The 51,107-nt window shown below is 71.7% G+C and carries 39 protein-coding genes, 1 tRNA gene and 1 pseudogene; 15 read left to right on the top strand and 26 right to left on the bottom strand.

Annotation, left to right across the window (positions count from 1 at the left end; all coding sequences use genetic code 11):
• The 4 genes from KM933_RS31280 to miaA all read right to left on the bottom strand — a co-directional run.
• The coding region (locus KM933_RS31280) for a RelA/SpoT family protein (RefSeq protein ID WP_221358457.1) at window positions 1–1,620 on the bottom strand (1,620 nt) is incomplete at its 3' end.
• Window positions 1,621–1,789: 169 nt separating this feature from the next.
• Window positions 1,790–2,659: a diaminopimelate epimerase gene (dapF, locus tag KM933_RS31275; RefSeq protein ID WP_221358455.1), complete on the bottom strand. Its 870-nt coding sequence runs from the start codon at window positions 2,657–2,659 to the stop codon at window positions 1,790–1,792.
• A 195-nt stretch (window positions 2,660–2,854) separates the two neighbouring features.
• Window positions 2,855–3,373 carry a hypothetical protein gene (locus KM933_RS31270; RefSeq protein ID WP_221358467.1) on the bottom strand — a complete coding sequence of 173 codons (519 nt, stop codon included), beginning with the start codon at window positions 3,371–3,373 and terminating at the stop codon, window positions 2,855–2,857.
• 108 nt (window positions 3,374–3,481) lie between these two features.
• Window positions 3,482–4,420, bottom strand: a complete 939-nt coding sequence (gene miaA / locus KM933_RS31265; protein ID WP_221358453.1) for a tRNA (adenosine(37)-N6)-dimethylallyltransferase MiaA — start codon at window positions 4,418–4,420, stop codon at window positions 3,482–3,484.
• A 199-nt stretch (window positions 4,421–4,619) separates the two neighbouring features.
• On the opposite strand from miaA, the gene KM933_RS31260 reads away from it, so the two are divergent.
• Entirely contained in the window at window positions 4,620–4,985 is a 366-nt protein-coding gene (locus tag KM933_RS31260; RefSeq protein WP_221358451.1) for a hypothetical protein, read from the top strand.
• Between the two features lie 180 nt (window positions 4,986–5,165).
• Here KM933_RS31260 and KM933_RS31255 read toward each other — a convergent pair whose 3' ends face one another.
• On the bottom strand, window positions 5,166–5,894 hold the full coding sequence (locus KM933_RS31255; RefSeq protein ID WP_221358449.1) for a class III extradiol dioxygenase subunit B-like domain-containing protein: 729 nt from the start codon (window positions 5,892–5,894) through the stop codon (window positions 5,166–5,168).
• Between the two features lie 147 nt (window positions 5,895–6,041).
• Window positions 6,042–7,562, bottom strand: a complete 1,521-nt coding sequence (miaB, locus tag KM933_RS31250) for a tRNA (N6-isopentenyl adenosine(37)-C2)-methylthiotransferase MiaB (RefSeq protein ID WP_221358447.1) — start codon at window positions 7,560–7,562, stop codon at window positions 6,042–6,044.
• A gap of 89 nt (window positions 7,563–7,651) precedes the next feature.
• Here miaB and KM933_RS31245 point away from each other — a divergent pair, with 89 nt between their 5' ends.
• Entirely contained in the window at window positions 7,652–8,650 is a 999-nt protein-coding gene (locus tag KM933_RS31245; protein WP_221358445.1) for a TAXI family TRAP transporter solute-binding subunit, read from the top strand.
• A gap of 133 nt (window positions 8,651–8,783) precedes the next feature.
• Here the strand turns inward: KM933_RS31245 and KM933_RS31240 are convergent, their stop codons facing one another.
• Together KM933_RS31240 and KM933_RS31235 are read right to left on the bottom strand one after the other, a co-directional pair.
• Window positions 8,784–10,190, bottom strand: a complete 1,407-nt coding sequence (locus KM933_RS31240) for a sensor histidine kinase (protein ID WP_221358443.1) — start codon at window positions 10,188–10,190, stop codon at window positions 8,784–8,786.
• 9 nt (window positions 10,191–10,199) lie between these two features.
• Complete coding sequence (locus KM933_RS31235; RefSeq protein WP_221358441.1) at window positions 10,200–10,886, bottom strand: response regulator transcription factor; 687 nt, start codon at window positions 10,884–10,886, stop codon at window positions 10,200–10,202.
• 304 nt (window positions 10,887–11,190) lie between these two features.
• On the opposite strand from KM933_RS31235, the gene KM933_RS31230 reads away from it, so the two are divergent.
• The 8 genes from KM933_RS31230 to KM933_RS31200 all read left to right on the top strand — a co-directional run bounded on the left by KM933_RS31230 (window position 11,191) and on the right by KM933_RS31200 (window position 17,570).
• Window positions 11,191–11,967 carry an amino acid ABC transporter ATP-binding protein gene (locus KM933_RS31230; RefSeq protein WP_221358439.1) on the top strand — a complete coding sequence of 259 codons (777 nt, stop codon included), beginning with the start codon at window positions 11,191–11,193 and terminating at the stop codon, window positions 11,965–11,967.
• 59 nt (window positions 11,968–12,026) lie between these two features.
• Window positions 12,027–12,875, top strand: a complete 849-nt coding sequence (locus tag KM933_RS31225) for a glutamate ABC transporter substrate-binding protein (RefSeq protein WP_221358437.1) — start codon at window positions 12,027–12,029, stop codon at window positions 12,873–12,875.
• An 89-nt stretch (window positions 12,876–12,964) separates the two neighbouring features.
• Window positions 12,965–13,630, top strand: coding sequence for an amino acid ABC transporter permease (locus KM933_RS31220; protein WP_221358435.1), 666 nt, complete (start codon window positions 12,965–12,967; stop codon window positions 13,628–13,630).
• Complete coding sequence (locus KM933_RS31215) at window positions 13,627–14,523, top strand: amino acid ABC transporter permease (protein ID WP_221358434.1); 897 nt, start codon at window positions 13,627–13,629, stop codon at window positions 14,521–14,523. The genes KM933_RS31220 and KM933_RS31215 overlap by 4 nt, the downstream gene beginning before the upstream one ends.
• A 203-nt stretch (window positions 14,524–14,726) precedes the next feature.
• The gene (locus KM933_RS31210) at window positions 14,727–16,322 is read left to right on the top strand and encodes an FAD-dependent monooxygenase (RefSeq protein WP_221358432.1); all 1,596 of its coding nucleotides are present in this window, start codon (window positions 14,727–14,729) and stop codon (window positions 16,320–16,322) included.
• Between the two features lie 66 nt (window positions 16,323–16,388).
• Window positions 16,389–16,475: a putative leader peptide gene (locus KM933_RS40735; protein WP_313960178.1), complete on the top strand. Its 87-nt coding sequence runs from the start codon at window positions 16,389–16,391 to the stop codon at window positions 16,473–16,475.
• A gap of 85 nt (window positions 16,476–16,560) precedes the next feature.
• Window positions 16,561–17,118, top strand: coding sequence for a cupin domain-containing protein (locus KM933_RS31205; RefSeq protein ID WP_221358430.1), 558 nt, complete (start codon window positions 16,561–16,563; stop codon window positions 17,116–17,118).
• Window positions 17,115–17,570 (top strand): rhodanese-like domain-containing protein, encoded by a 456-nt coding sequence (locus KM933_RS31200; protein WP_430727392.1) that lies wholly within the window; start codon window positions 17,115–17,117, stop codon window positions 17,568–17,570. Before KM933_RS31205 ends, KM933_RS31200 begins: the two co-directional genes overlap by 4 nt.
• Before the next feature lie 295 nt (window positions 17,571–17,865).
• Here KM933_RS31200 and recX read toward each other — a convergent pair whose 3' ends face one another.
• The 4 genes from recX to KM933_RS31180 form a co-directional block, all read right to left on the bottom strand.
• Entirely contained in the window at window positions 17,866–18,867 is a 1,002-nt protein-coding gene (gene recX / locus KM933_RS31195) for a recombination regulator RecX (RefSeq protein WP_221358428.1), read from the bottom strand.
• Window positions 18,868–18,870: 3 nt separating this feature from the next.
• The gene (gene recA / locus KM933_RS31190) at window positions 18,871–19,995 is read right to left on the bottom strand and encodes a recombinase RecA (protein ID WP_221358426.1); all 1,125 of its coding nucleotides are present in this window, start codon (window positions 19,993–19,995) and stop codon (window positions 18,871–18,873) included.
• Window positions 19,996–20,315: 320 nt separating this feature from the next.
• On the bottom strand, window positions 20,316–21,590 hold the full coding sequence (locus KM933_RS31185) for an AI-2E family transporter (RefSeq protein ID WP_221358414.1): 1,275 nt from the start codon (window positions 21,588–21,590) through the stop codon (window positions 20,316–20,318).
• Window positions 21,591–21,651: 61 nt separating this feature from the next.
• Window positions 21,652–21,846, bottom strand: coding sequence for a DUF3046 domain-containing protein (locus KM933_RS31180; RefSeq protein ID WP_221358412.1), 195 nt, complete (start codon window positions 21,844–21,846; stop codon window positions 21,652–21,654).
• A gap of 80 nt (window positions 21,847–21,926) precedes the next feature.
• Between KM933_RS31180 and KM933_RS31175 the strand changes: the two genes are divergently transcribed.
• Window positions 21,927–22,871, top strand: coding sequence for a hypothetical protein (locus tag KM933_RS31175; protein WP_221358410.1), 945 nt, complete (start codon window positions 21,927–21,929; stop codon window positions 22,869–22,871).
• Between the two features lie 5 nt (window positions 22,872–22,876).
• On the opposite strand, the gene KM933_RS31170 is transcribed toward KM933_RS31175, so the two are convergent.
• The 3 genes and pseudogenes from KM933_RS31170 to KM933_RS31160 all read right to left on the bottom strand — a co-directional run.
• Window positions 22,877–23,185 (bottom strand): AzlD domain-containing protein, encoded by a 309-nt coding sequence (locus KM933_RS31170; protein ID WP_221358408.1) that lies wholly within the window; start codon window positions 23,183–23,185, stop codon window positions 22,877–22,879.
• Window positions 23,182–23,952 (bottom strand): AzlC family ABC transporter permease, encoded by a 771-nt coding sequence (locus tag KM933_RS31165; RefSeq protein ID WP_221358463.1) that lies wholly within the window; start codon window positions 23,950–23,952, stop codon window positions 23,182–23,184. The genes KM933_RS31170 and KM933_RS31165 overlap by 4 nt, the downstream gene beginning before the upstream one ends.
• 215 nt (window positions 23,953–24,167) lie before the next feature.
• Window positions 24,168–24,974, bottom strand: a pseudogene (locus KM933_RS31160) (AraC family transcriptional regulator); the annotation flags it as partial.
• 60 nt (window positions 24,975–25,034) lie between these two features.
• Between KM933_RS31160 and KM933_RS31155 the strand changes: the two are divergent.
• The 3 genes from KM933_RS31155 to KM933_RS31145 all read left to right on the top strand — a co-directional run bounded on the left by KM933_RS31155 (window position 25,035) and on the right by KM933_RS31145 (window position 31,852).
• Window positions 25,035–30,026 (top strand): ATP-dependent helicase, encoded by a 4,992-nt coding sequence (locus tag KM933_RS31155; RefSeq protein WP_221358406.1) that lies wholly within the window; start codon window positions 25,035–25,037, stop codon window positions 30,024–30,026.
• A 140-nt stretch (window positions 30,027–30,166) separates the two neighbouring features.
• Entirely contained in the window at window positions 30,167–30,997 is an 831-nt protein-coding gene (locus tag KM933_RS31150) for an Fpg/Nei family DNA glycosylase (protein WP_221358404.1), read from the top strand.
• Between the two features lie 90 nt (window positions 30,998–31,087).
• On the top strand, window positions 31,088–31,852 hold the full coding sequence (locus tag KM933_RS31145; protein ID WP_221358402.1) for an SDR family NAD(P)-dependent oxidoreductase: 765 nt from the start codon (window positions 31,088–31,090) through the stop codon (window positions 31,850–31,852).
• Between the two features lie 98 nt (window positions 31,853–31,950).
• Here the strand turns inward: KM933_RS31145 and KM933_RS31140 are convergent, their stop codons facing one another.
• The 9 genes from KM933_RS31140 to KM933_RS31100 all read right to left on the bottom strand — a co-directional run bounded on the left by KM933_RS31140 (window position 31,951) and on the right by KM933_RS31100 (window position 46,970).
• Entirely contained in the window at window positions 31,951–32,190 is a 240-nt protein-coding gene (locus tag KM933_RS31140) for a hypothetical protein (protein WP_260334425.1), read from the bottom strand.
• A gap of 403 nt (window positions 32,191–32,593) precedes the next feature.
• Window positions 32,594–32,968: a helix-turn-helix domain-containing protein gene (locus tag KM933_RS31135; RefSeq protein ID WP_221358392.1), complete on the bottom strand. Its 375-nt coding sequence runs from the start codon at window positions 32,966–32,968 to the stop codon at window positions 32,594–32,596.
• A gap of 109 nt (window positions 32,969–33,077) precedes the next feature.
• Complete coding sequence (locus tag KM933_RS31130) at window positions 33,078–33,623, bottom strand: CinA family protein (protein WP_221358390.1); 546 nt, start codon at window positions 33,621–33,623, stop codon at window positions 33,078–33,080.
• Window positions 33,620–34,543 (bottom strand): CDP-diacylglycerol--glycerol-3-phosphate 3-phosphatidyltransferase, encoded by a 924-nt coding sequence (gene pgsA / locus KM933_RS31125; RefSeq protein WP_260334424.1) that lies wholly within the window; start codon window positions 34,541–34,543, stop codon window positions 33,620–33,622. Before pgsA ends, KM933_RS31130 begins: the two co-directional genes overlap by 4 nt.
• A complete protein-coding gene (gene rimO / locus KM933_RS31120) occupies window positions 34,540–36,021 on the bottom strand; it encodes a 30S ribosomal protein S12 methylthiotransferase RimO (RefSeq protein WP_221358386.1) in 1,482 nt (493 codons plus the stop codon). Before rimO ends, pgsA begins: the two co-directional genes overlap by 4 nt.
• 139 nt (window positions 36,022–36,160) lie before the next feature.
• On the bottom strand, window positions 36,161–37,018 hold the full coding sequence (locus tag KM933_RS31115; protein WP_221358385.1) for a helix-turn-helix domain-containing protein: 858 nt from the start codon (window positions 37,016–37,018) through the stop codon (window positions 36,161–36,163).
• Window positions 37,019–37,291: 273 nt separating this feature from the next.
• Complete coding sequence (locus KM933_RS31110) at window positions 37,292–40,069, bottom strand: FtsK/SpoIIIE family DNA translocase (RefSeq protein ID WP_221358384.1); 2,778 nt, start codon at window positions 40,067–40,069, stop codon at window positions 37,292–37,294.
• 334 nt (window positions 40,070–40,403) lie between these two features.
• Window positions 40,404–41,090: a response regulator gene (locus KM933_RS31105; protein ID WP_217459431.1), complete on the bottom strand. Its 687-nt coding sequence runs from the start codon at window positions 41,088–41,090 to the stop codon at window positions 40,404–40,406.
• Between the two features lie 387 nt (window positions 41,091–41,477).
• A complete protein-coding gene (locus KM933_RS31100) occupies window positions 41,478–46,970 on the bottom strand; it encodes a HAMP domain-containing protein (protein ID WP_221358383.1) in 5,493 nt (1,830 codons plus the stop codon).
• 317 nt (window positions 46,971–47,287) lie between these two features.
• On the opposite strand from KM933_RS31100, the gene KM933_RS31095 reads away from it, so the two are divergent.
• Entirely contained in the window at window positions 47,288–50,035 is a 2,748-nt protein-coding gene (locus tag KM933_RS31095) for a SpoIIE family protein phosphatase (RefSeq protein ID WP_221358382.1), read from the top strand.
• 49 nt (window positions 50,036–50,084) lie between these two features.
• On the opposite strand, the gene KM933_RS31090 is transcribed toward KM933_RS31095, so the two are convergent.
• Window positions 50,085–50,157: transfer RNA gene (locus KM933_RS31090), tRNA-Thr, on the bottom strand.
• Window positions 50,158–50,281: 124 nt separating this feature from the next.
• Window positions 50,282–50,944, bottom strand: coding sequence for a DegT/DnrJ/EryC1/StrS family aminotransferase (locus tag KM933_RS31085; protein WP_221358459.1), 663 nt, complete (start codon window positions 50,942–50,944; stop codon window positions 50,282–50,284).
• Window positions 50,945–51,107: the final 163 nt, after the last annotated feature.

The raw sequence follows: 51,107 nt of genomic DNA, 5'->3' as shown, positions 1-51,107 counted from the left end.
CGGCGCGGACGGCGCCGGGTGCGCGGCCAGCCAGCGGGTGATGGCGATGCGCGCGATGGGCGTGTGCGCGTGCTCCAGCCACTCCCTGGAGGGCTCCGAGGCCGGGTCCTGGCCCATGAGCAGCTGCACGGTGTCCCCGTCGTTCAGGACCGTGCTCAGCCGTGCCAGGCGGCCGTTGACGCGCGCGCCGATACAGGCGTGCGCGTCCTCGCCGTACTGGGCGTACGCGGCGTCCACGCAGCTGGCGCCCGCGGGCAGTCCGAGGGTGCCGCCGTCGGGGCGGAAGACGGTGATCTCCCGGTCCTGGGCGAGGTCCTCGCGGAGCGTGGACCAGAACGTGTCGGGGTCCGGCGCGGCCTCCTGCCAGTCGAGGAGCCGGGAGAGCCAGCCGGGCCGGGTGGGGTCGGCGCGCTCGCCGTCGGCGGGACGGGTGCCGTCGCCGTCCGGCTGCTCCTCCGCGGGGGAGGCGTAGGGGTTGCCGAGGGCGATGACACCGGCCTCGGCGACCTTGTGCATCTGGTGCGTGCGGATGAGGACCTCGGCGACCTGTCCGTCGGGGCGGGCCACCGCGGTGTGCAGCGACTGGTACAGGTTGAACTTGGGGACGGCGATGAAGTCCTTGAACTCCGAGACCACCGGCGTGAGACAGGTGTGCAGTTCGCCGAGGACCCCGTAGCAGTCGGCGTCCTCGTTCACGAGGACCAGCAGGCGCCCGAAGTCGGCGCCGCGCATCCGGCCCCGTTTGCGCGAGACACGGTGCACGGAGACGAAGTGCCGCGGCCGGATGAGGACTTCCGCCTGCAGGCCGGCCTCGCGCAGGACGCCGCGCACCTCTTCGGCGATCTCCGCGAGGGGGTCGTCGGCGCGCGAGGCGTTCCTGACGACGAGCTCGCGGGTGTGGGCGTACTCCTCCGGGCGCAGGATCGCGAAGACGAGGTCCTCCAGCTCCGTCTTGAGCGCCTGGACCCCGAGGCGCTCGGCGAGCGGGATCAGGACGTCCTTGGTCACCTTGGCGATGCGTTCCTGCTTCTCGGGGCGCATGACCCCGAGGGTGCGCATGTTGTGCAGCCGGTCGGCGAGCTTGATCGACATCACGCGTACGTCGCTGCCGGTGGCGACGAGCATCTTGCGGAACGTCTCGGGCTCGGCGGCCGCTCCGTAGTCGACCTTCTCCAGCTTCGTGACGCCGTCGACGAGGTAGCGGACCTCCTCGCCGAACTCCTGCCGCACCTGATCGAGCGTCACGTCCGTGTCCTCGACGGTGTCGTGGAGGAGGGAGGCGGTCAACGTCGTGGTCTCCGCGCCGAGTTCGGCGAGGATCAGCGTCACGGCGAGCGGGTGGGTGATGTAGGGCTCGCCGCTCTTGCGCATCTGGCCGCGGTGCGAGGACTCCGCGAGGACGTACGCGCGGCGCAGCGGGTCCAGGTCGGCGTCGGGGTGGTGGGCCCGGTGGGCCTCCACGACATGGCCGATCGCGTCGGGCAGCCGGTCGCGGGCCGCGGGCCCCAGGAGGGCGGCCCGGCCGAGCCGTCGCAGATCGATCCGGGGGCGGCCCCGCCTGCGCTGTACCGCGGGCGTGATGGGGCCGGGCGTCGCGGGGTTCGTGGCCTCCGCACTCATGGGCACCTCCGGCTGCGTTGACCGGCGGACGGGGCGCCCCATGGCGTACACGGCTCTGGGGATGGCGTCGTTCCCCCGTCCGGGCCGGTCCTTGATGCTACCGAGCCCATCACGCCCGACCGACCGCCTCTCGTCGAGCGTGAAACGGATCACCCATTCGAGCGAAGGTTCACGGGCTCACCGTTTCGAGCCACTCGATGTCGATCTCACCCTCCGCGACGATCACCGCGGGCCCGGTCATCTCGATCCCGCCGTCGGGCCGCTCGGTGATCACGAGCCGGCCGCCGGGCACGTCGACGGTGTACGTGGCGGGTGTACCGGTCACAGCGGGGTCGATGCCGTCCCGGCGGGCCGCCGCCACGGCCACGGCGCACGCGCCCGTGCCGCACGACCGGGTCTCGCCGGAACCCCGCTCGTGGACACGCAGAGCGACGTGACGAAGGCCACGGTCGACGACGAACTCCACGTTCACGCCGTCCGGGTACACGGACGGCGGGCCGAACGCCGGCGGGTCGTACAGAGGTCCGGCGTGGTCGAGGTCGTCCACGAAGGCGACGGCGTGGGGGTTGCCCATGTTCACGTTGCGGGCGGGCCAGGCGCGCTCGCCGACGGTGACCGTGACGTCCCCCTCGGGGAGGAGCGCCCTGCCCATGCCGACGGTGACGTCCCCGTCCTTGGCGATGTGCACGCTCCGCACGCCCGCGCGCGTGGCCACCGCGAGATCCCCTTCGGCCACGTGCCCGGCGCGCTGGAGGTAGCGGGCGAACACCCGCACTCCGTTGCCGCACATCTCCGCGACCGACCCGTCGCCGTTGCGGTAGTCCATGAACCATTCCGCTTCGGCCGCCATCGACCGGGCCTCGGGGTGCGCGGCGGACCGTACGACGTGCAGCAGACCGTCCCCGCCGATGCCGGCGCGGCGGTCGCACAGGGCGGCGACGGTGGCCGGGGGCAGGTCGAGGGTGTTCCCGGGATCCGGGACGATCACGAAGTCGTTCTCGGTCCCGTGCCCCTTGAGGAAGGCGATCCGCGTGCTCATCCCTCGATCGTACGGCTTCGGCACGACGGCCCGGCCGACCGGTCCGGGAGCCGGACCGCACACGGGCCGGGAACGGGGACGGGGGACGGGGGGCGACGGGTCCAGCGGGTCCGGGAAGGACGGGTCCGTACGACCCGGCGCAGGCGGGTCGGCGCAGGCGGGTCGGCGCAGGCGGGACGATTCCGCGCGGGCGGGTCAGCGCAGGCGGGCCACGCGCCACACGGCAAGCACCACGACCGCGGCGACGACCACGGCGTACGCGGCCACGACCCGCCAGTCCGGGCGGCGGCCGGAACCGCGCTGCGGCAGGCCGGGCCACGGGTAACCCACGCGGCGGGCGGCCATCATGCCCCAGCCTGCGGCGCAGGAGCAGAGCAGCAGGCCCAGCATGGCGATCATCGCCCCGCTGTCGCCGAAGTCGAAGGCCAGCGGGAACGCGAACATCAGGGAGCCGAGCGCGGCGAGGCCCACGATGGGGGCGAGCTGCCAGATGCGCATGCGGCGCTGCGGACGCAGCTCCACCTCGACCTCGGGCCCCGGGAACATCTCCTCGGGCTCGGGGCCGTCGGCGGTCACCCCGCCGGTGGCGTCGTCGGGCTCGGGCCCGTCCGGACTCAGCCGGTCGCCGTCGGGGTCCGGCGCGGCGTCGTGCGCCTCGCCGCTCACGGTGTTCCGCTCCGTGCCTGCTGCGGTGTCACGAGGGCCGGCCTCCATCGCCACGCGCCCTCCCCACTCGGACTCCACTTGGTCGATCGAAGCTCGATGATGGCACGGTCCCACAGGCCCGGATGGCGGCCTGAGCGTCCCGATGCCATGACGTGATCAGGCTGTGACCGGTCGTTCGACCAATGCCAGCGCGAGCCCCGGAAGTTCCGCGCGGTCCGCCGCGGCCCCACTGAGCCAATGCACCCGTGGATCGCGCCTGAACCATGAATCCTGACGGCGCGCGAAGCGCTTGGTGGCGCGTACGGTCTCGGTCCGTGCCTCGTCCTCGGTGCACTCCCCGGCGAGTGCCGCGAGCATCTGCTGGTAGCCGAGGGCGCGCGACGCCGTACGCCCCTCGCGCAACCCCTGCGCCTCCAGTGCGCGCACTTCTTCGGCGAGGCCGCCCTCCCACATGCGGTCCACGCGGCGGGCGATGCGCTCGTCGAGCTCGGGACGCGCCACGTCGACCCCGATCTGCAGGGTGTCGTAGACCGAGTCGTGGCCCGGCAGGTTGGCGGTGAAGGGCTTGCCGGTGATCTCGATGACCTCCAGGGCCCGGACGATGCGGCGGCCGTTGCTCGGCAGGATCGCGTGGGCCGCCCCGGGGTCCGCGGCGGCCAGCCGGGCGTGCAGGGCGCCCGGGCCCCGCAGGGTGAGCTCCTCCTCCAGGCGGGCCCGCACCTCGGGGTCCGTACCGGGGAACTCCAGGTTGTCGACGGCCCCCCGCACGTACAGGCCGGAGCCGCCGACGAGGATCGGCCAGCGGCCCTGCGCGAGCAGCGCGTCGATGCGCACGCGCGCGAGGCGCTGGTACTCGGCGACGCTCGCCGTCACCGTCACGTCCCAGACGTCCAGGAGGTGGTGGGGGACGCCGCCGCGCTCCTCGGGCGTCAGCTTGGCGGTGCCGATGTCCATCCCGCGGTAGAGCTGCATCGAGTCCGCGTTGACGACCTCGCCGCCGAGGCTCAGGGCCAGGTGGACGCCCAGATCGGACTTTCCGGCCGCGGTGGGACCCACGACGGCGATGACCCGCGGAACGGGAGCTGCTCTACTCACCGCCCCAGTCTCGCAAACCTCGGGGCCACTTCTCGAACGAGCTACGTGACGGCACGGGTGCGGGGTCGTTGCCTGTTGCGAGGTTCCAGCCGCCGGTTCCCAGGACCGGTGACCCCGGGCGACGCGATGGGACGCACCGGGGGACGCGGGATTTCGCCCATACGGGCAGGTTCCCACACGAGCAGGTTATGGAGACGACATGGGCGTTTTTGCACGGCTTCTTGGTAAGGGCAGGCCCAGGCCCAAGGGGTCGGACGAGGCGTCGGCGGCCGAGGGGCGGGCCGGCGCGGTGACCGCCGGGGTCCCGGCGGCCGGCGCGGCGGAGGGCGCCGAGGGGGCGGCTGCGGCCGCCGAGGTCCGGAGCGGGAAGGCCGGCGACGAGGCGGGAGACGGGGCCGGTGGGACCGGAGCCGGGGCCGCGACCGCCGCCGCGACCGCTTCCGCAGTCCCGGCGGCGGAAGCCGGTGACGCCGGGGGGCCCGAGACGGAGGCCGTCGGCATTCCCCAGCAGCAGTCCGCCGAGAAGGCGGTCGACAGCGAGGTCGGCGAGGGCGCCGGCAAGTGACCGGTCCGCCGGGCGGCGCGGCCCCGCGCCGCTGACGGCGCCGGCCCCGGGACCCCGGGCGACAGCGACAGCACGCCGGTGGACGGTCTCGGGGCGTCCGCCGCGTTCGGGATGTTCGGGGTGCCCAGGATGTCCGGCGTGCCCGCACGGACGTCCTTCGGGGGCTGTCGGCGCGGAGTGCTACGACCAGGTGGCCACCATGTAGCCCACTCCGTAGGGCGCGTCCTCGTAGAGGAGGGCGCCCGCCAGGTCAGCGTCCTGCGCGGCGCCCGCGAGGACCTGCCAGGGGGCTCGGCCGGATGCTTTCAGCTCGTACGCCAGGCCGGTGTCCAGGGCCTCGAGCGCGGCCACGTCCGCCGCGCCGAGGGCCCGTGCGACCTCCGCGTCGAAACCCGCCGCCCGCTCGTCCAGGTAGCCCGGTGCCTTGAGCGTGCGGCACGCGCTGGAGTCGCCCATCACCAGCATCGCCACCCGCTGCGCCCGTGCGGCGATGTCCCGTCCGGTCCGGAGGCACCGCCCGGCCGCGAGCGGTTCCCCGACGCCGAGACCTTCCACGGGGGCGTCGGACCAGTTCGTACGGGCCAGCAGCCAGGCGGCGACCGCCAGCGAGGGCGGGAGCACGTGCGGGGCGGCCGGGTCCTCGGGCCCTGCGCCCGCGTTCCCGCCGAGCCGCACGTCGAGGGCGACACCGAAGCCGCGGAACGATCCGCGCGAGCCCTCGGGGTGCGGTCCGCGTCCGTCCTCCCCGGCCGGCCCCACGACCACCAGGCGGTCCGGGCGCGCGGCCGCCAGCACCCCCAGGGCGTCCACGCACGCGGCACGCGCCGCGTCCAGTTCGGGTGCGGCACCCGCGGCGACCTCGGGCACGAGAAGGGGCGGGCAGGGACACACGGCGGCGGCGACAAGCATGATCGGCAGCGTAGCCCCGCACGGCGGCCGGGCGTCACTCCCCGGTGCGGGCAGCCCGGAATCCCAGGCATGTACGCCGGGAATCCCGGATGCGCCCGCCGGGAATCCCGGGCGCACGCCGGAAGGGCCCCCGCGCGCGTGACGCGGTCAGTCGCAGCCGCAGCCGCTGCCCGCGGCGGCGGGCACCGGCTCGGGCGCGCCGACCCGCGGCAGCCCCAGCATGACGCCGGCGGGCTTCGCGGCCGCGGCGGTGTTGCGCTTCTCCCAGGCGTCCCCCGCGCGCGTGCGGCGCACGTCGAGGACGGCGCCCTCGGCGAGCAGGTGGTGCGGGGCGGCGTAGGTGATCCCGACGGTGACGACGTCGCCGGGGCGGACCTCGGTGTCGGGCTTCGTGAAGTGCACCAGGCGGTTGTCGGGGGCGCGGCCGGAGAGGCGGTGCGTGGCGCCGTCCTTGCGGCCCTCGCCCTCGGCGACCATCAGCTCCAGCGTACGGCCGACCTGCTTCTTGTTCTCGTCCCAGGAGATCTCCTCCTGGAGGGCGACGAGACGCTCGTAGCGCGCCTGCACGACCTCCTTGGGGATCTGCCCCTCCATGGTGGCGGCGGGGGTGCCCGGACGCTTGGAGTACTGGAACGTGAAGGCCTGCGCGAAGCGGGCCTCGCGGACCGCGTGCAGGGTCTGCTCGAAGTCCTCCTCGGTCTCGCCGGGGAAGCCCACGATGATGTCGGTGGTGATCGCGGCGTGCGGGATCGCGGCACGCACCTTGTCGATGATCCCGAGGAACCGCTCCTGGCGGTAGGAGCGGCGCATCGCCTTCAGGACGGTGTCCGAACCGGACTGCATCGGCATGTGCAGCTGCGGCATGACGTTCGGGGTCTCGGCCATCGCGGCGATGACATCGTCCGTGAAGTCGCGCGGGTGCGGCGAGGTGAACCGCACGCGCTCCAGGCCGTCGATCTTCCCGCAGGCCCGCAGCAGTTTGCTGAACGCCTCACGGTCGCCGATGTCGGAGCCGTAGGCGTTCACGTTCTGCCCGAGCAGCGTGATCTCCGAGACGCCCTCGCCGACGAGTGCCTCGATCTCGGCGAGGATGTCGCCGGTCCTGCGGTCCTTCTCCTTGCCGCGCAGCGCCGGGACGATGCAGAAGGTACAGGTGTTGTTGCAGCCGACGGAGACGGAGACCCAGGCGGCGTACGCGCTCTCGCGGCGGGTCGGCAGCGTCGAGGGGAACGCCTCCAGCGACTCGGCGATCTCGACCTGCGCCTCCTCCTGGACGCGGGCGCGCTCAAGGAGGACGGGGAGCTTGCCGATGTTGTGCGTGCCGAAGACGACGTCCACCCAGGGCGCCCTCTTCACGATGGTGTCGCGGTCCTTCTGGGCGAGGCAGCCGCCGACGGCGATCTGCATGCCGGGCCGCTTCGTCTTCATCGGCGCGAGCCTGCCGAGGTTCCCGTACAGGCGGTTGTCGGCGTTCTCGCGCACCGCGCAGGTGTTGAAGACGACGACGTCCGCGTCACCGTCGGAGCCTTCGGGGGCGCGTACGTAACCGGCGTCCTCCAGCAGGCCGGAGAGCCGTTCGGAGTCGTGGACGTTCATCTGACATCCGTAAGTGCGCACTTCATACGTTCTCGTCAGGTCCACTGCCCGGCTCCGGTCGCTGCTGCTCATGCGACAAGGGTAGGCGGTGCCCGGAGCACGTCCCGCCCGGGCGGCCCGGCCCTGGTCAGGCAGGCGGGTGAGCTGGCAGGATCGCGCGCATGTTCCAGGTACTCCCCCGGATCGGCCGCCGTCGGGCGCTGCAGGGCTCGGCCGCCGCCTTCGTGGTCTTCGGGCTGCTGCTGTGGTGGCTGCTGCCCCTGGGCGAGAGCTCACCGGCCGGAAAGGTCGTCTTCAGCACGGGGACGCAGAACGGGGTGTACCAGCGGTACGGGGAACTGCTGCAGGACGCGCTCGCCGAGGACATGCCGCGCCTGGAGGTGGACCTGAGGCAGAGCGAGGGTTCGCAGGAGAACGTGGAGCGGGTGGCCACCGGGAAGGCCGACTTCACCATCGCGGCGGCCGACGCGGTCGACAAGTACCGGACGGAGGGCGGACGCGGCGCGGACCTGCTGCGTGGCTGCGCCCGGCTGTACGACGACTACGTGCACGTGGTCGTCCCGCGCGGGTCCTCCGTGGGGTCCGTCGCCGAGCTCAAGGGCAAGAGGGTGGGGGTCGGTCAGGCGGGGTCCGGGGTGCTTCTGATCGCCGAGGAGGTGCTGAGGGCGGCCGAGCTCGATCCGAAGAAGGACATCCGGCCGCAGTACCTCGGTATCGCGGACGCGCCGAGGAAGCTCGAAAAGGGTGAGATCGACGCGTTCTTCTGGTCCGGCGGGCTCCCGACCGGCGCCGTGGCCGACCTCTCGGACCGCTTCGACATCGGCCTGGTCCCGATCGACGCCGACCTGGTCGCGAAACTGCACCCGCCGGGAACCCGGCTCGGTCACTACCGGCCGGCCATCATGCCGGCGGACGCCTACGGCAAGGCCCAGGGCGGTACCGCCGTCCCGACGATGGCGGTGGCGAACCTGCTGGTGACGCGGGCCGGGACGGACGCGAAGCTCACCGAGGGGATGACCCGCACAGTGATCAACAGCCGCGACGGCATCGGTGAGGTGGTGCACGCCGCGCAACGCGTGGACCTGCGGACCGCCATCTACACCGACCCCCTGCACCTGCACAAAGGCGCGCAGCGCTACTACCGCTCGGTCAAGCCGTAGCGTCCGGCCGCGTGACGATTCCCTGTGGCCCGACCCGGGGGAGGACCCGTGAAAGGGCCCACAAGGCCCCTGCGGGCCCTTCTCCGTCCTTCTCCGGTGCTCTCCCGATCCACTCATGCCTCCTCCGGTCCTCTCAGGCCCCCGGCCTCGTCCGCGGCAACGTCACCGTCACCTTCAGGCCGTGCGGCTCGTGGTGGGCGTACGCCAGGGAGCCGCCGCCCGCGGAGAGCAGGGCGCGGGAGATCGACAGGCCCAGACCCGAGCCCTTGATGTTCTGGTGGCCGGCGCTGCGCCAGAAGCGGTCGCCGACGCGGGTCAGTTCCTCGTCGCTCAGACCGGGCCCGCGGTCGGTGACGACGATGGTCGAGACCTCTCCGTTGGAGGCCACCACGACCTCGACGGACTCGCCCTCGGGGGTGAACTTCAGCGCGTTGTCGATGATCGCGTCCAGGGCGCTGGAGAGGGCCACGGGATCGGCCCACGCGGTCGTGGCGGGACAGTTCCCGATCAGCTGCACACCTTTGTCGTCGGCGTACGGCGACCAGGACGCCACGCGCTCGGCGGTCAGCTCGCCGATGTCGGTGAGCCGCAGGTCGGCTTCGGCGTGCTCGGCCAGGGCCAGGTCCAGGAGGTCGTCCAGGACCTGTGCGAGGCGCTTGCCCTCCGTCCGCACGGAGGCGATCTCCTCGTTGCCCTCGGGCAGCTCCAGGGCGAGCAGCTCGATGCGCAGCAGCAGGGCGGACAGGGGATTGCGCAGCTGGTGCGAGGCGTCGGCGACGAAGGCGCGCTGCTGCTCCAGGACGTCCTCGACGTTGTCGGCCATCTCGTTGAACGAGCGGGCCAGACGCCGCAGCTCCGGCGGCCCGCCGGCCGCCGCGACCCGGGACTTCAGGCGGCCGGTCGCGATGTCGTGGGTGGTGGCGTCCAGGACGCGTACGGGCCGCAGCACCCAACCGGTCAGACGCAGCGCGGCGCCGAGCGCCAGGAGCATCGCGGCGGCCTCGCCCGCGCCGATGACGAGCCAGCCCTGCAGGATCCTGGAGCGCATCTGCCCGGTGGGCGAGTCGGTGACCACGACCGCCACGACGTCACCGTCCCGGATGACGGGGGACGCGACGACGAGCCGGTCCCGCTGCCACGGCCAGACCTGCTCCGGGTCGTGGCTGCGGCGGCCCTGGAGCGCCTCGTCGAAGGCGCCGCGCACCTCGCCGTCCTCGGGGAGGTACCAGTTCCGCGGGGCGTTCGCCATGACGTCCTTGTCACGGTAGAAGACGCCGGCGTTGATCCCGTACAGCTCGTGGAAGGTGCCCAGTTCCTGCAGGAGCGTCTTGAGGCGCTGTTCCGGGGGGTTGACCCGTGAGCCCTCCGGGCGGTCGGCGACGAACTGCGCCAGGGAGGCGAAGCGCGCGGTGTCGTCGATCCGGTCGACGACCACCTTCTGCTGCTGGGCCGCCGCCAGGCTCACCGCGAGGGGGACGCCCAGGGCGAGCAGGACGGCCGCCATCAGGACGATGAGCAGCGGGAGGAGGCGTGTACGCACCCGGGCCCGCTACGCGGCGGGCGCGACGAGCCGGTATCCGACGCCGCGCACGGTCTCGATCAGGGCCGGCATGCGCAGCTTGGAGCGCAGCGACGCGACGTGCACCTCCAGGGTGCGGCCGGTCCCCTCCCAGCTGGTGCGCCAGACCTCGCTGATGATCTGCTCCCGCCGGAACACCACGCCGGGCCGCTGCGCCAGGAGCGCCAGCAGGTCGAACTCCTTGCGGGTCAGCTGGACGACCGTGCCGTCCACGCTGACCTGGCGGGTGGGCAGCTCGATGCGTACGGGTCCGAGGTGCAGCGCGTCGTCGCCCGGGGTCGCCGCGTCGTCGGGGACCGTGCGCCGGCTGACGGCATGGATACGGGCGAGGAGCTCGCCGGTGTCGTACGGCTTCACCACGTAGTCGTCGGCGCCGAGGTTGAGGCCGTGGATCCGGGAGCGCACGTCCGCACGCGCGGTGACCATGATCACGGGCGTGCTGGTCCGTTTGCGGATCTTGCCGCAGACCTCGTACCCGTCCTGGTCGGGCAGTCCGAGGTCGAGGAGCACCACGCCGAAGCCGGGGCCTTCCGGGACGAGCGCCTGGAGGGCCTCCTCGCCGCTGCGGGCGTGCGTGACCGCGAAGCCGTGCCGGGCGAGGACCGCGGACAGCGCGGCGGCGACGTGGTTGTCGTCCTCGACGAGGAGCAGTCTCATTACGGCCCCCTTCGGTTCATCAGTCGTATGTTCTGAACGGATAGACAGTGGCTGGAACAGCGGCTGGACATGAGCACGCGCACGTGTCCCCTGGCAGTCAGGCGGATGGACGCGGACGGCGTCAAGCGTGTTCGGGGCGCGGCCCCCATCCGTTACGCAGCCGGTACGCGCCCGGGGCGGCCTTCACGAGGAGTGTCGGTTTGCCGCCATATCGTTATGCTCAATTTCCCCTCAGATGTAATGACGCTGGTCGTGCCGCGTTACTACTGTCCTCCGCAACCGAGGAGGACGGAGCTAGAGGCCGATGACCGAAGTATCGGTGACCAAGGACGCCGTACCCACGGCCGATGATCTGGTCGTGCTGAAGAACGTCAACAAGCACTTCGGTGCGTTGCACGTACTTCAGGACATCGATCTGACCATCGCCCGCGGTGAGGTTGTCGTGGTCATCGGACCCTCCGGGTCCGGAAAGTCCACCCTGTGCCGCGCGATCAACCGCCTGGAGTCGATCGAGTCGGGTTCCATCACGATCGACGGGAAGCCGCTGCCCGAGGAGGGCAAGGCGCTGGCCCGGCTGCGTGCCGACGTCGGCATGGTCTTCCAGTCCTTCAACCTGTTCGCGCACAAGACCGTGCTCGAGAACGTGATGCTGGGCCAGCTGAAGGTCCGCAAGGCCGACAAGAAGGCCGCGGAGGACAAGGCCCGCGCACTGCTCGACCGGGTGGGTGTCGCGGCCCAGGCGGACAAGTACCCGGCGCAGCTCTCCGGCGGGCAGCAGCAGCGTGTCGCGATCGCCCGGGCGCTGGCGATGGACCCCAAGGTCATGCTCTTCGACGAGCCGACGTCGGCTCTCGACCCGGAGATGATCAACGAGGTCCTGGAAGTCATGCAGCAGCTCGCGCGTGACGGAATGACGATGGTCGTGGTCACCCACGAGATGGGATTCGCCCGTTCGGCGGCCAACCGGGTCGTCTTCATGGCGGACGGCCGCATCGTCGAAGAGGCTGTGCCGGACCAGTTCTTCAGCAATCCGCGCAGCGACCGGGCTAAGGACTTCCTGTCGAAGATCCTGCACCACTGACGGCCCACGGCACCCGCATCGCCGGATCGCTCTTCTTCACCACTCAAAGGATGTTCACCATGAAGCTCCGCAAGGTCACCGCCGCCTCGGCCGCCGTCCTCGCACTCGCCGTCACCGCCACCGCGTGCGGTTCCGACGACAAGGACGACAACGGTTCGTCGTCCAGCAGCGGCGGCGGCAACAAGAAGATCAGCATCGGCATCAAGTTCGACCAGCCCGGCATCGGCCAGAAGACGCCGGACGGCTACACGGGCTTCGACGTGGACGTCGCCACGTACGTCGCCAAGGAGCTCGGCTACAGCGAGGACCAGATCCAGTGGAAGGAGGCGAAGAGCCCCGACCGCGAGACCATGCTCCAGCGTGGTGACGTCGACTTCATCGCCGCCTCCTACTCGATCACCGACGAGCGCGCCGCGAAGGTCGACTTCGCCGGTCCGTACCTCCTCGCCCACCAGGACGTGCTGGTCCGCGCCGACGAGGACTCGATCAAGGCGCCGAAGGATCTCAACAGCAAGAAGCTGTGCTCCGTGACCGGCTCGACCTCGGCGCAGAACGTCAAGGACAAGCTCGCCCCGAAGGCCCAGCTCCAGCAGTACCAGACGTACTCCCAGTGTCTGAACGGTCTGCAGAGCGGCGCCATCGACGCGCTGACCACGGACGACTCGATCCTCGCCGGGTACGCCTCGCAGGCGAACTTCAAGGGCAAGTTCAAGCTCGGCGGCTTCAAGATGACCAACGAGAACTACGGCATCGGCGTCAAGAAGGGCAGCGACCTCAAGGACAAGATCAACACCGCCCTGGAGAAGATGGTCTCCGACAAGTCGTGGGACAAGGCCGTCAAGGACAACTTCGGCCCGGCCGGGTACAAGAACGAGCCCGCCCCGAAGATCGGCGACGTCGTCAAGTAAAGCGGGATCCGACCTGACCGGTGCGCCGCCCTCCTGGGGCGGCGCACCGGTCAGGAGGACCCTCCCCACACGCGGAAGCGCGGGAGATCGTGTTCGATTTTCTTGAAGGTTACAACCTGTGGGAAGCCTTCTGGACGACGGTGCAGCTGACCGTCCTGTCCGCCCTCGGCTCCCTGATCTGGGGAACTCTCCTGGCCGCCATGCGGGTCGGTCCGGTGCCTCTGATGCGCGGTTTCGGTACCGCCTACGTAAACATCGTGCGGAACATTCCGCTGACAGTGATCATTCTGTTCACGTCCTTGGGTCTCAACCAGACGTTCGGAGCCACTCTCGGCTCCAGCCAGATCGAAAGCACCAACTTCCGGCTCGCGGTCCTCGGTTTCATCGCGTACACCTCGGCGTTCGTGTGTGAGGCGCTGCGGTCCGGCATCAACACGGTGCCCGTGGGCCAGGCCGAGGCGGCACGTGCCCTCGGCCTGAACTTCACGCAGGTGCTGACGCTGGTCGTGCTGCCGCAGGCGTTCCGTTCGGTCGTCGGTCCGCTGGCGAACGTCCTGATCGCGTTGACGAAGAACACCACGGTGGCCGCCGCCATCGGTGTCGCCGAGGCGGCACTGCTGATGAAGGAGATGATCGAGAACGAGGCGCAACTCGTCCTGATCTCCGCGGTCTTCGCGTTCGGATTCGTGTGTCTGACACTGCCGACCGGTCTGATCCTCGGCTGGGTGAGCAAGAAGGTGGCGGTGAAGCGATGAGCTCGGTCCTCTATGACGCCCAGGGCCCCCGGGCCAGGCGACGGAACCTCGTCGTCTCCGTGGTCTTCTTCGCCGTCCTTGCCGCGGCGCTGTGGTGGATGTACGGCACGCTGGACGAGAAGGGCCAGCTGAAGTGGGAGCTGTGGAAGCCCTTCTTCACCGGTACCGAGGCCTGGAGCACCTACCTCTGGCCGGGTCTGCTGAACACGCTCAAGGCCGCGGCGCTCGCCATGGTCATCGCGCTCCCGCTCGGCGCGGTCCTCGGTATCGCCCGGCTGTCCGACCACGTCTGGGTGCGTGTCCCGGCCGGTGTCGTGGTCGAGTTCTTCCGCGCCATCCCGGTCCTCGTCCTGATGATCTTCGGTCTGGCGCTGTTCTCCGAGTACACGAACGTCAGCACGGACGACCGCCCGCTGTACGCGGTCGTCACCGGTCTGGTGCTCTACAACGCCTCGGTCCTCGCCGAGATCGTCCGGGCGGGCATCCTGTCGCTGCCCAGGGGGCAGGCGGAGGCCGCGTCGGCCATCGGTCTGCGCAAGAACCAGGTCATGCGGTTCATCCTGCTGCCCCAGGCGGTCACGGCGATGCTGCCGGCGATCGTCAGCCAGCTCGTGGTGATCGTGAAGGACACCGCACTCGGCGGCGCGGTCCTCACCTTCCCCGACCTGATGGCCGCCGTCAGCCCGATGAGCGCGTACTACGGCGCGAACACCCTCGCCAGCTTCACGGTCGTAGCCGTGATCTTCATCGTGATCAACTTCTCGCTCACGAGCTTCGCGAGCTGGCTGGAGCGCAAGCTGCGCCAGGGCAAGAAGTCCACCGGCGCGGTCGTCGAAGCGGGCGCCGTGGAAGAGCTCAGCACGCCGGGCGAGCACGTGGAGGGCAGGCGGTAGGCCGATCCCGCGAACGGCCCGCGCCCGTCGCGGAGCTGACGCGATGTGAACGACCGGAGGCAGTGGCGAGATCGCCGCTGCCTCCGTCACTTGACGCAAGCACCGGCAATAGGTTGCATACGTTCTGTGATCGTGTACCCCGCTCCACCTGCAAGTCCCGGTAAAGCACTCTGGACGCCGCTCCGGGCAGGGGGCACCGCGCCGTGGACCCGGTGATCATTGTCGGAGCGGGGCCCGTAGGACTCACGCTCGCCCTGGGGCTGGCACGTCAGGAGGTCCCGTCGGTCGTCCTGGACGAGGGCCCCGGCAGCGACGAGCAGCGGCTCGCGCGTACGGTCGTCCTGCGTGAGGACACCGCCGCGCTGGTCGCGCGGCTGACGGGCTTCCCCGTCGCCGGAGCCGGTTTCCGCTGGACCGGATGGCGGTCGATGCGGCGCAGGCAGGTGATGCGGCAGATCATGTTCGGCGAGGACGACCCCGCGCTCCTGCACATCCCCCAGCACGTCCTGACCGCGGCCCTGCGAGCGGCGATCGCGGCCGAGCGGCTGGTCGAGGTCTCCGTGGAGAGCCGTCTCGACTCCGTCGAGCAGGAGACCGCGGGCGTCACGGCGCACACCCGGGGCCCCCGGGGCACGTGGTGGCGCGGCAGCTACCTGGTCGGCTGCGACGGCCCGCGCTCGACGGTGCGCAAGCTCCAGGACATCCGCTTCCCCGGCCGCACCGCCGTGGAACGGCACGCCGTCGCGGCCCTGCGTACGGAGCTGCCGTGGCCCGGCGAGGCGCTGCTGCACCGCATGCCCCCCTGGCGGACCTCGGGACCCCCGGTGTCCGAGGTGACCGCACGCCCCCTCGCCGAGGACGTGTGGCGTCTGGACTGGCTGCTGCCGCCGGGGAAGGACCTGGTCACGCCGGACCTGCTGGTGGCGCGCGTCCGCGAGACCCTGGCGGGCTGGAGCGGGGGCACCACACCGCCCTACGAACTGCTGGACACCGGGGTCCACACGGTCCACCACCGGCTGGCGCGCCGGTGGCGGGCGGGCCGTGTCTTCCTCGCCGGGGACGCGGCGCACCTGCTGGGCGCGCTGGGCACCCAGGGCCTGGACGAAGGACTGCGGGACGCCGACAACCTCGCCTGGAAGCTGGGCCTCGCCTGGCACCACGGTCCGCACGAGCCCCTGCTCGACAGCTACCAGGTGGAGCGGCGCGCGATCGTCGCCGCCCGGCTGCGCGCCGCCGACCAGTCCCTGCCGGTGCTGCGCGCCGGCGGTCTGCGGGCCGCGGTGCCCGGAGCCGCCCGCGGCCACGACGCCCTGCTGACGGACGGACACCTGGCGCGCGGCCCGCTGGGTGCGCCGGGAGCGTACGCCGATTCACCGCTCACGCCTCCGCACGCCGAGTCCTCGGTCGAAGTCGACACACCGGTGGGCGCCGCGGTCGCCGATGTGCGGGTGACGGCGGAGGACGGCACGTCCGTGGCCCTGCGGGACCGGCTGGGCCGGGGAGCCCTCCTGGTGCTGCTGATCGCGCCTGGGACCGTGGTGTGGGAGCGCAAGCACTGGGTGACGGCCGGCATCATGCCGCGGCTCGCCGCCGCGGTGAGCGCGCTGCCGCACCGGGCCGAGCTGCTCGTCGCCGAGAGCTACCCGGGCGCGGCCGCGCACACGGTGCTGCTGATCCGCCCGGACGGACACCTGGTCACCGCGTTGAACGGGGTGCGCCCGGCCGACCTGTACGAGGCCGCGGAGGCGGCGCTGGGCGGCTCCCGGACCACGACGGAGGCGACCGCCGGCAGGCCGTGAGCGACTCTCCGTTCAACCTCTGGCACCGAGTTGACCGGCCCGCATCACCATGGTCTACTCCGGACCGTGACCGACACCTGTGTGCGCCTGTGGCGGAGAGTCCATATGGACCTCGTCCGCTATGCGGGCTGCGTGTGTCGACCGTCCTGCTGAATTCGCATCCCTCTTCACCATCCCGTGCGCGAGACCCCGCTTGCTGTCGCGCGCACTCCCGCGAACCCTCGTCAGGACGGTACCCATGTCTGTGTCACCCTCTGTTCCCGGCCTTTCCACCCGTTCCTCGGCGCCCTCCGCCCCGGCCGGCCCTCCCACCCAGGCCGAGCTGCTGGAGTTCGTGCGGCGCACGGCCGCCGACGCCGAACTGATCGCCTCCCTGCCGCTCGACCCCGAGGGCCGTACATGGGTACGGCTCGAAGGCCCCGGCGGCAGCGAGGCCTGGCTCATCGGCTGGCCGCCCGGCACGGGCACCGGCTGGCACGACCACGCCGAGTCGGTGGGCGCCTTCCTCACCGCGTCCGGCGAGCTCAAGGAGAACTCGCTCGTGGCGCGGCTGCCCACCGACGGCTGGCAGACCCTCGAACTCACCGAGGGCATCGACCGTGAGCGGCGTCTCCCGGCGGGCGAGGGCCGCGCCTTCGGCCGCCACCACGTGCACGAGGTGCTGAACGAATCCACCGAGGAGCACGCCGTCTCCGTGCACGCGTACCACCCGCCCCTGCCGCGGATCCGGCGCTACAGCCGCAGCGGCCGGGTCCTGCGGCTGGAGCAGGTCGAGCGTCCCGAGGACTGGCAGTGACGGCCGAACGCCCCGGGCCCGCCGAGCGCCCCGTGGGGATCGACGAACTGCTGGAGCGGGTGCGCGCGGGCCTCGACCGGGTGGAGGCGCAGGCCGCCCACGACGCCGCGCGGACGGGCGACGCCCTGCTCGTCGACATCCGGTACGCGGCACTGCGCGAGCGCGACGGCCTGATTCCCGGGGCGCTCGTCGTCGAGCGCAACGAACTGGAGTGGCGGCTCGACCCCCGGGGCAGTCATCGTGCCCCAGAGGCCACGAACCACGACCTGCGGGTCGTGGTCCTCTGCAACGAGGGCTACGCGTCGAGCCTCGCGGCCGAGTCCCTGCGCCGCCTGGGCCTCCACCGGGCCACGGACCTGGTGGGCGGTTTCCAGGCATGGCGGGAGGCCGGGTTGCCGGTGGTGGCGGAGGGGGATCCGGGAGCGGTGCCGGAGGCGGGGCCACCGGCATAGCCACCGGTGGCGGGGGCCCTTCGGGCAGGTACTCGGTCCTTGCCCGAAAGGGACTCATGCGCCCTTGCCCGAAAGGGCTCCTTGTCTGCCCGAAAGAGCTCCTTGTCCTTCCGCCGTCGTCACCGTGCCGGAGAGGACTCCGGGAGCCTCGCGGTCGGGCAGTGTGCCGCGTCGCACGGCGCCGGGTTCCGGACGCGGCAGGCGCCCCCGCGCGTCGACCGTGCCCGGAACCCGGCGCCGGCCGGACCGGCGGACCCCGTCGAATCCCTCGGAACCCGAAGCCCTCCGGAACCTCTCAGAACTCCCCGTCGCCGAGGAACCCCGTGTCCTCGCCCTCCTCCTCCAGCGCCTGCCGGACCACGCGCAGGGCAGTGCCCTGGGAGTAGCCCTTGCGGGCGAGCATGCCCGCGAGGCGCCGTATGCGCTTGTCTCGGTCGAGACCGCGGGTGGAGCGCAGTTTGCGCGCGACGAGTTCGCGCGCGGTCGTCTCCTCCCGGTCGGAGTCGAGCCGCCCGACCGCCTCGTCGATCAGCATGGGGTCCACGCCCTTGGTGCGCAGCTCCTGGGCGAGCGCCCGCCGGGCGAGACCCCGGCCGTGGTGGCGGGACTCGACCCAGGCATCCGCGAAGGCACCGTCGTTGATCAGACCGACCTCTTCGAAACGGGACAGCACCTCTTCCGCCACGTCGTCCGGGATCTCGCGCTTGCTCAACGCGTCGGCAAGCTGCTTCCGCGTGCGCGGGGTCCCGGTGAGCAGGCGCAGGCAGATCGCCCGCGCCCGCTCAGCCGGGTCCCGCGGAGGCTCCCCCGCCTCGGCCCTCGACGAGGAAGGGGAACCTCCGTCCTGTGCGCCGCCGGACGACTCCCCGAAGCCCCGTCGCCCGCGCGCCCGTCGGGCACGGCCTCCGCGGCCCGGGGCGCTCTCGCCCCGCAGCCCGCCGTCCCGCTCCGCGTCGTCCACGTCCTCCCCGTCGTCCACGCCGTCCGCGTACGGCCGGTCACCGGTGCCGCGCCCCCGGCCGCTGCCCGGTGAACCTTCGTCCTCCCGCCCTCCTGCACCACGAGACCTGCCGCCGCGGCGCCCGGACCCGCCGCGCCCTCGGCGGTCGCCCCCGCGATCGTCGTCTCCCCCGTCCGCGCCCGGGGCGCCGGGACCGAACGACGCGTCGTCGCCGTACGGTCCGCCGCCTTCGTGTGCGCTGCCCCTGTCCGCGGCAGAGCCGATGCCTCCCCTGCGGCCCTGCCCTTCGGGGGCGACGGGGTGGACGTACTCGGCCCAGTCCGTTCGCCGTGTCACGGGCTAGCTCTTGGCCGCCGCGGCCTTGGGCTTGGTGGCCTTGGCCGCGGGAGCGGGAACCGCCTTCGCGGCCTCGCCGGAATCGGCCGGCGCCGCCGCGTCCACGCCCGCCTCGGCGGTGGGCTCCTCCGGCTTCACGCCGATACCGAGCTTCTCCAGGATCTTCTTCTCGATCTCGTCGGCCAGGTCGGGGTTGTCCTTCAGGAAGTTGCGCGCGTTCTCCTTGCCCTGGCCGAGCTGATCGCCCTCGTACGTGTACCAGGCGCCGGCCTTGCGGACGAAGCCGTGCTCCACGCCCATGTCGATCAGGCCGCCCTCGCGGCTGATGCCCTGCCCGTAGAGGATGTCGAACTCGGCCTGCTTGAAGGGCGGCGCGACCTTGTTCTTGACGACCTTGACGCGGGTGCGGTTGCCGACCGCGTCGGTGCCGTCCTTCAGGGTCTCGATACGACGGATGTCGAGACGCACCGAGGCGTAGAACTTCAGCGCACGGCCACCGGTCGTGGTCTCCGGGGAGCCGAACATCACGCCGATCTTCTCGCGGAGCTGGTTGATGAAGATCGCGGTGGTCTTCGACTGGTTGAGCGCGCTCGTGATCTTCCGCAGCGCCTGGCTCATCAGACGGGCCTGCAGACCCACGTGCGAGTCACCCATCTCGCCCTCGATCTCCGCACGCGGCACCAGGGCGGCGACGGAGTCGATGACGATGAGGTCGAGGGCGCCGGAGCGGACCAGCATGTCCACGATCTCCAGGGCCTGCTCGCCGTTGTCCGGCTGCGACAGGATGAGGTTGTCGATGTCGACGCCGAGCTTCTTCGCGTACTCGGGGTCGAGGGCGTGCTCCGCGTCCACGAACGCGACCTGGCCGCCGGCCCGCTGCGCGTTGGCCACCGCATGCAGGGTCAGGGTCGTCTTGCCGGAGGACTCCGGGCCGTACACCTCGACCACCCGGCCGCGCGGCAGACCGCCGACGCCGAGTGCGACGTCGAGGGCGGTCGACCCGGTGGGGATGATCTCGATGGGCTCGTTCGGCCGCTCGCCGAGGCGCATGACCGCGCCCTTGCCGAACTGCCGTTCAATTTGTGCGAGAGCGGCGTCGAGCGCCTTCTCGCGGTCGGTTCCTGCCATGGGTTCCACCCGATTTGCTTGAGTCGATCGCTTCACGTCAAAGACGCTAACGCCTGCCACTGACAATGCGTCCCGACGCCCGTCCAGCCTGTGGATAACTCGGGCACTTCCGCACGAAACGCCCGCCTTCATCCCGATCTCGGGCCCCGCCGGAACCTCAATAAGAATGTATGTTCGATTTTGATGTCAAGCGCATCATCCGGTCCCCCGAGGGCGTGTCGCGGCCCGCATCACCCCGGCCGACCCCGGCGTCGCACGGACGGCGCGGGGACCGCCGGGAGAGGCGGCCGGAAGAGGCAGCCGGGAAGGACCTGGTGCGGCTAGGCGGAGGGGCGGGGCGCGTCGTCCCGCGCCGGCGGCGGCTCGTCGGCGCCACCCCGCACGAGGCGCCGCACGAGGCGCCGCACGCGCTTCAGGAGAGCGCCGGAGACGCGCTCGTGGCGGCCGAGCACCCGCGGGTCGTCCGTGACGTCGTACCGCTTCACGTACGCCCCCAGGAACGCCTGCAGGGTGGCGATCGCCGGGATGGCGATCAGCGCGCCGACGGCTCCGAGCAGGGCGGTGCCCGCGACGACCGATCCGAAGGCGACCGCCGGGTGGATGTCCACCGTCTTCGCGGTCAGCTTGGGCTGCAGCACGTAGTTCTCGAACTGCTGGTAGATCACGACGAAGACCAGCACCCACAACGCGTACCAGGGATTGACCGTGAAGGCGATCAGCATCGGCAGGGCGCCCGCGAGGTACGTGCCGATGGTGGGGATGAACTGCGAGACCAGGCCCACCCAGACGGCGAGCACGGGCGCGTAGTCCACTTCGAGGAACTCCAGCAGGACGTAGTGCGCCAGACCGGAGACGAGAGCCATCAGACCGCGGGAGTAGAGGTAGCCGCCCGTCTTGTTGACGGCGATCCCCCACGCGCGCAGGACCTCCGTCTGCCGGGCCGGCGGCAGCACCGAGCACAGCGCGCGCCGCAGCCGCGGACCGTCGGCGGCGAAGTAGAACGCGAACAGGGTGACCGTCAGGAGCTGGAAGAGGCCGCCCAGCACCTGCGCGGACACGTCCAGGACACCGGTCGCGCTGTTCTGCACGTACTTCCGGAGCCAGTCGGAGCGGAGCAGGCTGTCCTGGATGTCGACACGGCTGAGCTCCGTGTGGAAGGTGGTGTTGGCCCAGCTGATCACGGAGTCGACGTACTTGGGGAAGTCCTCGACGATGTCGATGATCTGTCCGGCGAGCATCGAACCGAGCAGGGCGACGAAGCCCGCGCTCACGGACATCACGATGAGGAACACGAGACCGGTGGCCAGTCCCCTGCGCATGCCGAACGAGGCCAGCCAGCTCACCGCCGGCTCTATGGCGAGCGCCAGGAAGAACGCGATCAAGATGTTGATCAGCAGTCCGGTCAGCTGGTGGAAGGCCCAACTGCCGAGCTGGAAGCAGGCGACGAGGGCGAGGGCGAGCACCATGGCCCGTGGCAGCCAGCGCGGCATACCGCCGCCCCCCTCGGCCGCGCCCCGGACCGGGGGCCCGGGAGGTGTCGTGCCGAGCGGGGATGCGTGCTGTCCGACCTGCGCGGTCTCATCTGTCGATGCCACGGGCCAAGTCTCGCCCACGCCGACGGCGATGGACCCCGCTCCCCCGGATCTTCGTGGTCGGTCAGCGCGATTCGTCGGGAACGTTCACCGCCGTACACACCGCGCGCCACACGTCCTTCGCCTCCCAGCCCGCGTCCAGCGCCTGCTGCACCGTACGTCCGCCGAGCTCCGACATCACGTGGTCGCGCGCGAAGGTGTCGGCGTACCCCGTACCGAAGTGATCCGCCATCCGCTGCCAGAAGACCGTCAACCGCATGACTCCAGTATCCCGCTCCTGGGGGTGGGCCCGGTCCGGGACCGCTCGCCGGGCGCGCTTTTCGCCCTACGGTCTGACCCATGGCCGTAACAGGAGCATCCCCACTCGCCCCGACGCCCCCGGCGCACACCCCCGTCGCCCGCGCCGAGCAGTTCGTCTGGCTCACCGCGCGCGTGCTGGAGCAGCGCCGTTTCGAGTACCACTTCCTGGGCGGCGGCGCGGACGCGGTCGAGACCGCGCTGTCCGCCTACCGCAACGAGGACGACGGGTACGGCCACGCGCTGGAGCCCGATCTGCGCGGCCCGGTCAGCCAGCCGCTGCACGCCGGGCACGCGCTGCGCGTCCTGGACTCGATCGGGCGTTGCGGCGGACAGCGGGTGGAACGCGTGTGCCGCTACCTGACCTCCGTGTCGACACAGGACGGCGCCCTGCCGGCCGTCCGCCCCAGCCAGCGGGGCTACCCGTCGGCGCCCTTCGTGCCGATCACGGACGACCCGCCCAGCGAGCTGCTCGCCACCGGTCCCGTGGTGGGGCTGCTGCACCGCAACGAGGTGTGGCACGCCTGGCTCTTCCGCGCCACGGACTTCTGCTGGCAGGCGGTGGAGTCCCTGGAGAAGCCGCATCCGTACGAGATCGAGGCCGCCGTGTCCTTCCTGGACTCGGCGCCCGACCGCCCGCGCGCGGAGGCGGCCGCCGACCGGCTCGGCCGCCTGGTGCGCGAACAGCGGCTCGCGGTGCTGGATCCGCAGGACCCCGAGGCGTCTCCCGTGTCACCGGGGCACGCGCCGGGGGAACGCCGTCTGCCGCACGACTACGCGAGGACGCCGGCCTCCCTCGCGCGCGCGTGGTTCACCGACGGGGAGATGGCCCGCTCCCTCTGCTTCCTGGAAGGTCAGCAGCTGGAGGACGGCGGCTGGCCCGTCCGCCGGCGCCCGTGGGCGCCGGGCACCGCCCTGGAGACGCGCCCGATCGTCACCGTCGAGGCGCTGCGCACCCTGAGAGCCTACGGGCTGCCCGTCGGCTGACGCCCTCAGCCCGTCATCGCCCGTACCCCTGCCGTGACCAGCACGGCCGCGGCCACGACCAGCAGGAAGGGGGCCCGCAGCAGCAGTGCCACGGCGGCCGCCGCGAGTCCGGCGGCCTTCGCGTCCAGCAACAGGACACGGCCGTCCGCGAAGGTCTGCTGCGCGGTCAGCGCCGCCAGCAGGGCGACCGGCAGCAGGGCGGCGAGCCGCTGGACGAGCGGACGCTCCAGTACGCCCGCGGGAATCAGCAGCCCGATCAGTTTCACGGCATAGCAGCCGACAGCGGTCACACCGATCGCGATCCAGATGTTCACCGCTCCTCCTCCACCGTGTCGCGCTCGCCGGCCGCCTCCGCGGGCGCCGTGCGCGCCCTGCGGCGGCCGTCCGCCCAGAGGACGAGGGGGGCTGCCAGCGCGGCCACCAGGACGGGGACACCGGCCGGCAGTACGGGCAGCAGACCGAGCCCGAGGACGACCGCGAGCCCCGCGACCGCCCGCTCCGCGGTGGTCCTGACCATCGGCGCGAGCAGCGCCAGGAAGACCGCCGGTCCGGCCGCGTCCAGGCCCCACGCGTCGGTGTCGCCGATGGCTTCGGCGCCCAGCGCGCCGAACAGCGTCGTCAGGTTCCACAGGACGTAGAGCGACAGGCCGGTGACGGTGAACCCGATCCGCACACCGCGCCGGGTGGGCTGGGCGAGCGCCACGGCCGTGGTCTCGTCGATGACCCACTGGGCGGCGAACGGGCGCACCACGCGCGGGAGAGCCAGCAGCTGCGACAGACGCAGCCCGTAGAACGCGTTGCGCACCCCCAGGAAGAACGCACCCGCGGCCGCCGTGAACGGATTGCCTCCGCCGGCCAGGGCCCCCACGAGGGCGAACTGTGAGGCACCGGTGAAGACCAGCAGGCTGAGGGCGCAGGTCTGCAGCACCGTGAGCCCGCTGCCCGCCGAGGTCACCCCGAAGGCGAAGCCGGAGAGCCCGACGGCCACTCCGACGCCGAGGGCGTCCCGTACGACGGCGGCGTCGGGCTTCCCGCCGTCCGCACCGGATGTGTCTGCGTCTCGGGCGTCCGTGCCTCGTATCCCTGTGTCTCGTATCCCTGTGCTTCGTATGTCCGCGTTGCGGGCGTCTGCGTTTCGGGCGTCCGTACTTCGTACGTCCCCGAGAGTTGTTTCTTCTGCCACGCGTCGGACCCTAGGCCAGGCCCCCGCCGCGCCTCTTGTACGTTCTTGCGCTCGCGCTGGTAGGACCCCGGTGGTACGCCCACGATCCGGGTGAAGTGCCGGTTCAGGTGCGGCTGGTCGGTGAAGCCCACGGCGAGCGCCGCCTCGGCGGGTACGACCCCCGCGTCCAGCAGCCCGCGCGCACGCCGCACACGGACATCGGTGAGCCATGCGTGGGGCGGCATGCCGTAGGCGTCCCGGAAGGCGCGCAGCAGCGCGAAGGGGCTGGTCCCGAGATCACCGGCGAGCCGTTCCAGCGTGGGCGGCCGCACCAGCCGCTCTTCGAGCACGGCACGCGCACGTGCCGCCACCCGGGCACCGGCCGTCCGCGGGGTCCGCTGCGGCAGCGGTCCGCCGTTCCGCCTCAGCAGCCGGGTCACGGCCGCCCTCAGCAGGGTGTCGGCGGCGAGCGCGTTGCCCTCGTCGGCGGCCCGCAGCACCTGATGGACCAGCCGCACGGCGTACGGGTCGTCGAGCACCGGGGTCAGGAAGCCGGGGGTGCCGCGGAGGACCGTGGTCTCGGCGGCGATCTCCGCCACCAGTTCCGGCGAGGGGTACACCGCCCCGTACCGCCACCCCTCGGGGACCCCGGCGCGTCCCGTGTGGGGGGTGTCGGGGTTGACCAGGGCGAGGGTCCCGGCACCCGCGTACCGGTCGGCGCCACCGTGGTGGAAGATCTCCGCGCCGTCGGCGATGGCCGCGATGACGAAGTTCTCGTGCGTGTGCCGGACGAAGGTCTTGTGGACGTACCGGGCGCGCAGCAGGTCGACACCGGGCAGCTCCGCGTACTGCCAGTGCCGCGCCCGTTCCCGCCCCGCGCCTGCCACACCACCATTCTCCGCCACCGGGCCACCTCGTCCCTCGCTGCTGCGGCGGACCATCCGGCGCCGGCATTCCCCCAGGTCAGTGCCATTGTCAGTGTCCGGGTGCAGGATGGACGCATGGTCAGCTCCGCGCAACGAGCCCTGAACGGCTTCTCCCCGGCGACCCGCGCCTGGTTCACGGGGGCCTTCTCCGCGCCCACCGAGGCCCAGTCCGGCGCGTGGCAGGCCATCGCCGAGGGATCGGACGTGCTGGTGGTCGCCCCGACCGGCTCCGGCAAGACCCTGGCCGCGTTCCTCGCCGCGCTGGACCAGCTGGCCTCGACACCACCGCCGGCCGACCCCAAGAAGCGCTGCCGCGTCCTGTACGTGTCCCCGCTGAAGGCCCTCGCGGTCGACGTCGAGCGCAACCTCCGCAGCCCTCTGACCGGCATCCGCCAGGAGTCGGTGCGCCTGGGCCTGCCCGAGCCGGAGGTGAAGGTCGGGATCCGCTCCGGCGACACCCCGGCCGCCGAGCGCCGCACACTGGCCGTCCGCCCGCCGGACATCCTGATCACGACTCCGGAGTCGCTGTTCCTGATGCTCACGTCGGCCGCGCGCGACGCGCTGACCGGCATCGAGACGGTGATCCTGGACGAGGTACACGCGGTGGCGGGCACGAAGCGCGGCGCCCACCTCGCCCTGACCCTGGAGCGGCTCGACGAGCTGCTGGCGAGGCCGGCGCGGCGGATCGGCCTCTCCGCCACCGTCCGCCCGGTGGACGAGGTCGCCCGCTACCTCTCCCCGCAGCGCAAGGTGGAGATCGTCCAGCCCCCGTCCGGCAAGGAGTTCGACCTCTCCGTGGTCGTGCCCGTCGAGGACCTGGCCGAGCTGGGCGGCTCCCCCGCGGCCGACTCCGGCGAGGGCGCGGAGAAGCCCTCCATCTGGCCTCACGTCGAGGAGCGGATCGCCGACCTCGTCCAGTCCCACCGCTCGACGATCGTCTTCGCCAACTCCCGCCGCCTCGCGGAGCGTCTCTGCAACCGGCTCAACGAGATCGCGTACGAGAGGGCCACCGGCGAGTCCCTGGAGGAGCACCACTCCCCGGCCGAGCTGATGGGCGGCTCGGGCACGGCCCGGGGCGCCCCGACGGTCATCGCCCGCGCCCACCACGGCTCGGTCTCCAAGGAGCAGCGCGCCCTGGTCGAGGAGGACCTGAAGGCGGGCCGCCTGCCCGCGGTGGTGGCCACCTCCAGTCTCGAGCTCGGCATCGACATGGGTGCGGTGGACCTCGTCGTCCAGGTCGAGTCCCCGCCCTCCGTGGCCTCCGGCCTCCAGCGTGTCGGCCGCGCGGGCCATCAGGTCGGGGCGGTCTCCACGGGTGTGGTCTTCCCCAAGTACCGGGGCGACCTCGTCCAGGCCGCCGTCGTCACCGAGCGGATGCGCACCGGCTCCATCGAGTCCCTGCGGGTGCCCGCCAACCCGCTGGACGTGCTGGCCCAGCAGATCGTCGCGATGACGGCGCTGGACAGCTGGCAGTTCGACGACCTGCTCGCCACGGTCCGCCGGGCCGCGCCGTTCGCCGCACTGCCCGAGTCCGCGTTCACGGCGGTGCTCGACATGCTCGCCGGCCGCTATCCGTCGGACGCCTTCGCCGAGTTGCGGCCGCGCGTGGTCTGGGACCGCGTCGCCGGTACGGTCACGGGCCGTCCCGGTGCGCAGCGCCTCGCCGTCACCTCCGGGGGCACGATCCCGGACCGCGGCCTCTTCGGGGTGTTCCTCGCCGGCTCCGACCCCAAGAAGGGTGGCGGCCGGGTCGGCGAGCTCGACGAGGAGATGGTCTACGAGTCCCGGGTCGGCGACGTCTTCACCCTGGGCACCAGTTCCTGGCGCATCGAGGACATCACCCGCGACCGTGTCCTCGTCTCCCCCGCGCCCGGTGTGCCGGGCAGGCTGCCGTTCTGGAAGGGCGACCAGCTCGGCCGCCCGCTGGAACTGGGGCGCGCGCTCGGCGCGTTCCTCCGCGAGGTCGGTTCGCTGCCCCGGGACGACGCCCGGCTGCGGCTCCTCGCCGCGGGCCTGGACGCCTGGGCCGCGGACAACGTCCTGTCGTACCTGGCCGAGCAGCGCGAGGCCTGCGGGCACGTCCCGGACGACCGCACCATCGTCGTCGAGCGGTTCCGCGACGAGCTGGGCGACTGGCGGGTCGTCGTGCACTCCCCCTTCGGCGCCCAGGTCCACGCCCCCTGGGCGCTCGCGCTCGGCGCCCGCCTGTCCGAGCGGTACGGGATGGACGCGCAGGTCATGCACGCCGACGACGGCATCGTGCTGCGCCTGCCGGACGCCGACCTGATGGGCCTGGACCTGCTCGACCAGGAACCCTCCGGGCCGGGCGCGGAGTACGACTCCGAGCAGGCCCCCGTGGGCGCGGCGGACGTCGCGTTCGACAAGGGCGAGGTCAACCAGATCGTCACGGACCAGGTCGGCGGTTCGGCCCTGTTCGCGTCCCGCTTCCGCGAGTGCGCGGCCCGCGCCCTGCTGCTGCCGCGCCGCAGCCCCGGCAAGCGCACCCCGCTGTGGCAGCAGCGCCAGCGCGCCGCCCAGCTGCTCCAGGTGGCCAGCGAGTTCGGTTCCTTCCCGATCGTCCTGGAGGCGGTTCGCGAATGCCTCCAGGACGTCTTCGACGTCCCCGGCCTCGTCGAGCTGATGGGCGACCTGGAGTCCCGCAAGGTGCGGCTCGTCGAGGTCACGACACCCGAGCCGTCCCCCTTCGCCCGTTCCCTGCTCTTCGGTTACGTCGCCCAGTTCCTGTACGAGGGCGACTCGCCCCTGGCCGAGCGGCGTGCCGCGGCCCTGTCGCTGGACTCGCGCCTGCTGGCCGAGCTCCTCGGCCAGGCGGAGCTGCGCGAGCTGCTGGACGCCGACGTCCTCACCGAGCTGGAGAGCGAGCTGCAGTGGCTCGCCGAGGACCGCCGGATCAAGGACGTCGAGGGCGTCGCGGACCGGCTGCGGATGCTGGGTCCGCTCACCGACGCCGAACTGGCCGAGCGCGGGGCCGAGCCGGCCTGGGCCCGTGAGCTGGCCGCGTCCCGCCGGGCCATCCAGGTGCGGATCGCCGGGACCGGCCACTGGGCGACGATCGAGGACGCGGGCCGGCTGCGTGACGCGCTCGGTACCGCACTGCCCGTCGGCGTACCCGAAGCCTTCACCGAGCCGGTCAAGGATCCGCTCGGTGATCTCCTCGCCCGGTACGCGCGCACGCACGGCCCGTTCACCTCGGCCGCCGCGGCGGCACGCTTCGGCCTCGGCACCGCGGTCACCGAGGGCGCCCTGCAACGGCTCTCGGCGAGCGGCCGGATCGTGCAGGGCGAGTTCCATCCGGCGGGGATCGGGCAGGAGTGGTGCGACGCGGCGGTGCTGCGCAGACTGCGGCGCCGCTCGCTCGCCGCGCTGCGCCACGAGCTGGAGCCGGTACCACCCGCCGCACTGGCGCAGTTCCTGCCGCAGTGGCAGCACCTGGGCAGCGGGCACGGGCTGCGCGGCATCGACGGTCTCGTGCGCGCCGTCGAACAGCTGCAGGGCGCGTCGGTGCCCGCGTCCGCGCTGGAGAAGCTCGTCCTGCCGTCCCGCCTCGCGCACTACGCTCCCGCGATGCTCGACGAGCTGACCGCCGCCGGGGAGGTCGTCTGGGCGGGCGCCGGCTCACTGCCCGGCAAGGACGGCTGGGTCTCCCTCTACCTGGCCGACGCGGCGCCGCTCCTCCTGCCTCCTCCGCATCCCCTGGAGCTGACCGCCCTCCACCGGTCGGTCCTGGACGCCCTCTCCGGCGGCTACGGCCTCTTCTTCCGCCAGATCACCGACCAGGTCCGCGCCACCACGCATCCGGAAGCCACCGACTCCCAGCTGGCCGACGCCATCTGGGACCTCGCGTGGTCGGGTCGCCTGACGAACGACACACTGGGTCCGATGCGTTCCCTCCTGGGTTCGGGACGCACCGCGGGGTCCACCGCGCACCGCGCGAAGCGCACGGTGCCCCGCGGCCGGTACGGAAGCCTGACGGCCGCCGCCCGCCCCACCTCGCGCACGGGCCCGCCGACCGTCGCGGGCCGCTGGTCGCTGCTCCCCGAGCGCGAGCCCGATGCCACGGTGCGCGCCCACGCCCTGGCCCGTACCCTGCTCGACCGGCACGGCGTGGTCACCCGCGGCGCGGTCGCCGCGGAGGGTGTGGAGGGCGGCTTCTCCGCCGTCTACCGCATCCTGTCCGTCTTCGAGGAGAGCGGTCAGGCCCGCCGGGGCTATGTGGTGGAGGGACTCGGAGCCGCGCAGTTCGCGATGGACGGCGCCGTGGACCGGCTGCGGGCGGCGGCCACCGCCCGCGAACGGGGTGAGGCCCTGCCCGACCCCGCGTTCGCGGATGTCCCGGCGCTCGGCCACTCGGGCGCGTACCCGCCGAGTCCCTTCGACGGCCCCGCCGGGCACCCGGACCCTTTCGCCGACGACGGAGCCCTCCCGTCCGCCGACACCCGGAGACCGGACGACGACCCGTACTCCCTGCGCACCGGCTCCGGACGGTCCTTCGGCAGCGGCACCCCGGCATCCGGCCCGCCCGGCGCCCAGACATCCGGCCCGCCCGGTTCAGCGGGTTCCGGCAGGGGGTACGCGCCGCCCTTCGCCGACTCGCCCCGTACGGCTCCGCAGGCGTTCCCGGGAGGCCCCGGCTCCCGTACGCGCGCGGGCGACGCGAACCGCGCCGTCGTCCTGGCCGCCGCCGATCCCGCCAACGCCTACGGCGCGGCGCTCCCCTGGCCCGAGCCCCCGACCGGCGCGGGCCACAAAGCGGGCCGCAAGGCGGGCTCCCTGGTCGTGCTGGTGGACGGCGAGCTGACCCTCTACATGGAGCGCGGCGGCAAGACACTCCTGGCCTGGCCGTCCGCACCGGACGAGACGCCCCTGCACGACGCGCGCCTGCGCACGGCGGCCGAGGCCCTGGCCGCGGCCGCCCGCGCGGGATCCCTCGGCACGGTCACCGTCGAGCGGGTCAACGGCGCGTCCGCGCTGACGTCCGAGTTCGGCACCCTCCTGGAGGGAGCCGGTTTCCACGCGACCCCCCGCGGATTGCGCCTGCGCGCGTAGGGCACCCGTCTCCCGACACCGCACCGCCCCCTGCCCCACCGGCCCGCTTCGACCGGTCACCCGCCCGGCCCGCCCGGTCCGGGGGCGTCCGCCCGGACCGGGCGGACGCCCCCGCCCCCTGCCACCCTGGATCGCATGTCATGCCCGAAGGAGACACCGTCTGGCAGGCCGCCCGGCGCCTGCACACCGCCCTCGCGGGCCACGTTCTCACCCGCTCCGACCTCCGGGTCCCCAAATACGCCCTGACCGACCTCACCGGGCGCACGGTCCTGGACGTAGTCTCCCGCGGCAAGCACCTGCTCACCCGCGTCGAGGGCGACCTCACGCTGCACTCGCACCTGCGCATGGACGGTTCCTGGAAGATCTACGCCCCCGGCGAGCGCTGGCGCGGCGGCCCGGGGCACCAGATCCGCGCGATCCTCGGCACCGAGGAGCGCACCGCCGTCGGCTACCGGCTGCCCGTCCTGGAGCTGCTCCGCACCGGTGACGAGGACCGCGCGGTCGGCCACCTCGGTCCCGATCTCCTGGGCCCCGACTGGGACCCCGGCACGGCCCTGGCGAACCTGCGGCGCGACCCGGACCGGGCCCTCGGCGAAGCCCTCCTGGACCAGCGCAATCTCGCGGGCATCGGCAACGTCTACAAGAGCGAGCTCTGCTTCCTGCTGCGCGTCACCCCGTGGCTGCCCGCCGGCCGGCTCCCCGACGAGTACGCCACCCACTTGATGACGCTCGCCGAGAAGCTCCTGGACGCCAACCGCGAGCGCCCCGAGCGCACCACGACCGGCCGCCGTGACCAGAACCTGTTCGTGTACGGCCGCGCGGGCCGTCCCTGCCTGCGCTGCGGCACCCGGATCCGCGTGGCGAACCAGGGCGACGGCTCGCGCGAGCGCCCCACGTACTGGTGCCCCACCTGCCAGCCGGGACCGGCCCCGCGGCCCGCCCCGTCCTCCCGGCCGGGCCGCACCCGGTGACGATCCCGTCACCACGACGACAACACCCAGCCCGCACCCAGTCCGCACCCATAATTGACGACCCGTCAGAAATTCTCGTACGGTTCCTGCATGCCCGTCATGGCGTACGACCTCACCGGACGCACCGCGTTCGTCACCGGCGCGGCGAGCGGCATCGGCCGTGCCAGCGCCGTGCTGCTCGCGGAGGCGGGTGCGACCGTGCACTGCGCGGACCGGGACGGGCAGGGCCTCGACGGGACGGCCGCCCTGATCGAGGACAGGGGCGGCAGGGCCCGCACCCACCTCCTCGACGTCACCGACCGGGTCCGGCTCGGTGAGGCGGTCGCGGCCTGTGCACGCCTGGACGTCATGGCCGCCGTCGCCGGGATCATGCACAGCAGCCCCGTCCTGGAGACCCGGGACGAGGACCTCGACCGGGTCCTGGCGGTCAACTTCAAAGGCGTCCTCCACTCGTGCCAGGAGGCGGCCCGCTCCATGCTGGCTTCCGGGACGCGCGGCAGCATCGTCACCATGGCCTCGGGAGCCGTCGACACCGGCGGACCGGGGCTGCTCTGCTACGGAGCCGCGAAGGCGGCGGTCGTACAGCTGACGAAGACCCTGGCGACCGAGATGGGCCCGCACGGCATCCGCGTCAACGCGGTCGCGCCGGGCTGGATCCGCACGCCGATGACCGAGCGTCCCGACGACGGGACCCGGACGCACACGGAGGCTCTCATGGCGCGGATGTCACCACTGGGCCGGGTCGGTGACCCCGTGGACATCGCCCATGCGGTCCTGCACCTCGCCTCCGACGCCTCCGCGTTCACCACGGGCCAGATCCTCCGCCCCAACGGCGGCGTGGCGATGCCCTGGTAGCACGCCGGGACGCACACCCCGCAGCTCTGCACCGCACACGCCCCCACACGTCCGGCTGCGCCCCTGCCCGCGCCCCCGCCTGCACCAGCAGCCCTCACTCACGCCCTCTCCACGCCGACGGGCTCCCCCGTCCCCATCATCCGCGCCCCCCTCGCACCCCGTCTCTTGGGCACACAGTGCACCGGCAGCACACTCAGCCCCCACCCGGCGGCCGCGACCGCGCCTTCCAGCACGCCCGCGTCGGCGGCGAACGCCAGGCGCATCGCCGCCCACCACCACAGCCCTCCGGCCCCCAGGGCCAGCCCCCACTTGCCTATTCGCCCCATCCGCCCCGTCATGGCACCGCCTCCAGCCCGACGCTAGACCGCCGTTTTCCCCCTCGACAGGGCGCACCGGCACGACAGGAGCGCACCAGGCGCACCAACGGCTCACACCGCCCTGCGGTGCGCCCGAGCCAGGAGCGGCGCAGGGAGCCGGTGGGGCACTACCCGCTGCCCGCGCCGGACACGGTCCTCGGATCGGCATCGGGCAACGAGCCCTTCACGACGTACATCGGTGTCCTCCGGTCGGCAGCGCCCCCGGCCTCGTCCCCCGCCCCTCCACCATCACCGCCCCGGGCCGTACCGGCAAACGCGAGAACCCCGGCCTCGCTCCCCGGATCTCCCCGGGGAACCCCGGCCGGGGTTCGCTCACGACTCTTCCCTGTTCACCGGCCGGCTCGTAAACACCGGCCCGTGAGCGTCATGCGGCGACGACGTCGACCGCCTCCGCGGGGGCCTTGATGGTCACCCGCTCCGGCGGCACACCGCTCACCGAGACGGAGTTGAGCATCGGTCGTACCGGTGTGGGTACGGGCTCGGTGGCCGCCGCCGACCGGGCCAGTTCGGCGAGTGCGAGTTCGTCACTCACTTCCCGCATGAGTTCGGACATCCGTACGTCCAGCGCGTCGCAGATCGCGGAAAGCAGCTCGGAGGAAGCCTCCTTCTGCCCCCGCTCCACCTCGGAAAGATAGCCGAGTGAAACTCGGGCGGACGAGGAGACTTCGCGCAGAGTACGGCCCTGGCGCTGGCGCTGCCGACGCAGCACGTCACCAAGCAGGCGACGGAGCAGAATCATCGGTGGCTCCCTCCTCGGACCGCGTAGCCGCATCCTTCACGCCCCACCGTACCGCCTTGCGCCGCGGCCGTGCGGGGAGCGATGTCGTGTTCACTCAGGGCTGCAAACATCAAAACCCCCCGTTCTGTTCCGTATCCTGTGCCCGCTCATTCCCAGGGTGTTCGCCCGCAAGCCGCTCCAGAAGCAGTGCGAGCACGCTCCGTACACTCTCTCTACGGATTTCCGTCCGGGAGCCGTTCAACCGCAGCGCCGACACTTTCCCGCCATCAGCGCTTTCATACGTCGCCGCGGAGGGTCCGTCCACGGCGACGAAAACCGTACCGACCGGCTGCCCGTCCTGGGGGTCCGGCCCCGCGACCCCGGTGGTCGAAATTCCCCAGTCCGCGCCGAGCACCCTGCGGACGCCGGCCGCCATCTCCGCCGCGACCTGCGGATCCACCGCTCCGTGCCGGTCCAGCAGACCGCCGTCGACCCCCAGTACATCGCGTTTGAGGTCGGTGGCGTACGCGGTCACCGAGCCGCGGAAGGCCCGGGAGGCACCGGGCACCGACGCGAGCTCCGCGGCCACCAGACCGCCGGTCAACGACTCGGCGACGGCCAGGGTCTCGCCCCTCACGGTGAGTAGTCTCAGCACTTCAGCAGCGGTGGACGTCACGCTTCCGCCCTTCCGGCGGCGGCCTTCCGCTCCGCCAGTCCCCGGCGCCGCAGCACAATGGCCTGTCTCACGTAGTCGGCTCCGGTGAGGACGGTCAGGGCGACCGCCGCCGCCATCACCCAGAACCGCAGGGTCGCCAGCGGCCCCGTCAGCGCCAGGACGTACATCCCGACGGCCACACCCTGCGTGAGCGTCTTCAGCTTGCCGCCGCGGCTGGCGGGGATCACGCCGTAGCGGATCACCAGGAAGCGCAGGAAGGTGATCCCGAACTCACGTCCGAGGATCACCGCGGTCACCCACCACGGCAGGTCGCCGAGCGAGGAGAGGCAGATCAGCGCCGCTCCCATGATGGCCTTGTCGGCGATCGGGTCGGCGATCTTCCCGAAGTCGGTGACGAGGTCGTACGTACGGGCGAGATGGCCGTCGAAGATGTCCGTGATCATGGCGACGGCGAAGGCGGCCCAGGCCCAGGCCCGCCATACGGGGTCGTAGCCCCCGTCGGCCAGCATCAGCGCCACGAAGCCCGGCACGAGGACGAGCCGGAGCATGGTGAGCAGGTTGGCGACGTTCCACAGGCTGGCCTGGTTGACGGCCGCGGCGCCCAGCTTGCCGCCGGGCGGCGTCTTCGGGCCCTGGACACCGGCGGCACCCGTACCGGCGGCTCCGGCGTCGGCCGCGGCCGTACCGGAGGAACCACCGGAGACTGCGGCACCAGGAACCGCCACGTCAGGAACCGCCACGTCAGGGACCGCGGCACCGGGGACTCCGGTGCCGGGGGCTCCCTTGCCAGGGTTTCCCGTGCCGGCGGCCGCCGGACCAGAACGTCCCGGACCTGCGGTCCCCGTACCGGGAGCACCCGCGGCACCGCGGGTGCCGGGTACACCGGGGCTGCCCGCCGCGGATGCCGGGACTCCGGTCATCTGGCCGCCTCCTCAGTACACACGAGCGAGCCCGGGAGCGGCTCGGCCACCAGGTCGACACCTTCCGTACCGACCACCTTCGCCTCGACCATACGGCCGACGGTCAGTCCTTCGCCGCTCGTGAACAGCACCTGGCCGTCGGTCTCGGGCGCCTGGTGCGCGGCGCGGCCGTACGCGGCCCCGTCCCCGGCGGCCGAGCCGGTGGACTCGACCAGCACCTCCAGGGTCTCGCCGACGCGCTCCTCGGCCCGCTGCGAGACCAGTTCCTCCGCGAGCCGGGACACGCGTGCGAGGCGCTCGGCGACGACGTCCTCGTCCAGCTTGTTCCCGTACGTCGCCGCCTCGGTGCCGTCCTCGTCGGAATATCCGAAGACCCCGATGGCGTCCAGGCGTGCGGCGCTCAGGAAGCGCTCCAGCTCGGCCAGGTCGTCCGCGCTCTCGCCGGGGAAGCCCACGATGAAGTTGGACCGGACCCCTGCCTGCGGGGCCTTGGAGCGGATCGTGTCGAGGAGCGTCAGGAACTGGTCGGTGTTCCCGAAGCGGCGCATCGCGCGCAGCACCCCGTGCGCGGAGTGCTGGAAGGACAGGTCGAAGTAGGGGGCGATCTTCGGCGTGGAGGTCAGCACGTCGATGAGGCCGGGCCGCATCTCGGCGGGCTGCAGGTAGCTGACGCGCACCCGCTCGATGCCGTCGACCTCGGCGAGTTCGGGCAGCAGCGTCTCCAGGAGGCGGATGTCGCCCAGGTCCTTGCCGTACGAGGTGTTGTTCTCGGAGACCAGCATGATCTCCTTCACGCCCTGCTCGGCGAGCCAGCGCGTCTCGCCCAGTACGTCGCTGGGGCGCCGTGAGATGAAGGAGCCGCGGAAGGACGGGATGGCGCAGAAGGAGCAGCGTCGGTCACAGCCGGAGGCGAGCTTCACGGAGGCCACCGGGGAGCCGTCCAGCCGCCGGCGCAGAGGCGCGCGGGGGCCCGACTCGGGGGCGAGCCCTTCGGGGAGGTCGGCGGGGCCGTGTCCCGGCAGGGCGACCCCGGCTCCGGCGTCCTGCCGCTCGGCGGGGCTGATCGGCAGCAGCTTGCGCCGGTCGCGCGGGGTGTGGGCGGCGTGGATCCCGCCGTTCAGGATGGTCTGGAGCCGGTCGGAGATGTCGGCGTAGTCGTCGAAGCCGAGCACGCCGTCGGCCTCGGGCAGGGCCTCGGCCAGTTCCTTGCCGTACCGCTCGGCCATGCAGCCGACGGCGACCACCGCCTGGGTTCTGCCGTGGCCCTTGAGGTCGTTGGCCTCCAGGAGGGCGTCGACGGAGTCCTTCTTGGCGGCCTCGACGAAGCCACAGGTGTTGACGACGGCGACGTCCGCGTTCTCGGCGTCCTCCACGAGGTGCCAGCCGTCCGCCTCCAAGCGGCCTGCGAGCTCCTCCGAGTCCACCTCGTTACGGGCGCAGCCAAGGGTGACGAGTGCGACGGTACGGCGTTCAGGCATGGGCTCAAGACTACTTCGTCCCGCCGACGGCCCACGTCGACGGGGTTGGCCGATCCCGGCCGACCCCGGCCGCGGGCGCCCGGAGGACCGGGCGGGGGTGTGCGGGCACCCGCCGGAACGTGCCGGTGCGGCGCTCGGCTCAGCCGACCTCGGGGTCGCCCTTCGTGTACGTGAGGCGCTCGACCTGTCCTGACTGGAACTCGTCGTCGATCTTCTTGCCGTTCACGTACAGCTGGATGGCGCCCGCGTCGCCGAGGACGAGGTCGATCTTCTCCTTGTCCTGGAAGGTCTTGGAGTCGCCCTGTTCCAGCAGGCCGTCGAAGAGCAGCCGTCCGTTGTGGTCCTTGGCCGAGATCCAGCTGCGGCCGTCGGGGGCGCTGACCTGGACGGTGACCTTGTCCTGCGGAGCGGCCGCGATGGCGCTGTCGGACGGATCGGTCTTCGGGGCGTCCGGCTCGGCCGCCGGCTTCGTCCTGTCGGGCTTGCCGGCCGTGGGGGTGGACCCCTCGGCGACCTGCGTCGTCCTTCCGTCGCCGTCGTCGCCGCTGAACAGCGTGAAGCCGACGAAGCCGATCACGGCCACGATCGCCGCGACCATCGCCGCGGTCCAGTTGGGACCCCGGCGTTCGGGCCGGATCCGCTCGGCCTCGAACATGGGCGCCGCGGGGGTCGGTGCCGGACGGCCGCCGTGGTCGGCGTCGTAGCGCGCGAGCAGCGGGGCCGGGTCGATCTCGACGGCGCGGGCGAGCGTCCTGATGTGGCCGCGCGCGTAGACGTCACCGCCGCACGGACCGAAGTCGTCCTGCTCGATCGCGTGCACGATGGCGATACGGACCCGGGTGGCGTTACTGACGTCGTCGACCGTCAGCCCCGCCGCGATGCGCGCCTGTTGCAGGACACGGCCGACCGAGGGCTGGTCGTCCTCCACGGAGGGCCGCTCGTCCTGGGGGGAGTTGTCGTCGAAGAAGTGGTCGTCAGGGGAGTTGCCGATGGACACGGGGGCGCCTTTCGAGCGTCAAGCCACCTGTGCTGGGGGTTCAGTCTAGGGGGGGTACGAAAGGGTGGGGCAACCGGGCGGTGGGACTTTGTACGCCATCGGAATGGCCGGTCATCCTGATGATGGGACAAGGATCTGTCCTCTTGCACAACTTGACGTGCGGCGCGGGGAAACGGTTGCTCACCGTTTCCTCACGGGTGAGTCACGTTCGGATCACCCCGATGGCCCGATCTAAACATCCGATGACCCGAACGCCTTACGGACCCGTTCCCCCTACGGCTGGGCCTCCCCACGGATCACCGCGAGCACTCCGTCCAGTTCTTCGGCCTTCACCAGGACGTCACGCGCCTTGGAGCCCTCGCTGGGCCCGACGATGTTGCGGGACTCCATGAGGTCCATGAGCCGCCCGGCCTTGGCGAAGCCGACGCGCAGCTTGCGCTGGAGCATCGAGGTCGACCCGAACTGCGTGGAGACGACGAGTTCGGCTGCCTGGCACAGCAGGTCGAGATCGTCGCCGATGTCCTCGTCGATCTCCTTCTTCTGCTTGGTGCCCACGGTGACGTCGTCCCGGAAGACCGGCGCCATCTGGTCCTTGCAGTGCTGCACCACGGCGGCGACCTCGTCCTCGGTGACGAAGGCGCCCTGCATACGGGTGGGCTTGTTCGCGCCCATCGGCAGGAAGAGCCCGTCGCCCTTGCCGATCAGCTTCTCGGCGCCGGGCTGGTCGAGGATGACGCGGCTGTCGGCGAGCGAGGAGGTGGCGAAGGCGAGCCGGGACGGCACGTTCGCCTTGATCAGACCCGTGACGACGTCGACGGAGGGCCGCTGCGTGGCGAGCACCAGGTGGATGCCGGCCGCGCGCGCGAGCTGCGTGATGCGCACGATGGCGTCCTCCACGTCCCGCGGCGCGACCATCATCAGGTCGGCGAGCTCGTCCACGATCACCAGCAGGTACGGGTACGGGGACAGCTCGCGCTCACTGCCCTCGGGCAGCTTGACCTTGCCCTTGCGGATGGCGTCGTTGAAGTCGTCGATGTGCCGGTACCCGAAGGCCGCCAGGTCGTCGTAGCGCAGGTCCATCTCGCGCACGACCCACTGCAGCGCCTCGGCGGCCCGCTTCGGGTTGGTGATGATGGGCGTGATCAGGTGCGGGATGCCCTCGTACGCGGTCAGCTCGACGCGCTTGGGGTCGACCAGGACCATCCGCACGTCCTCGGGGGTGGCCCGCACCATGATCGACGTGATCAGGCAGTTGATGCACGAGGACTTTCCGGAACCGGTCGCTCCGGCCACCAGGACGTGCGGCATCTTCGCGAGGTTGGCCATCACGTAGCCGCCCTCGACGTCCTTGCCGAGCGCGACCAGCATCGGGTGCTCGTCCTCCGCGGCGGCGGCCAGACGCAGCACGTCACCGAGGTTGACCATCTCGCGGTCGGTGTTGGGGATCTCGATGCCGACCGCGGACTTGCCGGGGATCGGGCTGATGATCCGCACGTCCGGACTGGCGACGGCGTACGCGATGTTCTTGGCGAGCGCCGTGATCCGCTCGACCTTCACGGCGGGACCCAGTTCGACCTCGTACCGCGTGACCGTCGGCCCCCGGGTGAAGCCGGTGACGGCCGCGTCGACCTTGAACTGGCTGAAGACGGTGGTCAGCGACGCGACGATGAGGTCGTTGGCGGCGCTGCGCGACTTCCCCGGGCCCCCGCGCTCCAGGAGGTCCAGCGACGGCAGCGCGTACGTGATGTCGCCGGAGAGCTGGAGCTGCTCGGCCCGGGCCGGGAGCTCCCGGGGCGCGTCGGGGACCGGCTTGGTCAGGTCGGCGACCTCGGACTGCAGCTTCTCCTGCTTGGGCCGGGCGCTCCTGGTCCGTGCGGCGGGCACCGGTGCCGGTCCCCCGCCCGGGGCCGAACCCCCGGCGCCTTCGTGGTCTTCGTAGCCTTCACGGTCCTCGCGGTCGGTGGCGACGCCCTGCGTCAGGTCGGCCACCAGCGGCGAGGGCGGCATCCCGTTCATCACGGCACCGTCGAGTGCCGCGGCGGCCGCCGCCGCCACGTCGAACGCGTCCTTGGGCCGGTCGATCGCGGGCTGCCGCACGGCGGGGCGCCTGCGGCGGCCGCGGCGCGCGGTGAGCGCCTCCTGCTCGGCGTCGTCCGGGTCGTACTCCCCCGGCTCCGCGGGTCCCGTCCGGCGCCGACGGGGACCCGCGGGCAGCGCCTCGCGCCACTGCTCGTCGTAGCGCTCGTCGTCCTCGTCGTAGTGGTAGTCCTCCGGCCGCGGCTGCAGGACGCCGAGCCGGACGCACAGCAGCCGCAGCCGCTGCGGAATCGCGTTGACCGGCGTCGCGGTGACCACCAGCAGCCCGAACACCGTGAGCAGCACGAGGAGCGGCACGGCCAGCATGTCGCCCATCGTGTACGTCAGGGGGGTCGCGGCGCCCCAGCCGATGAGCCCGCCCGCGTCCCTTATCGCCTGCATGCCGTCGCTGCGCGCGGGCGCCCCGCAGGCGATGTGGACCTGGCCCAGGACACCGACGGCGAGCGCGGACAGGCCGATGACGATGCGTCCGTTGGCCTCGGGCTTCTCGGGATGCCGGATGAGCCGGGCGGCGACGACCGCCAGCAGTATCGGCACGAGCAGGTCGAGCCGGCCGAAGGCGCCGGTCACCAGTGTCTCGACGAGGTCGCCCACCGGGCCACGGAGGCTGGACCAGGTCCCGGCGGCGGTGATCAGCGTGAGGCCGATCAGCAGGAGTGCCACACCGTCCTTGCGGTGCGCCGGATCGAGTCCCTGCGCGCCGCGCCCTATGCCGCGGAACACGGCGCCGACGGTGTGCGCGACACCGAGCCACAGGGCCCGTACGAGCCTGTAGACGCCTCCTGACGGGCTGGGCGCCGGCCTCGGGGGCGCGGCCCTCCTGACTGCGGCCTTCTTCGCGGGGGCCCTTCGCGCGGGCGCCTTCTTCGCGGGGGCCCTCCTCGCCACAGCCTTCGTCGGAGCGGCCGCCTTCTTCGCGGGCGTCTTCTTGGCTGCGGGCTGACGTGAGGCCATGGGTGTGAGGTTACCGGTGGAGACCACTGTGGACACGTGTGCCCACAGCTTCACCCGTTCGTGTCGCGCATCCGAGGTGCCGAATTGACACCGCCTCGACGCCGATCCGGGCCCGCGGCAACGCCGTTCGGCTTGCGAACACCGCGTCCCGGCTTGCGCATGCCGCGTCGGACGCGCGGAGACCGGGCTGCCCGAGACGGCCGGCCCGGTCAACTCACCGGTCGTGCGACGGAGTCCGAGCCGTCGTCGGCCGGCACCGCCCGCACGCCTCGCGGCCCGGTCCCGGGCCGGACACCGGATCCGGACCGGGCGAAGCGCCGGTTCCGGGCCGGTCTCAGTTCTGCGAGGGCAGCGAGGCCGCCCCGCTCCCCGTGCCCGGCTCCAGCGCGTCGAGCGCCCGGCGCAACCCCGTGAGTTTGCGTTCGAGATGGGCGGCGGTGGCCACCGCCGCCGCGTCCGCCGAGTCGTCGTCCAGCTGTTTGGAGAGCGCCTCGGCCTGCTCCTCGACGGCCGCGAGGCGCGCGGACAGTTCGGCGAGGAGCCCGGCCGGCTCCTTGCTGTCGCCGAGCGCCGCCTTGCCGCCCCCGCCCTCCAGCTGGAGGCGCAGCAGCGCCGCCTGCTCCCGGAGTTGGCAGTTCTTCATGTAGAGCTCGACGAACACCGAGACCTTCGCCCGCAGCACCCACGGGTCGAACGGCTTGGAGATGTAGTCCACCGCACCCGCCGCGTACCCCCGGAAGGTGTGGTGCGGGCCGTGGTTGATCGCGGTGAGGAAGATGATCGGGATGTCCCGTGTCCGCTCTCGCCTCTTGATGTGCGCGGCGGTCTCGAAACCGTCCATACCCGGCATCTGGACGTCCAGCAGAATGACCGCGAAGTCGTCAGTGAGCAGCGCTTTGAGCGCTTCCTCCCCGGAAGATGCCCGAACCAGTGTCTGATCGAGCGCAGAGAGGATGGCCTCCAGCGCCAGCAGATTCTCCGGCCGGTCATCGACCAGGAGGATCTTGGCCTTCTGCACCATGGCCCGCCCTCCTCGTCCCGGCAGTGCACCGGGGGCCGCCCCAGGGGACGGCATCTGAGCGCCGCCCGTCCTTGTGCCGGTCATGGTAGCCGCACCCCGCCCGTCGCCACACCCTGTCACCGCGATGTCACTGTGCACGTAGCAGAAACGTAGCGGGAGACCAGAAGGTTCCCCGAATCCCGGGTTTCCACACGGCTTCGGGCACAGTCAGTCAGCAAGCCGGTACGCCGGCCCGGCGCCCGAGCACCCGTGCACGCGACCGCCACACCCCGCCACCCCGCCACCCGATCATCCCGGCCGACCACGGGCGGACGTCACCGGCCGACCGGACGTCACCGGCCGGTCGCGCGCCGCCGTCCGCCCGGCCGGGACCCGCTCACCGTCCGCTCACCGCCCGCCGTCCCGCATCCACTGCTCCATCACCGACAGCAGGTGGTCGGGGTCGACCGGCTTGGTCACGTAGTCGGAGGCTCCCGACTCGATGGCCTTCTCCCGGTCGCCCTTCATCGCCTTGGCGGTGAGGGCGATGATCGGCAGTCCGGAGAACTGGGGCATCCTGCGGATCGCCGTCGTGGTCGCGTACCCGTCCATCTCGGGCATCATGATGTCCATCAGGACGACCGTCACATCATCGTGCTGCTCCAGGACCTCGATGCCCTCGCGGCCGTTCTCGGCGTACAGCACCGACAGGCCGTGCTGCTCCAGGACGCTGGTGAGCGCGAACACGTTGCGGATGTCGTCGTCGACGATCAGCACCTTCTCGCCCTCGAAGCGGAAGGCGGCGCGCGGCCGTGCGGCCGGCTCCTCGTCGCCCGCGCTCCAGGACTCCGGGGCGGGCGTCTGGGGTCCCGGCAGCGCGGGCCGCTGCTCGGCCGCGGGGACCGCCCTGCGGCGCCGCCTGAAGAGCGCGGCGGTCCCGTTCTGGACCTCCTGGTAGGGCAGGGCCTCGGCGGGTGTCTGCGTCCGGGCCCCGGCCTCGTCCTCCGTGCCCGCCGGCGGTGCCCCGTTCTCCAGGGACGGGGAGAGCTGCGGGTAGCCCTGCGGCGGGAGCTCGCTCGGGTGCAGCGGCAGGTACAGGGTGAACGTGGAGCCGCGTCCCGGTTCGCTCTGCGCGTGGATCTCGCCGCCCAGCAGCCGCGCGATCTCCCGCGAGATGGACAGTCCCAGGCCCGTACCGCCGTACTTGCGGCTCGTCGTGCCGTCCGCCTGCTTGAACGCCTCGAAGATCACCCGCATCTTGCTGGCCGCGATGCCGATGCCCGTGTCGGTCACGGAGAACGCGATCAGATCGGCGTCCGCGTCCCGCAGCGAGCCCGCCTCCAGCAACTGCTCCCGGATGGCGACCGGCACCTCCGCGCCCGCGGGCCTGATGACCAGTTCGACCGCGCCCGTGTCGGTGAACTTCACCGCGTTCGAGAGCAGGTTGCGCAGGACCTGGAGGAGCCGCTGCTCGTCCGTGTGCAGGGTGGCCGGCAGCTCCGGCGACACCCGTACGGAGAAGTCGAGGCCCTTCTCCGCCGTCAGCGGGCGGAACGTGGCCTCCACGTAGTCGACGAGCTGGACCAGGGCGATACGCGTCGGCGACACGTCCATCTTGCCCGCCTCGACCTTCGACAGGTCGAGGATGTCGTTGATCAGCTGGAGCAGGTCGGAACCCGCCCCGTGGATCGTCTCGGCGAACTCGACCTGCTTGGGGGTGAGGTTGGAGTCCGCGTTGTCCGCGAGCAGCTTGGCGAGGATCAGCAGCGAGTTCAACGGTGTCCGCAGCTCGTGGGACATGTTGGCCAGGAACTCGCTCTTGTAGCGCATGGAGACAGCGAGTTGCTCGGCGCGCTCCTCCAGGACCTGCCGCGCCTCCTCGATCTCGGTGTTCTTGACCTCGATGTCGCGGTTCTGCTGCGCCAGCAGCTCGGCCTTCTCCTCCAGCTCGGCGTTGGACTCCTGGAGGGCCTTCTGCCGGTTCTCCAGCTCCGCCGACCGCTCCCGCAGCTGCTCGGTCAGCTCCTGCGACTGCTTGAGCAGCACCTCGGTCTTGGTGTTGACCGCGATGGTGTTGACGCTCGTCGCGATCATCTCGGCGATCTGGCTGAGGAAGTCCTTCTGGATCTGCGTGAACGAGTGGAACGACGCCAGCTCGATCACCCCGAGCACGGTCGCCTCGAAGAGCACCGGCAACACGATGACATGGGCCGGGGGCGCCTCCCCCAGACCGGAGGCGATCTTCAGGTACCCCGGCGGCACGTTCTCCACCAGGATCGTGCGCTTCTCCTTGGCGGCCGTTCCGATCAGCGTCTCACCGGGCCGGAACGACGTCGGCATGGAGCCCATCGAGTACCCGTACGACCCGAGCATGCGCAGTTCGTACGAATCGTCGTGCGCGGCGCCCACGTCCTTGCCGTCGTCCAGCGGCATCGCGAGGAAGAACGCCCCGTGCTGCGCGGAGACCACCGGCGTCAGCTCGCTCATGATGAGCGAGGCCACGTCGGCGAGGTCGCGGCGGCCCTGCATCAGGCCGGAGATCCGGGCGAGGTTGCCCTTCAGCCAGTCCTGCTCCTTGTTGGCGATGGTGGTGTCGCGCAGGTTCGCGATCATCTTGTTGATGTAGTCCTGGAGCTCCTGGATCTCGCCGGAGGCGTCCACGTCGATCTTCAGGTTGAGGTCGCCGCGGGTCACGGCGGTCGCCACGCGCGCGATGGCGCGCACCTGCCGGGTCAGGTTCCCGGCCATCTCGTTCACCGACTCGGTGAGGTCGCGCCAGGTGCCGTCCACGTCGCGCACCCGCGCCTGGCCGCCCAGCTGGCCCTCGGTGCCCACCTCGCGGGCGACCCGGGTCACCTCCTCGGCGAACGACGACAGCTGGTCGACCATCGTGTTGATGGTGGTCTTCAGCTCCAGGATCTCGCCGCGCGCGTCGATGTCGATCTTCTTGGTCAGGTCGCCCTTGGCGATGGCCGTGGTGACCATCGCGATGTTGCGCACCTGCCCGGTCAGATTGGACGCCATGCCGTTCACGGACTCGGTGAGGTCCTTCCAGGTACCGGACACGCCCGGTACGCGCGCCTGGCCGCCGAGGATGCCGTCGGTGCCCACCTCGCGGGCCACCTTGGTGACCTGGTCGGCGAACGAACTCAGCGTCTTCACCATGGTGTTGAACGTGTCGGCGAGCTGCGCGACCTCGCCGCGCGCCTCGATCGTCACCGTCCTCGTCAGGTCGCCGTTGGCGACGGCCGCCGCGACCTGGGAGATGTTGCGCACCTGCACGGTCAGGTTGTTGGCCATCAGGTTGACGTTGTCGGTGAGGTCCTTCCAGATGCCCGTGACACCCGACGCGTGCGCCTGGCCGCCCAGGATGCCCTCGGTGCCCACCTCGCGAGCCACCCGGGTGACCTGCTCGGCGAACGACGACAGCTGGTCCACCATCGTGTTGACGGTGGTGACGAGTTCGAGGATCTCGCCCTTCGCGTCGACGGTGATCTTCTTCGACAGGTCGCCCTTGGCGACGGCCGTCGTGACCTCGGCGATGTTGCGCACCTGGATCGTCAGGTTGTTCGCCATGAAGTTCACGGACTGCGTGAGGTCCTTCCAGGTGCCGGAGACACCCTGCACCTCGGCCTGACCGCCGAGGATGCCCTCGGTGCCCACCTCGCGGGCCACCCGGGTGACCTGCTCGGCGAAGTTCGACAGCTGGTCCACCATCGTGTTGAGGGTGTTCTTCAGCTCCAGGATCTCGCCGCGCGCGTCCACGTCGATCTTCTGCGACAGGTCGCCGCGCGCCACCGCCGTGGCGACCTGCGCGATGTTGCGCACCTGGGCGGTGAGGTTGCCCGCCATGCCGTTCACCGAGTCGGTCAGGTCGCGCCACACCCCCGCGACGCCCGGTACCTGCGCCTGCCCGCCCAGCCGGCCGTCGGTGCCCACCTCGCGGGCCACCCGGGTCACCTGCTCGGCGAAGGCGCTGAGCTGGTCGACCATGGTGTTGATGGTGTTCTTCAGTTCGAGGATCTCGCCGCGCGCGTCCACCTCGATCTTCTGCGACAGGTCGCCGCGCGCCACCGCCGTCGTCACCTGGGCGATCTGCCGCACCTGGGACGTGAGGTTGCCCGCCATGAAGTTGACGGAGTCGGTGAGGTCCTTCCACGTACCGGACACGCCGTCCACGCGCGCCTGGCCGCCGAGCCGGCCCTCCGTGCCCACGTCCCGCGCCATCCGCGTCACCTGGTCGGCGAAGGACGACAGCTGGTCCACCATCGTGTTGACGGTGTTCTTCAGCGCGAGCATCTCACCGGAGACGTCCACGGTGACCTTCTGCGACAGGTCGCCGTTGGCCACCGCCGTCGTCACCTGCGCGATGTTCCTCACCTGTCCGGTGAGATTCCGGAACGCCGTGTTGACGGAGTCGGTGAGGTCCTTCCACGTCCCGGCCGCGCCCGGCACCTGCGCCTGCCCGCCCAGCTCGCCCTCGACGCCGACCTCCCGCGCCACCCGGGTGACCTCGGCGCCGAAGCTCGACAGCTGGTCCACCATCGTGTTGACGGTGTTCTTCAGCTCCAGCATCTCGCCGGCGACCTCGACACTGACCTTCTGCGACAGGTCGCCGTTGGCCACCGCGGTGGTCACCGCGGCGATGTCCCGCACCTGGGTGGTGAGGTTGCGGAAGACCGTGTTCACCGAATCGGTGAGGTCCTTCCACGTCCCCGCCGCGCCCGGCACGTTCGCCTGCCCGCCGAGCCTGCCCTCGCCGCCGACCTCGTTGGCGACGCGGGTGACCTCGTCCGCGAACGTCCGCAGCGTCTCGGTCATCTGGTTGATCGTCTCGGCGAGCTGCGCGACCTCGCCGCGCGCGGAGACGGTGACCTTCCGTGACAGGTCGCCGTTGGCGACCGCCGTGGTGACCTGGGCGATGCCCCGCACCTGCGCGGTCAGATTGCCCGCCATGAGGTTCACCGAGTCGGTGAGGTCCTTCCACACACCGGCCACGCCGGGCACCTGCGCCTGGCCGCCCAGCTCGCCCTCGGTGCCCACCTCGCGTGCGACGCGCGTCACTTCGGAGGAGAACGAGGACAGCTGGTCCACCATCGTGTTGACGGTGTTCTTCAGCTCCAGCATCTCGCCGGCCACGTGGACCGTGACCTTCCGGGACAGATCACCCTTGGCGACCGCCGTCGTCACCAGCGCGATGTCGCGCACCTGCGCCGTCAGCCGGTACGCCATCGTGTTGACGGAGTCCGTGAGGTCCTTCCACGAACCGGACATGCCCCGCACCCGCGCCTGACCGCCCAGCTTGCCCTCGGTGCCGACCTCGCTGGCCACCCGCGTGACCTCGTCGGTGAACGTGGACAACTGGTCGACCAGGTTGTTGACCGTACGCCCGACCTTCAGGAACTCGCCGCGCAGCGGATGCCCGTTGCCGTCCGCCACGTGCGCCCGCAGTTCCATGCGCGGCGACAGATCGCCCTCCGCCACCGCGGACAGCACCCTGCCCACCTCGGAGACGGGCCGTACGAGATCGTCGACCAGCGCGTTGGACGCGTCGATCGCCGCCGCCCACGACCCCTCGCAGGCGCCCGTCTCCAGCCGCTCCGTGAGTTTTCCCTCACGCCCGACCATGCGCCGTACCCGCGACAGCTCTCCGGTCAGCTGCAGATTCCGGTCGCCGACCTCGTTGAAGACCGCGGCGATCTCGGCCATCACGCCGTCGCCGGACACCGTGAGCCGCTTGCGGAAGTTTCCGTCGCGCATCGCCACCAGGGCGGCGAGCAGCTTGTTCAGCGCCGCCGTCTCCACCTCGGTCGTGCCGTTGCGAGGTTTGCTCCGGTTACTCAGGGACTGTCCGCCTTTCGCGCGCGTCTTAGTGCCCCGCGTCGCTGCGCCAGACTCCACTGTGTCCCTCCCGCAAGGGTCGACCGTCACCGCTCGGTGTACTCGGGTACCGCTGCTCCACGTACCGGAAGGCACTCGTCCTGCCCGTACCTTCCCCATTGAGCCTGCCCAGTGTTTCACCATGGTTGAACCAGGCCATAACAGTTCGGCAGCTTCGCACACGGTCCGCACACCCTCCGGGCGTAAACACCGGCAACCGGCATCCGCGTGGACGGCGAAGGTAAGTAACCTTGCATGCGGCTGTCCAGCCACACCGGTCCTGCCGGCCTGGGCGGTGGCACGAGCACGAGCGGGCAGGCATCGGAGGGCACCGCACCATGACCACCGGACTGCATCCTGGGGGAGCACCCCAGGATCCCCGGCCGACCGGGAACCAGCTCCTGCCCCGGCAGGGGCAGGCCGGCCCCGGAGCCCCGCACGCCGACGACCGGACAAGGAGTTCTGTGATCACCGCGCGCGCGGCAGCCAGCTTCGCCCCCCTCGGGCGGTCCGTCGCGACCGCCCGGTCCTTCGTCCGCGACACCCTCCAGGGCTGGGGCTTCGCCGACATCGTCGACGACGCCGTGGTCCTCACCAGCGAGCTGGTCACCAACGCGGTGGTGCACGCCGGCACGGCCGCGGACGTCCTGTGCCTGCGCAGTGACGACGGCGTACGGATCGAGGTGGCGGACCATTATCCGGAACGTGAGATTCCACTCCAGGGGAACGCCCTCTCCATGGGCAACCCCGACCGCGAGGGCGGCCGCGGCCTCCAGCTCTGCGCCGCCCTGGCCGGCCGCTGGGGCGTCGAGTACACCCCCACCCGCAAGCAGGTCTGGTTCCAGCTGGAACTCCCCGAGCGCGCGGTCGGCACCCGCACCGCGGGTCCCTCGCTCCCCGCCCACCTGCTCCCCCTCGCCGACGGCCGCGTCCGCGTGGCGGTCGTCCAGATCGACCGCACCGGCGCCATCAACGCCTGGAACGAGGACGCCGAGGAACTCTTCGGCTACGGAGCCGAGCAGGTCATAGGAAAACCACTCACCGACCTCGCGGCCTGGCCGCACACCCCCGGCACCAGCACCGGCATCGCCGAGGCCCTCCGGCTCTCCCGCTGGGAGGGCAGCTACGGCCTGCGCGGCGCCAACGGCCGCGTCACCCCCGTCTACGCCTCGCACCTGCGCGTACGGGACACCGACGGCGAGCCCTCCACGGTCTGCCTCCTGGTGCGCGACCACGAACGGGCCGTCCTGCAGACCCCGTTGCGCGCCTCGGCCACCGACACCACCACCAGCTCCGAGGGACAGGCGTCGGACTCCTTCGAGGTCTTCATCGGCTCACCGGCCCCGGACGACCTCGACGGCCTCCTCCAGCGCACCGTGGAGCGCGCCCGCGACATGCTCGACGGCGACTCCGCCTTCCTGCTCCTGGCGACCGACGACGAGACGGAGCTGGAGGTACGCGCCTCCACCGGCCTCCCCTCCGCCCGCCAGCGCTTCGCCCGCGTCCCCGTGGAGGCGGGCACCGGCCGCTACGGCTCGGCCCGCATGCCGGCCGTGCACGACGACCTCACGGCCGTCCCCGGAGCCGTACCGCTGCTCAACGACACCGGGATGCGTTCGGTCGTCACGGTCCCCCTCAAGGTCGAGGGCCGGCTCACCGGCTCGCTCGGCGTAGCGGCCGAGTCACCGGGCCGCTACACGAACGAGGAGGCCCTGCGCCTCCAGTTCGCCGCCGACCGCATCGCACTCGCCGTCGAGTCGGCCCGCCTGGGGGAGCTGGAGCGCCTGCGCCGGGGCTCGCTGTCCTTCCTCGTCGAGGCATCTGACCTGCTCGCCGGCACGCTGGACCGCGACCAGACGCTGGCCCTGATGGCCCAGATGACGGTCCCGACCCTGGCCACCTGGTGCGCCGTCTACACGATCGCCGACCAGTCCTCGGATCCCTACCTCTCCTACGTCCTGCACGAGGACGAGGAACGCATCGACGGCCTCAAGGCCCTCCTGTCGAAGATCGCCCCTCCCGACCCGGTCCCCACCCCGGGCGCCCGGATCTGGGCCGCCCCCGCCGAGGCGGCCCACACGGCCGCCCTGCGCACCTCCATGCGCAGCCTCGGCCTGGGCGAGCCGGCCACGGTCAGCTCCGGCATCGGTACGACACTGGCGACGGCCGGTGCCGTCGGCGGCGAGACGGTCGTCCTCCCCCTGGTGGCCCGCAACCGCGTCATCGGCATGCTGACCCTCGGCAAGCCGACGGACGAGCACTTCCGCCAGGAAATACTGGAACTGGCCGAGGACCTGAGCCGCCGGGCCGCCCTCGCCCTGGACAACGCCCGCCTGTACTCCGAGCGCACGGCCATCAGCCAGTCACTCCAGCGCAGCCTCCTGCCTCCGGAACTCCCCGACATCGAGGGCGTGGAGGTCGAGGTCATCTACCGCGCGGCCGGCGAGGGCAACGAGGTGGGCGGCGACTTCTACGACCTCTTCCCCATCAGCGACGACGCCTACGGCTTCGCCATCGGGGACGTCTGCGGTACAGGCCCGGAGGCGGCCGCGGTCACCGGGCTCGCCCGGCACGCGCTGCGTCTGCTGGCCCGCGAGGGGTACAGCGGCCCCGCGGTCCTGGACCGCCTGAACTCAGCGATCCTCGACGAGGGTGCCCGCAGCCGCTTCCTGACCCTCCTGTACGGGGAGCTGTGGCCCCAGGAGGACGGCTCGGCGCTCCTGAAGGTGGTCTGCGCCGGCCACCCGCTCCCCCTGCGCCTCCGTCAGGACGGCACGGTGGAACCGGCGGCCGAACCCCAGCCGCTCCTCGGCGTCATGGACGACCTGGAATTGTACGAGCAGGAGGTGACGCTCGATCCGGGGGACGTCCTGCTGTGCGTGACGGACGGCGTCACCGAACGCCGCGAGGGCACCCGCATGCTGGGCGACGACGGCCTCGCGGACGTCCTCACCACCTGCACGGGTCTGACGGCCGGGGCGGTGGCCGCCCGCATCATGCGCGCGGTCGAGCGCTTCGCGAGCGACGCCCCGTCCGACGACATGGCCATTCTGGCGATGCGCGTCCCGGGCCTGCAAAAGGACTGACACACAGAGAAGGCCCCCGCCCTTTGAGGGCGGGGGCCTTCTCTTTCCGAGCCCCCAAACGGAATCGAACCGTTGACCTTCTCCTTACCATGGAGACGCTCTACCGACTGAGCTATAGGGGCCTGTTGCTCTTTGGGGTCTCCCCCGCGGCAACGGAACAGAGCATACCCCGAACGGCGGTGTGCTCCCAACCGCATCCGAACAATCAGAAACCGTCAGGAGCCGCCAGGAGCTGCAAGGAAAGCGCTAGAAGGCAGGCTGGAGCAGCCCGCCGAGAGCGTTGCACGCGGACACGATCCGCTGCATCTCCCGCTTGGTCAACGAGGCGTCCACGGGCAGCGCCAGCGTCTCGTCCGCGGCGCGCTCGGTCTCCGGCAGGCAGACATCGCGCCGGAAGGCGGGCATCCGGTGCACGGGCGTCTTCACCGGCACCCGGCACTCGACGCCCCTGGCCCGTACGGCCCGCGCGAAGGCATCCCGGTCCGGCCGCCCGTTCCCCGGCACCCGCACGACGTACTGCTGGTACGTATGGCCCGCACCGCGCTCAGGTGTCCGTACGCCCCGCAGCCGCCCGTCGAGATGGCGCGCGTGTGCCCTGCGCTCCTCGATCTCGGCGTGCGGCGCCTCGGACTCGCCCTGCTCCAGCACGAGCAGTCCGCGGCGCTGGCCGATGTCCCACAGACGGGGCATGTCGGCGAGCCGCCCGAAGCGGTGCACGGCCACCACGGCGGCCGTCCGCGGCCCGACAGCCGCCTCCACCTCGGTCGCATCGAGGCAGTAGGTGCCCGGGTCTATGTCCACGAATACCGGCAATGCGCCGGCCAGGGTCACCGCTTCGGCGACCTCGGCGTTCCCGAACGCCGGCACGATGACCTCGTCACCAACTCCGACACCCGCGGCCCTGAGCATTGCAGTAGTACTCATGCCGATGATGTTGGTGGCGCAACGTGAACTTCAAGTGACGCACAACAAAAAAGAGCTGGTCCCCGAACCGAAGTTCGGGGACCAGCTCTGTCAAAAATTGTTCGGCGGCGTCCTACTCTCCCACAGGGTCCCCCCTGCAGTACCATCG

Source organism: Streptomyces beigongshangae, assembly GCF_019710745.1.
GTDB classification, from domain to species: Bacteria; Actinomycetota; Actinomycetes; order Streptomycetales; family Streptomycetaceae; genus Streptomyces; species Streptomyces beigongshangae.
Note: the sequence above shows the minus strand (reverse complement) of the source record. Positions and strands in the feature narration are given on the sequence as shown.

Coding starts and splice junctions, on each gene's coding strand:
- dapF (WP_221358455.1), bottom strand. CDS start 2,659: ATGAGCACGCGGATCGCCTTCCTCAAGGGGCACGGGACCGAGAACGAC.
- rimO (WP_221358386.1), bottom strand. CDS start 36,021: ATGCCTGAACGCCGTACCGTCGCACTCGTCACCCTTGGCTGCGCCCGT.
- KM933_RS31205 (WP_221358430.1), top strand. CDS start 16,561: ATGTCTGTGTCACCCTCTGTTCCCGGCCTTTCCACCCGTTCCTCGGCG.
- pgsA (WP_260334424.1), bottom strand. CDS start 34,543: ATGACCGGAGTCCCGGCATCCGCGGCGGGCAGCCCCGGTGTACCCGGC.
- KM933_RS31145 (WP_221358402.1), top strand. CDS start 31,088: ATGCCCGTCATGGCGTACGACCTCACCGGACGCACCGCGTTCGTCACC.
- KM933_RS31095 (WP_221358382.1), top strand. CDS start 47,288: ATGACCACCGGACTGCATCCTGGGGGAGCACCCCAGGATCCCCGGCCG.
- KM933_RS31175 (WP_221358410.1), top strand. CDS start 21,927: ATGGCCGTAACAGGAGCATCCCCACTCGCCCCGACGCCCCCGGCGCAC.
- KM933_RS31225 (WP_221358437.1), top strand. CDS start 12,027: ATGAAGCTCCGCAAGGTCACCGCCGCCTCGGCCGCCGTCCTCGCACTC.
- KM933_RS31110 (WP_221358384.1), bottom strand. CDS start 40,069: ATGGCCTCACGTCAGCCCGCAGCCAAGAAGACGCCCGCGAAGAAGGCG.
- KM933_RS31135 (WP_221358392.1), bottom strand. CDS start 32,968: ATGATTCTGCTCCGTCGCCTGCTTGGTGACGTGCTGCGTCGGCAGCGC.
- KM933_RS31140 (WP_260334425.1), bottom strand. CDS start 32,190: ATGACGGGGCGGATGGGGCGAATAGGCAAGTGGGGGCTGGCCCTGGGG.
- KM933_RS31260 (WP_221358451.1), top strand. CDS start 4,620: ATGGGCGTTTTTGCACGGCTTCTTGGTAAGGGCAGGCCCAGGCCCAAG.
- recA (WP_221358426.1), bottom strand. CDS start 19,995: ATGGCAGGAACCGACCGCGAGAAGGCGCTCGACGCCGCTCTCGCACAA.
- KM933_RS31155 (WP_221358406.1), top strand. CDS start 25,035: ATGGTCAGCTCCGCGCAACGAGCCCTGAACGGCTTCTCCCCGGCGACC.
- KM933_RS31235 (WP_221358441.1), bottom strand. CDS start 10,886: ATGAGACTGCTCCTCGTCGAGGACGACAACCACGTCGCCGCCGCGCTG.
- miaB (WP_221358447.1), bottom strand. CDS start 7,562: ATGAGCAGCAGCGACCGGAGCCGGGCAGTGGACCTGACGAGAACGTAT.
- KM933_RS31215 (WP_221358434.1), top strand. CDS start 13,627: ATGAGCTCGGTCCTCTATGACGCCCAGGGCCCCCGGGCCAGGCGACGG.
- KM933_RS31105 (WP_217459431.1), bottom strand. CDS start 41,090: ATGGTGCAGAAGGCCAAGATCCTCCTGGTCGATGACCGGCCGGAGAAT.
- KM933_RS31230 (WP_221358439.1), top strand. CDS start 11,191: ATGACCGAAGTATCGGTGACCAAGGACGCCGTACCCACGGCCGATGAT.
- KM933_RS31085 (WP_221358459.1), bottom strand. CDS start 50,944: ATGCTCAGGGCCGCGGGTGTCGGAGTTGGTGACGAGGTCATCGTGCCG.
- KM933_RS31150 (WP_221358404.1), top strand. CDS start 30,167: ATGCCCGAAGGAGACACCGTCTGGCAGGCCGCCCGGCGCCTGCACACC.
- KM933_RS31255 (WP_221358449.1), bottom strand. CDS start 5,894: ATGCTTGTCGCCGCCGCCGTGTGTCCCTGCCCGCCCCTTCTCGTGCCC.
- KM933_RS31245 (WP_221358445.1), top strand. CDS start 7,652: ATGTTCCAGGTACTCCCCCGGATCGGCCGCCGTCGGGCGCTGCAGGGC.
- KM933_RS31270 (WP_221358467.1), bottom strand. CDS start 3,373: ATGGAGGCCGGCCCTCGTGACACCGCAGCAGGCACGGAGCGGAACACC.
- KM933_RS31180 (WP_221358412.1), bottom strand. CDS start 21,846: ATGCGGTTGACGGTCTTCTGGCAGCGGATGGCGGATCACTTCGGTACG.